Consider the following 56,724-nt stretch of genomic DNA (forward strand, 5'->3'; position numbering starts at 1 on the left):
GGGGAGGCGAAGCGGCGCAAGTTCTCCTACCCGCCGAACCTGCTCATCGTCGACGGCGGCCAGCCCCAGGTCGCCGCCGCCCAGCGGGCGCTCGACGAGTCGGGCGTCACCGGGATCACGCTCTGCGGGATCGCGAAGCGGCTCGAGGAGATCTGGCTGCCCGACTCCGACTTCCCGGTGATCCTGCCCCGGAACAGCGACGCGCTCTTCCTCTTCCAGCGGATCCGGGACGAGGCGCACCGCTTCGCGATCACGCACCAGCGGCAGCGGCGCAAGCGCGACATCTCGTCGCAGCTGGCCGAGATCCCCGGGCTGGGTGGCACCCGCGTCCGCGATCTGCTGAAGCACTTCGGCTCGGTCACCCGGCTCCGCGAGGCGTCGGACGCCGAGATCGCCGAGGTCAAGGGCATCGGGCCGACGCTCGCCGCCGCGATCCACGGCCACCTGCATCCCTGAGGCTCCACCCTCCGCCGGGTGCTCCGTCCAGGGGCACGCCCTAGGCTGGAGGCCCCTCCACGACGGAGGGTCCACGACCACCCCACACGAGCACGGAGACCCCATGAGCACCGAGAGCGAGCAGCAGAACGTGCTGATCGTCACCGGGATGTCCGGAGCCGGACGATCCACCGCCGCCAACGCGCTGGAGGACCTCGGCTGGTACGTGGTCGACAACCTCCCGCCGCAGATGCTGCGCCCGCTGGTCGACCTCGCCCAGCGGGCGGGGGACACCGTGCCCAAGGTCGCGGCGGTGGTCGATGTCCGCGGTCGCGACTTCTTCGCCGACCTCGGCGAGATCGTCCGGGAGCTGCGCGTCGGCGTCGACCTGCGCGTGGTCTTCCTCGAGGCCACCGACGCCGCCCTCGTGCGCCGGTTCGAGCAGGTCCGGCGCCCGCACCCGCTGCAGGGGCGCGGCACCCTCCTCGACGGGATCTCCGCCGAGCGCACCCGGCTGGCGCAGCTGCGCGAGTCGGCCGACATCGTGATCGACACCTCGGACCTCAATCCGCACCAGCTCGCGACCACGATCACCGAGCGCTTCGCCGAGGCCGGGCGCGCCGGTCTGCAGATCACCGTGATGAGCTTCGGCTTCAAGTACGGCCTGCCGACGGACGCCGACATGGTCGCCGACGCGCGCTTCCTGCCCAACCCGTACTGGATCCCGGAGCTGCGGCCGCACACGGGTCTCGACGAAGAGGTGAGAGACTACGTGCTGGCCCAGCAGGGCGCGGAGGAGTTCATCGACTCCTACTCGCGCGCCCTCCGGCCGGTGCTCGACGGCTACCAGCGCGAGAACAAGCGCCACGCGACCATCGCCATCGGCTGCACCGGCGGCAAGCACCGCTCGGTCGCCGTCGCCGGCCGTGTCGCGGCCCGACTGGCCGAGCTGCCCGGTGTCGCCGTCAATGTGGCGCACCGCGACCTCGGTCGAGAATGATCCCCGCGCGCTCCGCCGCGCACCCGACGTAAGGAAAGAAGACTCCGTGGCCCTCACTGCAGATGTCAAGGGCGAACTGGTCGCGATCGTCTCGCGCAAGAACACCGTCCGTGCCGCTGAACTGGCGACCATCCTCCGCTTCTCCGGAGGACTGCACATCATCTCCAACCGCCTCGCGGTCGAGGTCGAGCTCGACTCGGCGCCGCTGGCCACCCGTGTCCGCCGCGACCTCGCCGAGCTCTACGGCGTTCGCAGCGAGGGCAGCATCGTCTCGGCCGGCGGCTCGCGCCGCACGACCAGCTGGCTCGTCCGCGTGGTGGAGGGCGGCGACACCCTCGCCCGCCAGACCGGTCTGCTCGACCAGCGCGGGCGGCCCGTGCGCGGGCTGCCGAACCGCCTGACCACGGGCACGCGAGAGGAGCTGGCCGCCGTCTGGCGCGGCGCCTTCCTCGCGCAGGGCTCGCTCACCGACCCCGGCCGCTCCGCCGCCCTCGAGGTGGTCTGCCCCGGGAACGAGGCCGCGATGGCGATCGTGGGAGCGGCGGGGCGCCTGGGCGTCCAGGCCAAGTCCCGCGAGGTGCGCGGCGTGCACCGCGTCGTGGTCCGCGACGGCGAGAGCATCAGCGCGATGCTCACGCTGATGGGGGCGACGTCCACCGTCGCGAGCTGGGAGGAGCTGCGCCAGCGCCGCGAGGTCCGGGCCACCGCCAACCGCCTGGTCAACTTCGACGACGCGAACCTCCGCCGCTCCGCGCAGGCCGCCGTCGCCGCCTGCTCGCGGGTCGAGCGCGCGATGGAGATCCTCGGCGAGGACATCCCCGAGCACCTCCGCTACGCCGGCCGGCTCCGGCTGGCCCACCGCGACGCCAGCCTCGACGAGCTCGGCCACCACGCCGACCCGCCGATGACGAAGGACGCCGTGGCCGGCCGCATCCGCCGCCTGCTCGCGATGGCCGACAAGCGCGCGGCCGACCTCGACATCCCGGGCACGGACGCCAACCTCCCCGCCGAGCTCCAGGACCTCTGACCCGCCGGAGCCGAGCGGCGACGAGGCGCGGACAGCCGTCCGGCGAGCGAACGCTGAGTGTCTCCTGGTCGAACGGCGGAAACGCTCCGAGCGCCAGGGGTGCCTCTCACTAGACTGGGGAGGTCGCCCAGGACACCCCGGCACACCCTCCCGCACAGCGGTGAGGGGCCGTGAGACCCGGCGGATCACTGAGGTCGACGACCACGAACAGGAGATCGCACATGGCTGACTACACGCTCGCCGAACTGCCCTACGACTACTCGGCTCTCGAGCCGCACATCAGTGGACGGATCATGGAGCTCCACCACGACAAGCACCACGCGACGTACGTGACCGGGGCGAACACCGCCCTCGCCGCGCTGCAGGAGGCTCGCGACAGCGACAACCTCGCCAACGTCAACAAGCTCCAGAAGGACCTGGCGTTCAACCTCGCCGGACACGTGAACCACACCGTGTTCTGGAACAACCTCTCGCCCGACGGCGGCGACAAGCCGACCGGCGAGCTCGCCGCGGCGATCGACGAGAACTTCGGCTCGTTCGACAAGTTCAAGGCGCACTTCACCGCGTCGGCCCTCGGCATCCAGGGCTCCGGCTGGTCGATCCTCGCCTGGGACTCGCTCGGCCAGAAGCTGCTCATCGAGCAGCTCTACGACCACCAGAGCAACCACGCCGCGGCGACCGTCCCGGTGCTGCTGCTGGACATGTGGGAGCACGCCTTCTACCTCGACTACGTCAACGTGAAGGCCGATTACGTCAAGGCGTTCTGGAACATCGTGAACTGGGCCGACGTGTCCGCGCGCTTCGAGAAGGCCCGCCAGAACACTTCCGGCCTCCTGCTACTGTCGTAGCGATTCCGGCGTCCCGGGTCCCGATCCGGGACGCCGCGCTTCCAGCGATCCACACCCTCCACTGCACCGTCGAGGTGCCCTTCCTCTCCAGGAGATATCTGTGTCCGTCAAGATCGGCATCAACGGCTTCGGCCGTATCGGCCGTAACTTCCTCCGTGCGGCCCTCGCCAAGGGCAGCGACCTCGAGATCGTCGCGGTCAACGACCTCACCGACAACAAGGCGCTCGCGCACCTCCTGAAGTACGACTCCATCACCGGCCGTCTCGACGCCACGGTGGAGCTGGACGGCGACAAGATCGTCGTCAACGGCAAGCCGATCATCGTGCTCGAGGAGCGCGACCCCGCGAACCTCCCCTGGGGCGAGCTGGGCGTCGACGTCGTCATCGAGTCGACCGGCCGCTTCACCAAGTCGGAGGACGCGCGCAAGCACATCACCGCCGGCGCCAAGAAGGTCATCGTCTCGGCTCCCGCCACCGGCGACGACGTCGCGACCATCGTCCTCGGCGTCAACGAGGGCACCTACGACCCCCAGGTCCACGACATCGTCTCGAACGCGTCGTGCACCACGAACTGCCTCGCGCCGCTCGCCAAGGTCCTCCTCGACAACTTCGGCATCGAGCGCGGTCTCATGACCACGGTCCACGCCTACACCGCCGACCAGAACCTGCAGGACGGCCCGCACAGCGACCTCCGTCGCGCGCGCGCCGCCGCGGTCAACATCATCCCGACGTCGACCGGTGCCGCCAAGGCCCTCGGCCTCGTCATCCCCGAGCTCGTCGGCAAGCTCGACGGCTACGCGCTCCGCGTCCCGGTCCCGACCGGCTCGATCACCGACCTCACCGTCGAGCTGACCAACCCGGCCACGGTCGAGGAGATCAACGCGGCGTACAAGGCCGCTGCCGCCGGCGACCTCGAGGGCATCCTCAAGTACACGGAGGACCCGATCGTCTCCAGCGACATCGTCACCGACCCGCACTCCTCGATCTTCGACGCCGGCCTGACCAAGGTCATCGGCAACCAGGTCAAGGTCGCCTCCTGGTACGACAACGAGTGGGGCTACTCCAACCGCCTCGTCGACGTCGCCGAGCTCGTCGCCGGCAAGCTCTGAGTCACGACTCCGTGACGAGTGACACCGTGACGCTCCGCACTCTGGACTCACTGGGCTCCCTCGCCGGCACGCGCGTCGTCGTCCGCTGCGATCTGAACGTCCCCCTGAAGGATGGAACGATCACGGACGACGGCCGCGTGCGCGCGTCGGTGCCCACGCTCCAGAAGCTCGTCGCCGAGGGTGCCCGAGTCGTGGTCGTGAGCCACCTCGGGCGCCCCGACGGCGCTCCCGACTCGAAGTACAGCCTCGCGCCCGTCGCGAAGCGGCTCGGCGAGCTCCTCGACGCCCCGGTGTCGTTCGCCGAGGACACCGTCGGCGAGGCGGCCTCGGCCGCGGTCGACGCCCTCGAGGACGGCCAGGTCGTCGTGCTGGAGAACCTCCGCTTCAACCCGGGGGAGACCAGCAAGGACGCGGACGAGCGCCGCGCCTTCGCCGAGAAGCTCGCCGCCTTCGGCGACGCGTTCGTCTCGGACGGCTTCGGCGTCGTGCACCGCAAGCAGGCGAGCGTCTACGAGCTCGCGCAGCTGCTGCCCAGCGCGGCGGGAACGCTGATCGCCGCCGAGCTCGAGGTCCTGGACCGCCTGACCGAGAAGCCGGAGCGTCCGTACACGGTCGTCCTCGGCGGCTCGAAGGTCTCGGACAAGCTCGGCGTGATCGACCACCTGCTCCCGCGGGTCGACTCGATCCTCATCGGCGGCGGCATGCTCTTCACCTTCCTCAAGGCCCAGGGCCACGAGGTCGGCAAGAGCCTGCTCGAGGCGGACCAGATCGACACCGTCCTCGGCTACCTCGCGAAGGCGAAGGAGCTCGGGGTCGAGATCATCGTCCCCACGGACGTCGTCGTCGCGTCGAAGTTCGGCGCGGACGCGGAGTACGTGACGGCGCCCGCCGACGCGATCGAGGACACCGCGTTCGGCGCGGAGGGCCTCGGTCTCGACATCGGGCCCGACACCGCGAAGCGGTTCGCCGAGGTCGTCGCGGCCTCGAAGACCGTGTTCTGGAACGGCCCGATGGGCGTCTTCGAGCTCGAGCCGTTCGCGGCCGGCACGAAGGCCGTCGCCCAGGCCCTCACCGAGGTCGACGGACTCAGCGTCGTCGGCGGCGGCGACTCGGCCGCCGCGGTGCGCGCCCTCGGCTTCGAGGACGAGCAGTTCGGCCACATCTCGACGGGAGGCGGAGCCAGCCTCGAATTCCTCGAGGGGAAGCGCCTCCCCGGACTGGAGGTCCTCGGATGGCAGTGACATCCCGCACCCCGCTCATCGCCGGCAACTGGAAGATGAACCTGGACCACCTCCAGGCCATCGCCTTCGTGCAGAAGCTCGCCTGGAGCCTCAAGGACGCGGACCACGACTTCGACGGCGTCGAGGTCGCGGTGTTCCCGCCGTTCACGGACCTGCGCCCCGTGCAGATCCTCGTCGACTCCGACAAGCTGCCGCTCAAGTACGGCGCGCAGGACCTGTCGAAGTTCGACAGCGGGGCCTACACCGGTGAGATCTCGGGTCAGTTCCTCAAGCAGCTCGACTGCGACTACGTGATCGTCGGCCACTCGGAGCGTCGCACGCTCCACGGCGAGACGGACGCGGACATCGCGGCGAAGACGGCCGCGGCCGTCAAGCACGGCGTCCCGCCGATCGTCTGCGTCGGCGAGACCGCCGAGGACCTCGAGAAGCACGGCCCGTCCGCGGTGCCGGTCGCGCAGCTGAAGGAGGCCCTCACCGGCCTGCCCTCGGACGCCGACCTGGTCGTCGCGTACGAGCCGGTCTGGGCCATCGGCTCCGGCCAGGCCGCGACGCCCGAGCAGGCCCAGCAGGTCTGCAAGGCCCTCCGCGACGTCGTCGCCGACATCCTCGGCGCCGACACCGCGGCGAAGACCCGCATCCTCTACGGCGGCTCCGTCAAGTCCGGCAACATCGCCGGCTTCATGCGCGAGCCCGACGTCGACGGCGCCCTCGTCGGAGGCGCCAGCCTCCAGGTCGACGAATTCGCTGCGATCGCACGCTATCGGAACCACGTCGGCGTCTGACGCTCTGACTCAGAAGGGGTGGGCCCACGGGCCCACCCCTTCTGTCGTTCCGGCGACCGACGTCCCGGTGAATCGGTTCCGCTAGCGCGCGATCGTCCACGCCGCTCCCTGCGCGGCGTGGCGCAGTCGGCTTGGTCAGGTGGTCCTGTCCCGCAGAGCGTCCGGCGCCCGTCCACGACGATTCGCTGGCACGCGAATCGCCGGTTGCCCTCGCCGCCGCGCGGTTGGTCGTTCGCCTCGACCCCGTGGTGGGGGTCGGTGGTGGGTGCCTCGCGCTGGCGCGGGCGGAGGGAGTGGCCTCGTCGCGGCGACAGGCTCGGGTCTGGCGGGCGCTCCGAAGGAGCGCGGGATGGCGCCGCGACGAGGCCACTCCCTCCGCCCCTCTGCAGACGCCGGCGTATACAGCGCGGGGGGACACGAGGCGTCGCATTCCCCGGGGGTTCGCAGGCGCCGTTATACTCGTCGAGGCGTGCAACGCGCCAGAACTTCGAAAGGTACCGCGTGGACATCCTCCAGGTCGTGCTCCAGGTCGTCCTGGGCATCACGAGCCTCCTGCTCACCATGCTGATCCTGCTCCACAAGGGGCGCGGCGGCGGACTGTCCGACATGTTCGGCGGTGGAGTCACGTCGAACCTCGGCGCCTCGGGCGTCGCGGAGCGCAACCTGAACCGCATCACCGTGATCCTCGGCCTCGTCTGGCTGGCCTGCATCGTGGTGCTCGGTCTCCTCACCAAGTTCGACACCGGAGCATAGGGGTAAACGGAATGGCATCAGGCGGCAGTGCAATCCGCGGTTCGCGCGTCGGCGCGGGACCCATGGGCGAGCAGGACCGGGGCTACCACGCCGAGCGCGTGGCGGTCTCCTACTGGGACGCCCTCGGCAACGAGACGGTGCGCCACTTCTCGGCGGCCCTCCCCGAGGACGAGATCCCCGAGGTGATCGACTCCCCGCAGTCCGGTCTTCCCGCCGGTCGCGACCGGGCGAACCCGCCGCAGGTGGCGAAGTCGGAGCCCTACAAGACGCACCTCGCGTACGTGAAGGAGCGCCGCACCGAGGCCGAGGCGGCCCAGCTCCTCGAGGAGGCGCTGCAGCAGCTGCGCGCCCGCCGCGGCACCGCGACCCCCTCCTGAGCATCGCCGGCCCCGCGGCCGGCACCGACGACGAAGGGCCCGTCCTCCCGAGGAGGCGGGCCCTTCGTCGTTCCCGGATGCGGATCCGAGGGAGAGCTCAGCGGCTCAGTAGCTGGGCGCGATCAGCGACTCCGGGACCTCGGCCGCGGCCTCCTGGTCGACGAAGAACACGGTGCGCTTGCGGCCGAACGCGCCCGCGGCGGGCACCTCGTTCGTGCTCGCGCCGGCCAGAGCCAGCCCGAGGGCGGAGGCCTTGTCGGCGCCCGCGAGGACCATCCAGATCCGGTCGGACTGGTTGATCAGCGGGAGGGTGAGCGTCAGGCGCTCGGGCGGCGGCTTGGGGGAGTTGCGGACCGCCAGCACACCGGGCTGCGGGTGGCGGATGGCCGAGCGCTCCGGGAACAGCGAGGCGATGTGGCCGTCGGGGCCGACACCGAGGAAGGTGATGTCGAAGCGCGGGTAGTCGCGGCCCTCGGTCGCGTGCGCGCGCAGCTCCGCGTCGTAGGCGGCCGCGGCGCCGTCGAGGTCGAGGCCCTCGTCGGACGCGGGGTAGGAGTGCACGTTCTCGGCCGGCACGTCGAGGCGGCTGAAGAGGTCGCCCGCCTGCACGTCGTTGCGGTCCTCGTGGCCGCGGGGCACCCAGCGCTCGTCGCCCCACCAGAAGTGCACGCGCGACCAGTCGACGTTGCCCGAGGCGGAGGAGCCGCCGATCTCCTTGAGCGTCGCGGCGCCCATCGTCCCGCCGGTGAGGACCACGTTCGCCGTGCCCAGGTCGTCGAGGATGTCGATCGTCTTCGTCAGGAACCGGGCGGCGACCGAGCCTGCGAGGGTCTGCTTGTCTCGGTGGACGAGCACACGGCGGTCAGTGGTCATCGGGGTCTCCTTCGGGTCGGGCGCCGGCGGTGGATGGCCGTCTCCGCGGCCGCCGCGCCCGTGATCGGGGCGCGGCGGCCGGGGGTGGCGGTGTCAGGACGTGTGGCGGGCGTCGTTCTTCTCGGTGAGCATGTCCACACCGCGCGAGATCACTTCACCGTACAGGTCATCCGGGTCGAGCCTGCGCAGCTCCTCGGCCAGGCAGTCGCGGAGGCTCCGGCGCGGCAGGGAGATGTCGTGGACGGGCTGGTCGGGCTGCGTCAGCGTCGCGACGTTCGGGATCGAGCGCTCCAGCTCGATCACCCCGGACTCGCGGAACAGGCGCACGCCGTGGATGCCGCTGGACCCCGTCGCGCTGATGGTGAGCTCGTGGTCGACGGGGATGTCGAGCTCGAGCTGCAGCCAGGCGGCGAGCAGGATCGTCGAGGGGGAGTCCGGAGCACCGGACACCTCCACGGCGGTGATCGGCTCGTACGGCGGCTGGTCGAGGACCGCGGCGAGCTGCGCGCGCCAGAGGGTGAGGCGCGTCCAGGCGAAGTCGGTGTCGCCGGGGGCGTAGGTCGAGGCGAGGTGGTGCAGCGCCTCGGCCGGGTTCGACTGCGCGGACGCGTCGGTGATCCGGCGGGTGGCGATGCGGCCGATCGGCGACTTCGAGGCGCTGTCGGGAGCGCTGTTCGGCCACCAGGCGACCACCGGGGCGTCGGGGAGCAGGAGCCCCGTGACGAGGCTCTCCTCGTCCGTCGCCGCGTCGCCGAAGGGGCGGAGGACGACGACCTCGCTCGCGCCGGCGTCGCCGCCCACCCGGATCTGCGCGTCGACGCGCGGGGTGGCGTCGACCGGGACCGTGGTGAGGCCGTCGTCCTTCGAGACGACGATGACGCGCATCGGGTGCTCGCGGGACGCGTCGTTCGCGGCGTCGATCGCCTCCTCCTCGTGACCCCGGGAGGTCGCGATGATGAGGGTGAGCACGCGGCCGAGGGCGACGGCGCCGCCCTCCTCGCGGATCTTGACGAGGGTCTTCGAGACCTCGCTCGTCGTGGTGTCGGGCAGATCGACGATCACGGGCGCCTCCAGGTGCGGCCGTCGCGAGCGAGGAGCTCGTCGGCGGAATCGGGGCCCCAGGTTCCGGGGCGGTACTGCTCGGGCTGGCCCTGCGTGGCCCAGTACTCCTCGATCGGGTCGAGGATCTTCCAGGACAGCTCGACCTCCTCGTGCCGCGGGAAGAGCGGCGGCTCGCCGAGGAGGACGTCGAGGATGAGGCGCTCGTAGGCCTCGGGGCTGGCCTCGGTGAACGCGTGGCCGTAGCCGAAGTCCATCGTCACGTCGCGGACCTGCATGCCCGCGCCGGGCACCTTCGAGCCGAAGCGCATGGTGACGCCCTCGTCGGGCTGCACGCGGATCACGAGGGCGTTCTGCCCGAGCGAGGTGGTCTGGCTCTCGGCGAAGAGCTGCTGCGGGGCGCGCTTGAAGACCACGGCGATCTCGGTGACGCGACGGCCGAGGCGCTTGCCGGCGCGCAGGTAGAACGGCACGCCGGCCCACCGGCGGGTGCCGATGTCCAGGCGCATCGCGGCGAAGGTCTCGGTGGTCGAGGTGGGGCTCATGCCGTCCTCCTCGAGGAAGCCGAGCACCTTCTCGCCGCCCTGCCAGCCGCCGGAGTACTGCCCGCGGGCGGTGACCGTCGAGAGGTCCTTCGGCAGGCGGACGGCCGCGAGGACCTTCTCCTTCTCGGCGCGCAGGTCGGCGGCGTCGAACGAGATGGGCTCCTCCATCGCCGTGAGGGCGAGCAGCTGGAGCAGGTGGTTCTGGATGACGTCGCGCGCGGCGCCGATGCCGTCGTAGTAGCCGGCGCGGCCGCCCACTCCGATGTCCTCGGCCATCGTGATCTGCACGTGGTCGACGTAGTTCGAGTTCCAGAGCGGCTCGTACATCATGTTGGCGAAGCGCAGCGCCAGGATGTTCTGGACCGTCTCCTTGCCGAGGTAGTGGTCGATCCGGAAGACGGAGTCGGGCGGGAAGACCGACTCGACGACGGAGTTGAGCTCGCGCGCGGTCTTCAGGTCGCTGCCGAAGGGCTTCTCGATGACGACGCGGCGCCACTGGCCGTCCTTCTGCTCCGCGAGGCCCGAGTTGCGCAGCTGCTCGGTGACCTGGGGGAAGGACTTCGGCGGGATCGAGAGGTAGAAGGCGAAGTTGCCGTTCGTGCCGCGCTCGCGGTCGAGGTCGTCGACGGTCGTCTTCAGGCGGCTGAAGGCCTCGGGGTCGTCGAACTCGCCCTGGACGAAGCGGATGCCCTGCGCCAGCTGGGCCCAGACCTCCTCGTGGAACTCGGTCCGGGCGTGCTTCTTGACCGAGTCGTGCACGACCTTCTCGAAGTCCTGGTCGTCCCAGTCGCGCCGGGCGAAGCCGACGAGCGCGAAGCCGGGCGGCAGCAGGCCGCGGTTGGCGAGGTCGTAGACCGCGGGCATGAGCTTCTTGCGGGAGAGATCGCCGGTGACGCCGAAGATGACGAGGCCGCTCGGCCCCGCGATCCGGTTCAGCCGGCGGTCGAAGCTCAACCGCAGCGGGTTGAACTCGGGAGTGATGTCCACAGACATGTGCAGTGTCCTTCTGTGTGCCGCGGGAGCCGGCGGGGCCGGACGCCGAGGCGCACTGCTATCGGTGACGGAGGGGGAGGGGGACGCCGGCCCGCTCCGCTGAGGGCTTGCGAGCGCGGTCGTGGCGGACCGCGCGGACGACCGCGGGCGCGGCGCCCCGCCTCCGCGAGGAGGACGGGACGCCGCGCCCGGCGGATCAGGTGTTGAGCGCCTCGAAGAGGGTCTCGAGGTCGGCCTCGGGGTCCGTCAGCGTCAGCGTGAGGACGGGGCGGCCGTGCTCGGCGAGCACGCTCGCGTCGCCGGCGGCCTGGGCCTGGATGAGCTGACCGAACGTGAACGGGCTCTCGGGGATCTCGAGGTCCGTGCTCGCGCGCTCGGCGATCTGGAGGAAGACGCCGGTCGGCGCTCCGCCCTTGTGGTACTGACCGGTCGAGTGCAGGAAGCGCGGGCCCCAGCCGAAGGTGACCGGGCGCTTGGACTGCGCGGCGAGGAGGTCGCGGACGCCCTCCAGCTGCGGCAGCGCGAGGCGGTCCACGTAGGCCTGGATCGACACGTAGCCGCCCTCGCCCAGCTGGGCGAGCAGGCGGTCGACGGCCTCGGCGACGGTCGAGACGCCCTCGGTGACGGCGGAGGTGCCGGTCACCGCGATGCCGGCGTCGGTGAACGCCGGCGCGGCGGGCTCGGGGCGCTTCTCGAGCAGGGCCCGGGTCGCGACCTTCGCCGACTCGACGTCGGGCTGGTCGAACGGGTTGATGCCGAGCAGGCGCCCGGCGACCGCGACCGCGTACTCCCAGGTCAGCATCTGCGCGCCGAGCGAGCCGGACAGGAGGATCTCGCCCTCGTGCCGATCGCGCGGGAACAGGTGCAGCGCGCTCGCGTCCTCGACCAGGCGGACGACCTGCACGTCGGCGAGGTCCTCCGACAGCTCGGGGGCGAGGGTGCCGAGGACGACGGGGAGGATGCCCGTGCCGTCCTTGCCGGTGGACTCGGCGATGAGCTGCTCGGCCCAGTCGGCGAAGCCCACGATGTGGGTGCCGTCGGCGACGATCGCGAGCTTGTCGCGGCGCGGGCTGGTCGCGGCGATCGCCGCACCGAGGAGCAGACCCGGGTTCTCCGGGGTGTCCACGGCCAGGCCGAGGGACGCCTCCGCCGCCTCGTCGAGGAGGGCCTCGATGTCGGCGCCGGCGAGACCGGACGGCACGAGGCCGAACGCGGAGAGCGCCGAGAAGCGGCCGCCGATGTTCGGGTCGGCGTTGAAGACCCGGTAGCCCGCCTCGCGGGAGGACGAGTCGAGCGGCGAGCCGGGGTCGGTGACGATGACGATGCGGTCGAGCGGGTCGATGCCCGCCTCGGTGAACGCCTTCTCGTACGCCTTCTTCTGGCTGGCGGTCTCGACCGTCGAGCCGGACTTGGACGAGATGACGACCGCGGTCGTGGCGAGGCGGTCGTTCAGGGCCGCGAGGACCTGGCCGGGCGCGGTGGAGTCGAGCACGGTGAGCTCGACGCCGGCGGTCCGGGTGATGACCTCGGGCGCGAGCGACGAGCCGCCCATGCCGCCGAGCACGATGTGGTCGATGCCCTTCGCCTGGAACTCCTCGCGCAGCGCGAGGATCTCCGGGATCAGCGGGCGGGAGACCGTGGTCGACTCGGTCCAGCCGAGGCGCTTCGCGGACTCCTCCTCGGCCGCCGCACCCCAGAGGGTCGGGACCTGGGCGGTGATGCCCGAGGCGACCTCGTCGGCGACGAGCTCCGGCACGACGCGGTCGGCGGCCTTCTCGGCGTCGCCGCTGAGGTGGATCTGGATCGCCATGATCAGGCCTTCGCCTTCGCGCCTTCGAGCGCGGCGGTCACGGTGTCGAGCAGCTCGTTCCAGGAGACGACGAACTTCTCGACGCCCTCCTTCTCGAGCAGCTCGGTGACCTCGGCGTAGGAGACGCCCTGGGCGGCGACGGCGTCGAGAACGGCGTTCGCGTCGGCGTAGGAGCCGGTCACGGTGTCGCCGGCGATGACGCCGTGGTCGAAGGTCGCCTCGAGGGTCTTCTCGGGCATGGTGTTGACGACGCCCGCGGCGACCAGCTCGGTCACGTAGAGGGTGTCGGGGAGGTCGGCCGACTTGACGCCGGTCGAGGCCCAGAGCGGACGCTGGCGGTTGGCGCCGGACTCCTGCAGGAGCAGCGCGCGCTCGGTGGCGAACGCCTCGACGAAGACCTCGTAGGCGAGCTGCGCGTTGGCGACGCCCGCCTTGCTCTTCAGGGCGAGGGCCTCGTCGGTGCCGACGGCCTCGAGGCGCTTGTCGATCTCGGTGTCGACGCGCGACACGAAGAAGGAGGCGACGGAGTGGATCGTCGACAGGTCGATGCCGGCGTCCTTGGCCTTCTCGAGGCCGGCGAGGTACGCGTTGATGACGGCGCGGTAGCGGGCGAGCGAGAAGATCAGCGTGACGTTGACCGAGATGCCGGAGCCGATGGCCTCGGTGATGGCCTCGAGGCCCTCGACGGTCGCGGGGATCTTGATCATCGCGTTCGGGCGGTCGACCTTGGCCCAGAGGGCCTTCGCCTGCTCGATGGTGCCCTGCGCGTCGTGCGCGAGGCCCGGCTCGACCTCGATCGAGACGCGGCCGTCGTAGCCGTTGGTCGCGTCGTAGATCGGGCGGAAGACGTCGGAGGCGGCGGCCACGTCGTCGGTGGTGATCGCGAAGACGGCGTCGGTCACCGAGGTGTCGGCGGCGGCGAGCTCCTCGACCTGCTCGTCGTAGGACTCGCCCTTGGCGAGGGCCGCGGCGAAGATCGTGGGGTTGGTGGTGACTCCGACGACGTTCTTCTCGTCGATGAGCTTCTGCAGCCCGCCGCTCGAGATGCGCGAGCGCGACAGGTCGTCGAGCCAGATGCTGACGCCGGCGGCGGAGAGGTCTGCGGTGGGGGTGTTCTCGGTCATGTCTCTTCTTCTCGTTCGTAGGTGGAGCGGGTCGGTGGGGAGTCGTGGGCCCGACGGCGAAGGCCGCGCCCTGGTGGACGCGGCCTTCGTGATCAGGACGCCGCGAGCGACTCCTTGGCGGCGGCGACTGCCGCCTCGGTGGTGATCCCGAACTCGCGGAACAGGGTCTTGTAGTCGGCGGAGGCGCCGAAGTGCTCGATGGAGACCGAGCGGCCGGCGTCGCCGACGTACTTCTGCCAGCCGAGGCTGAGGCCGGCCTCGATCGAGACGCGCGCCTTCACGGCGGACGGCAGCACCTTCTCGCGGTACTCGGCGTCCTGCTCCTCGAACCACTCGAGCGACGGGGCCGAGACGACGCGGACGTTGACGCCCTCGCCCTTCAGCTGCTCGCGCGCCTCCACGGCGATCTGGACCTCGGAGCCGGTGGCGATGAGGATCACGTCGGGGGTGCCGTTCGGCGCCTCGGCGAGGATGTACGCACCGCGGGCGACGTTCGACGCGTGGGCGAAGGTCTCGCCGGAGGCGTCGCCCTCTCCGCGCTCGAAGACGGGGATGTTCTGGCGGGTCAGCGCGAGGCCGGCCGGGCCCTCGCGGCGCTCCAGGATCGTCTTCCAGGCGTAGGCGACCTCGTTCGCGTCGCCGGGGCGGACGATGTCCAGACCCGGGATCGCGCGGAGGGCCGCCAGCTGCTCGACCGGCTGGTGCGTCGGGCCGTCCTCGCCGAGGGCCACGGAGTCGTGGGTCCAGACGTAGATGGCCGGCGCCTTCATGAGCGCGGCGAGACGGACCGCCGGGCGCATGTAGTCGGAGAAGATCAGGAAGGTGCCGCCGAAGGGGCGGGTGTTGCCGTGCAGGACGATGCCGTTGAGGATCGCGCCCATGGCGTGCTCGCGGATGCCGAAGTGCAGCACACGGCCGCCCTTCCTGCCGGTCCACTCGTGCGTCGAGAACTCGCTCGGCACGAAGGAGCCGGCGCCCTCGATGGTCGTGTTGTTCGACTCGGCGAGGTCGGCGGAGCCGCCCCAGAGCTCGGGGACGACGCCGGCGAGGGCGTTGATCACCTTGCCGGACGCGGCGCGGGTGGACACCTCCTTGCCGGGCTCGAAGACCGGCAGGGCCTCCTGGACGCCCTCGGGCAGGTCGCCGCTCAGGACGCGGTCGAGGAGGACCTTCTTCTCGGGGTTCGCGGTCGCCCACGCCTCGAGCTTCTCGTTCCACTCGGCGTGCTGCGCCTGGCCGCGCTCGACGGCCTTGCGGGTGTGCTCGATGACCTCGTCGGCGACGTCGAAGGTCTTCTCGGGGTCGAAGCCGAGCACCTCCTTGAGGCCGCGGAGCTCGTCGGCGCCGAGGGCGGAGCCGTGGATCTTGCCGGTGTTCTGCTTCTTCGGCGAGGGCCAGCCGATGATCGTGCGCAGGATGATGAGCGACGGCTTGTCGGTCTCGCCCTTCGCGGCCTCGATCGCGGCGTGGAGCTCGGCGACGTCCTCGTGGTACTCGCCGGTCTTCTTCCAGTCGACGACCTGGACCTGCCAGTCGTAGGCCTCGTAGCGGGCCTTGACGTCCTCGGTGAAGGCGATGTTGGTGTCGTCCTCGATCGAGATCTGGTTGGAGTCGTAGATGACGACCAGGTTGCCGAGCTGCTGGTGGCCGGCGAGCGAGGAGGCCTCGCTGGTGACGCCCTCCTGCAGGTCGCCGTCGCCGGCGATGACGTAGACGAAGTGGTCGAACGGCGAGGTGCCCGCGGCGGCCTCGGGGTCGAACAGGTCGCGCTCGAAGCGCGCGGCGTAGGCGAAGCCGACGGCCGAGGCGAGGCCCTGGCCGAGCGGGCCGGTGGTGATCTCGACGCCGTCGGTGTGGCCGTACTCGGGGTGGCCGGGGGTCTTCGACCCCCAGGTGCGCAGCGCCTTGAGGTCGTCGAGCTCGAGGCCGTAGCCGCCCAGGTAGAACTGGACGTACTGCGTCAGCGAGGAGTGCCCGACGGACAGGATGAACCGGTCGCGGCCGATCCAGGTGGCGTCCGACGGATCGCGGCGCATGACCTTCTGGAACAGGAGGTACGCGGCCGGCGCGAGGCTCATGGCGGTTCCGGGGTGGCCGTTGCCGACCTTCTCGACCGCGTCCGCGGCGAGAACCCTCGCCGTGTCGACTGCCTTCTCGTCAATGGAATCCCATTGCAGTTCTGACACTAGGTACTGACCCTTCTCGAGACGTGGGGCAGACGGGGACCGTCCGCCCTCTCGCATGGTGGAGCGCGCCGCATGACGACTTCGACACGATGCTTCCGACACGCCCCGTTCGGCCTCGCGCGACTGATCAGTCGGACGGACTCGGGTGCGGGCCGGGCGCTCTGGCGAGCAGTTCCGAGTATACGGAGGGGGGTGCGCCGGGGATCGGGGGTTGCGGCATCGCATATGTCGGCGATCGATTGGACAAGCGTGCACTCCGAGCCGGCCCCCATCCGGCGCGCATTACACTCGTTCGGGATCATCGATCGTTAGAGGAGCAATGGACGTAGTCGCAGAGACCACCGCGATCGAGCGGGGAGGGCCCGTCCGGTCGCCCCTGTCGCGCAAGGTGAGGGCGTACGTCGCGCTGACGAAGCCGCGCGTGATCGAGCTGCTGCTCGTGGTCACCGCGCCCACGATGATCCTGGCGCAGGGCGGGATCCCGAACCTGCTGCTCGTCCTGAACGTGCTGATCGGCGGGGCGCTGAGCGCCGGGTCGGCCGGCGCGTTCAACTGCTACATCGACCGCGACATCGATCGCGTGATGAAGCGGACGCGGAACCGCCCGCTCGTGACGGGCGAGGTCTCCGACCGCGAGGCGCTGGTCTTCGCGACCACCATCGGCGTCCTGTCGATCGTCTGGCTCGGCCTGACGGCCAACTGGCTCGCCGCCTCGCTCTCGCTCGCGGCGATCCTCATCTACGTGCTCTTCTACACGCTGTTCCTCAAGCGCCGCACCCCGCAGAACATCGTCTGGGGCGGGATCGCCGGCTGCATGCCCGTGCTGATCGGCTGGGCCGCGGTCACGAACTCGCTCGACTGGGCGCCGATCATCCTCTTCACGGTGATCTTCCTCTGGACCCCGCCGCACTACTGGCCGCTGTCGATGAAGTATCGCGAGGACTACCGCGCCGCGGGCGTGCCGATGCTCGCCGTCGTGCGCGGCCGCACCATCGTCGGGCTCCAGGTCATCCTGTACGCCTGGGCGACCGTCGCCTGCTCGCTGCTGCTCATCCCGGTCGCCGGAATGGGTGTGCTGTACACGGTCGTGGCGCTCGGCAGCGGCATCTGGTTCATCGCCGAGACGCACCGCCTCTACAGCCTCGCGATCCGTCACGAGCACGTCTCGCCGATGCGCGTCTTCCACGGCTCGATCGGATACCTCACGCTGGTCTTCCTCGCCGTCGGCATCGACCCCCTGCTGCCGTTCTGATGGTGACCCCCTTCTCGCTCCTGGCCGAGCGCGTCACGCTGAGCCCCCGCGCACTCCGCTGGGGCACGACGGCCGCCCTGGTCGCGAGCATCCTGATCATCTTCTTCGGCGGCGTCGTGCGACTGACGGGCTCGGGACTCGGCTGCCCGACCTGGCCCGCCTGCGACGCCGGGTCGCTCACCTCCACCCCCGAGCTCGGGATCCACGGGTTCATCGAGTTCACCAACCGCGCGTTCACGGGCGTCCTGATCGTCGCCGTCGGCTGGGCCATCACCGCGGCGCGGCTGCAGAAGCCGCGCGACCGCACGATGACCCGGCTCGCCTGGTCGCAGTTCTGGCTCGTCGTGGCGAACGCCCTGGCCGGCGGTGCCACCGTGCACTCGGGGCTGAACCCCTACATCGTGGCCGGGCACTTCATGCTGGCCATCGCGCTGCTGACCACCACCGCGCTCACCTGGCACCGCGCTCACCGCTCGCAGTCCGTCGCGTTCGAGCCCGACGCCCTCACCCGCGGCGTGAGCATCGCGCTCGTCGCGGTGACCCTGCTCGTCATCGCGGTCGGCACCCTCGTCACCGGCACCGGCCCGCACGCGGGCGACTCGGCCGAGGTCCCGCGGATGCGGTTCCACTGGGAGAGCGTCACGATCGTGCACGGCGTCCTCGGAACGGCCACCCTGGTGCTCGGCGCCGCCCTCCTCGTGCTGCTCGCCCGCGCGCCCGGCTCCGAGCTGGCGCGCCGCCGCGTCGTCGCCTTCCTCGTCGTCGTGGGGCTGCAGGCGCTCGTGGGCGTCGCCCAGTCGCTCCTCGCCCTGCCCGAGGCCCTGGTGGCCGTCCACCTGATCGGCTCCGCCTTCGTCTGGGTCGGCGCCGTGCGCGTGCTGCTCGACGTGAACCCGCGGCTCTTCACGGTCCGCGCTCAGCGCCGGCAGCCGGTCGAGGAGCTGGCCCCCGCGCTCTGAGGCCGCCCCCGGTCTGCCCGGGCGCCGTCGTCGGCCGAGCGCAGGTGCCTCCGCAGTCGGACGAGTGCGAGCGGCAGCGCGCGCACCGGCAGCTCCCGTGCGAGTGCCGTGCCGAGCGGCTCGAGGACGGCCGCGGCGCTCGGGTCGAGCCCGGCGCGGGCGAGGGCGAGGAGGAGGTGGGGGAGGAGTGGGATCCTGTCGTGGTTCGTCATGCGCTCACTCCACCACGGACCACCGACACGGGTGTGGTCACGCCGGTCTGGCGTCGTGCGGTCCACTGCCCGGGCGACACCCAGGTGCAGAGGTTCCACTGGGAGCACGGCGTCCGTAGAATGAGTAGTTGGTTCAGGTTCGGCGTCACCGGCGTCGACCGCCCCCGAGGCGGAGCCCGGACCGACGGCCCGATGGAGCGCCACCGCAAGCCTCAGGACTTCCCGGGACGCACCGCTCCGCTCCGACCATCGACATCGATGGCGCGACCGGCCCGATGCGCTCCTCGGATCCCCCTCGGGGAATGACTCCGGAACCCGACCGGTTACCAGTGGGTAGGAAACGAGGTACTTATGTCAGACATCCTGATCGACCGCCCCGAGCTCGAGAGCCTGGGCGTCTACGAGTTCGGCTGGTCCGACTCGGACTCCGCCGGTGCGTCCGCGCGCCGGGGGATCTCGCCCGAGGTCGTCTCCGACATCTCCGCGCTCAAGAGCGAGCCCGCCTGGATGCGCGAGCGGCGCCTGAAGGCCCTGGCCCTCTTCGAGCGCAAGCCGATGCCCACCTGGGGCGCCGACCTGTCGGACATCGACTTCGACAACATCAAGTACTTCGTGCGGTCCACCGAGAAGCAGGCGCAGACCTGGGACGACCTCCCGGACGACATCAAGAACACGTACGAGAAGCTCGGCATCCCCGAGGCGGAGCGCCAGCGCCTCGTCGGCGGCGTCGCCGCGCAGTACGAGTCCGAGGTCGTCTACCACCAGATCCGCGAGGACCTGGAGGAGCAGGGCGTCATCTTCATGGACACCGACACCGCGCTGCGCGAGCACCCCGAGATCTTCGAGGAGTACTTCGGCACCGTCATCCCGGCCGGCGACAACAAGTTCGCCGCGCTGAACACGGCGGTCTGGTCGGGCGGCTCGTTCGTCTACGTCCCCAAGGGCGTTCACGTCGACATCCCGCTGCAGGCCTACTTCCGGATCAACACCGAGAACATGGGCCAGTTCGAGCGGACGCTGATCATCGCGGACGAGGGCAGCTACGTCCACTACATCGAGGGCTGCACCGCGCCGATCTACAAGTCGGACTCGCTGCACTCGGCGGTCGTCGAGATCATCGTGAAGAAGAACGCCCGCGTGCGCTACACGACGATCCAGAACTGGTCGAACAACGTCTACAACCTCGTCACCAAGCGCGCGATCGCGCACGAGGGCGCGACGATGGAGTGGATCGACGGCAACATCGGCTCCAAGGTCACCATGAAGTACCCGTCGATCTTCCTGGTCGGCGAGCACGCCAAGGGCGAGACCCTCTCCGTCGCGTTCGCGGGCCCCGGCCAGCACCAGGACGCCGGCGCGAAGATGATCCACATGGCGCCGTACACGCAGTCGTCGATCGTCTCCAAGTCGATCGCGCGCGGCGGTGGACGGGCCGGCTACCGCGGCGAGGTCCGGGTGGACGCGAACGCGCACCACTCGGCGAACACGGTGCGCTGCGACGCGCTCCTGGTCGACACGATCTCGCGCTCGGACACCTACCCCGCCATCGACATCCGGGTGGACGACGTCCAGCTGGGCCACGAGGCCACGGTCTCGAAGGTCAGCGAGGAGCAGCTCTTCTACCTGATGTCCCGCGGCATGCCCGAGGACGAGGCGATGGCGATGATCGTCCGCGGCTTCATCGAGCCGATCGCGCGCGAGCTGCCCATGGAGTACGCCCTCGAGCTGAACAAGCTCATCGAGATGGGGATGGAGGGCAGCGTCGGCTGACGCTCGCCCCTCCGTACCCGAGGCCGCCCGCGACGGGCGGCCAGCACCCCCTGAAAGGAACCACCGCCTGATGACGGTCCCCACGAGCGCCCCGACGTCCTCTGCGATCGACGGCGCGGACGCCGCCGCGCGCCTGGGCATCTCCGCGCACTCCGACGGGGCGTTCACGCCCGTGCAAACCCGCTCCGAGCGCTTCGCGTCCACCGACGTCGACGCGTTCGAGACGGTCACCGGTCGCGAGATCGCCTGGAAGCTCACCCCGGTCGCCCGCCTCGGCGACCTGATCGACGGCCCGCTCGACGGCTCGGCCGCTCCGCTGGAGTCGGCGGCCGTCGAGGGCGTCGAGGTCTCGTGGGTCGGCCGCGACGACGGGCGGATCGGCACCGCCGGCCTCCCCGAGGACCGCGCCGCCGCCAACGCCTGGTCGCAGTTCGAGCAGGCCCTGGCCGTCCGGGTCACCGGCGAGGACGAGAAGGTCGCGACGCTCGTGCGCACCGGTCTCGGCTCCGCGCCGCGGGCCGCGCACACGATCATCGAGGCCGCGCCGTACGCGCGCGGCGTCGTCGTGCTGCAGAACGAGGGCGAGGCGACCCTCGCCGAGAACGTGGAGATCCTCGCGGGCGAGGGCGCGCAGCTGACGATCGTCACGCTGCAGGAGTGGGCCGACGACGCCCGCCACCTGGCGAACCACTTCATCCGGGTCGGCCGCGACGCGAAGGTGAAGCACATCGTCGTCACCCTCGGCGGCTCGATCGTCCGGGTCAACCCGTCGGCGCACCTCGTCGAGCGCGGGGCCGACGGCGAGTTGCTGGGCCTCTACTTCGCCGACGGCGGCCAGCACCTCGAGCAGCAGGTCTACGTCGACCACGACGCCCCCGACACCCGCAGCCGCGTCACCTATAAGGGCGCGCTGCAGGGCCAGGGCGCGCGGACCGTCTGGATCGGCGACGTGCTGATCCGCAACAGCGCGACCGGCACCGACAGCTACGAGCAGAACCGCAACCTCGTCCTCTCGGACGGCACGCGGGCCGACTCGATCCCGAACCTCGAGATCGAGACCGGCGACATCGCCGGAGCGGGCCACGCCTCGGCGACCGGCCGCTTCGACGACGAGCAGCTCTTCTACCTGCAGTCGCGCGGCATCCGCGAGGACGAGGCGCGCCGCCTGGTCGTGCGCGGCTTCCTCAGCGAGATCGTGCAGCAGATCGGCGTGACCGAGCTCGAGGACCGCCTCCAGCTCGCGATCGAGGCCGAGCTGGCCGGCAGCGCCGGGCAGACCGGCTCGCGCACCCCGGAGGTGTCCGCGTGAGCGACGCCGCCCGGATCTGCGCCGCCTCGGAGCTGATCCCCAACCAGGCCGTGCGCTACGTCGTCGACGGCATCGCCATCGCGATCGTCCAGGACACCGCGGGTGAGATCCACGCCATCGGCGACACCTGCACCCACGGCGAGGTCTCCCTCGCCGAGGGCTTCGTCGAGGACGACACGCTCGAGTGCTGGGCCCACGGCTCGGCGTTCTCGCTGCGCACCGGCACCCCCCTGAACCTGCCGGCCTTCGAGCCGGTTCCCGTCTTCGTCGTCGAGGTCATCGACGGCGACGTCTACATCGATCCGACCGTCACGAAGGAAGTCTGAATGTCCGTTCTCCAGATCAGCGATCTCCACGTCAGTGTCGAGACCGAGCAGGGGACCAAGCAGATCCTCCGCGGTGTCGACCTCACCATCAACCAGGGTGAGATCCACGCCGTCATGGGCCCCAACGGCTCCGGCAAGTCCACCCTCGCGTACACGATCGCGGGCCACCCGAAGTACCACGTCGACGGCGGCTCGATCACCCTCGACGGTGTCGAGGTCCTCGACATGTCCGTCGACGAGCGCGCTCGCGCGGGCCTCTTCCTCGCGATGCAGTACCCGGTCGAGATCCCCGGCGTGACCAACACCAACTTCCTCCGCACCGCCAAGACCGCGATCGCGGGTGAGGCGCCCGCGATCCGCACCTGGACCAAGGACGTCAAGAAGGCGATGGCGGACCTGCGGATGGACCCGTCCTTCGCGGCCCGCAACGTCAACGAGGGCTTCTCGGGCGGCGAGAAGAAGCGCAACGAGATCCTCCAGCTCGAGCTGCTCGCCCCGCAGTTCGCCGTCCTCGACGAGACCGACTCCGGTCTCGACGTCGACGCGCTGAAGATCGTCTCGGAGGGCGTCAACCGCGCCCACGCCTCGACCGGTCTCGGCGTCCTGCTGATCACGCACTACACGCGGATCCTGCGCTACATCCAGCCCGACTTCGTGCACGTCTTCGTCGCCGGCCGCATCGCTGAGCAGGGCGGCAAGGAGCTCGCGACCCGACTCGAGGACGAGGGCTACGACCGCTTCCTCGCCCCGGCGACGGCCTGATCATGGCGGTCACCACGCTCGACCCGAAGCTCTTCGACCAGGTCGAGGAGGCGCTCAAGGACGTCATGGACCCCGAGCTCGGCGTCAACGTCGTCGACCTCGGCCTGATCTACGACCTCGGCTGGGACGACGAGAACGACGCGCTGGTCATCCACATGACGCTGACGTCGGCGGGCTGCCCGCTGACGGACGTGCTCGAGGAGCAGACCGCGGAGTCTCTCGACGGCGTCGTGGAGGCGTTCCGGATCAACTGGGTCTGGATGCCGCCGTGGGGCCCGGACCGGATCACCGAGGACGGCCGCGACATGATGCGCGCGCTCGGCTTCTCGATCTAGTCCGCAGAACAGCGAACCGCAGGACAGCGAACCGCAGAACAGCGAAGGGCCCGGAGGATCATCCTCCGGGCCCTTCGTCGTGCGTGCGGTGCGGGTCAGCCCTTGCGGCGGCCGAGCAGCGCCCAGGTGGTGGGCAGCAGCGCGGCGGCGAGCAGGATCTTGAGGGTGTCGCCGACGAGGAACGGCACCAGGCCGCCGGTCAGCACCGAGCCGAGGTCGGCGGGGTAGCCGAGCGAGCCGAGCGCGGTGGCGAGCCAGGGGAGTCCGACGAGGTAGATCGTGGCGGTGCCGGCGAGGAAGGTCACGATCGTGCCGACGACGCGGCGGTCCCACTCGCGCTGCGCGAGCCAGCCGGTGACGATCGACGCGAGGACGAAGCCGACGATGTAGCCGCCGGTCGGGCCGGCCAGGACGGCCCAGCCGCTCGAGCCCTCGGTGAAGACGGGGGCGCCGAGGGCGCCGACGAGGGCGTAGACGCCCATCGAGAGCGCGCCGCGGAGGGCGCCGAGCGTGGTGCCGACGAGCAGGACGGCGAAGGTCTGGCCCGTGATCGGGACCGGCCACATCGGAATGTACAGCTGCGCCATGCCGGCGGTGAACGCGGCGGCGGCGAGGACGAGCACCAGATCGGTGACGAGCGAGCGGGTGAGCAGCCGGTCCGCCAGGACCGGTCGCGACGGGGCGAGAGAGTAGCTGGACATGTCTGTTCTCCAAAGACCGTGTCGCCCGAGAGCGAGGAGCGAGCGCGTCCGCGGTGAGCGGACGTGGATCCGCCCCGCGGCTCAGGAAATATACTAGGGGGCTGCCGCGTCGCGGCCTCTTGCCCCACACCTCCCGAACCGAACGCCATTTCTTGGCGGGAACGGACAGCACAGTGCTCAGCGTGCACGACCTCGAACTCCGAGTCGGCGCCCGACTCCTGATGGAGAACGTGTCCTTCAGAGTCGGCGACGGCGACAAGGTCGGCCTCGTCGGCCGCAACGGCGCGGGGAAGACGACGCTGACCAAGGTCCTCGCCGGCGACCTCATCGCCGCCAAGGGCTCGGTCGACCGCGGCGGCGAGATCGGCTACCTCCCGCAGGACCCGCGCTCGGGCGACCCGGAGGAGCTGGCGCGCACGCGCATCCTCGACGCCCGCGGTCTCGGCCAGCTCGTGCTGGGCATGCAGGAGGCCACGGTCGCCATGTCGAGCAGTGACACGACGGTGAGCGAGGCCGGCATGAAGAAGTACGGCAACCTGACCGACCGCTTCCTCTCGCTCGGCGGCTACGCGGCGGAGGCCGAGGCGGCGTCGATCGCGAGCAACCTGAACCTGCCGGACCGGATCCTCGACCAGCCGCTGAAGACGCTCTCCGGTGGTCAGCGCCGCCGGATCGAGCTCGCCCGCATCCTCTTCTCGGACGCGCAGACGCTCATCCTGGACGAGCCGACCAACCACCTCGACGCCGACTCTGTCGTCTGGCTCCGCGAGTTCCTCAAGAGCTACCGCGGCGGCTTCATCGTGATCAGCCACGACATCGAGCTCGTGGGCGAGACCGTGAACCGCGTGTTCTACCTCGATGCGAACCGCCAGGTCATCGACGTCTACAACATGAACTGGAAGAACTATCTGCGCCAGCGCGCGGCCGACGAGGAGCGCCGCAAGAAGGAGCGCGTCAACGTCGAGAAGAAGGCGGGAGCCCTGCAGCTGCAGGCCGCCCGCTTCGGCGCGAAGGCGTCCAAGGCCGCGGCGGCGCACCAGATGGTCGCCCGCGCCGAGCGGATGCTCAGCGGCCTCGAGGAGGTCCGCGCCGTGGACCGCGTGGCGAAGCTGCGCTTCCCGACCCCGTCCGCGTGCGGCCGGACGCCGCTGCAGGCGCAGAACCTCTCGAAGAGCTACGGCTCGCTCGAGATCTTCACCTCCGTCGACCTGGCGATCGACCGCGGGTCGAAGGTCGTCATCCTCGGGCTGAACGGTGCGGGCAAGACGACGCTCCTGCGCATCCTCGGCGGCGTCGACGCTCCCGACACCGGCGTGATCGAGGCCGGCCACGGTCTCCGGATCGGCTACTACGCCCAGGAGCACGAGACGATCGACGTCAAGCGCTCGGTGCTGGAGAACATGGTCTCCTCGAGCCCGAACCTCACCGAGACCGAGGCCCGTCGCGTGCTCGGCTCGTTCCTCTTCACGGGCGACGACTCGCACAAGCCGGCCGGCGTCCTGTCCGGCGGTGAGAAGACGCGCCTCGCCCTGGCGATGATCGTCGTCTCCGGCGCGAACGTGCTGCTGCTCGACGAGCCCACCAACAACCTCGACCCGGCCAGCCGCGAGGAGATCCTCGACGCACTCGCGCACTACGAGGGCGCGGTCGTCCTGGTGAGCCACGACGAGGGCGCCGTCGAGGCGCTGAACCCGGAGCGCGTGCTGATCATGCCCGAGGGCACCGAGGACCACTGGACCTCGGACTACCTCGACCTGATCATGCTGGCCTGACCGATGCTGATGCTGATCGAGTAGGCCGCGGAGCGGGCGCATCGAGATCCACCGGCGTCAGGCCAGGGGTGTGCAGACCCGCCCCGCAGTCGACGGTGGGTCTCGATACGCCCCTTCGGGGCTACTCGACCAGCATGACCCGCCGCCGGCGCCTCCTCCGGGGAGATCCTCGAGCTCAGCGGGCGTCGAGCAGCTCGTCCTCGATCTCGGCGTCGCTGCGGCCCCGGCGGAGGCGGCGCTGCTCGCGGCGCTCCTCCGCGGCGATCACCTCGGGGTCGTCCGCGTTCCGGATGCGGTACTCGTGCCGGATCGCCCAGGCGAGTCCGCCGAAGCCCATGATCGCGAACAGCACCCACTGGATCGCGTAGCTGATGTGCAGGCCCTCGTCCGCGACGGGCTTGATCGCGGCGAGCGGCCGCTCGTCGATCGGCGCCGGGTCCTCCTGGACGAGGAGTCCGTACCCGGTGGTGCGCACCGGCTCGTCGAGCTGGGCCGAGAGGTCGTCGAGCTGGATCGTGGCGATCTGGCCGGCGGGTGCGCCGCGGCCCTCGATGCGGCCCTCGCCGGGCTTCAGGCGGGCGGTGACCGTCACCTCGCCCGCGGGCGGAGCCGGGACCATGTCGGGAGAGTCCTGCTCGGAGCCGACGGGGACCCAGCCGCGGTCGACGACGAAGACGCTGCCGTCGGCCAGGCGCAGCGGCGTCAGGATCTCGAAGCCGGGGTTGCCGTTGTACGGGCGGTTGCGGACGAGGGTCTCGTCTCCGGTCTCGTACACGCCGGTCACCTCGACCGGCCGGTACTCGAGTGCGTCGTCCCAGGCGGCACCGGCCGGGAGGAGTCCGTCGAGGGCGACCGGGTCGGCGTTCCAGTTGGCGGTGACCAGGCGGTTCGTGCTCGCGGCCTCGTCGAGGCGGGCGACCTGCCAACGCGACAGCAGGACGCAGGCGATTGCGAAGACGATCGTGAGGGCCAGGTAGCCGAACCAGCGGCGCGAGAACGCGAAGCGCCAGGACGGGCGCGACGCGGGCGCGGTCACAGCGCGGCTCCGCGATCGGTGGTGAGGAGCGGCTTCACATCGAGCGGGAACTCCCGGGCGGCGAGGAACTCGCGCAGGAACTCGAGGTGCTCACCGCAGGCCAGCCAGGTCTTCCGGCGGTCCTCCGCATGGATGCGCGGGTTCCGCCACTCGATGGCCCAGGTCGCGGTGAGCGGGCAGCCCGCGCGCGAGCAGGCGTGCTGGTCGGGCACGCCGCCGAGCGGGATCACCGCCGGCCCTCGGTCGGGTCGCCGCCCTCGGGGGACTCGGCGGAGCCGGCTGCGCCACCGGCGGTCGGCGGCACGTACGGCGGCACCGGCCGGGAGAGCACGATCGCTCCGGGGCGCTCGACCGATCCGCTCTCGCCGGCGCTGCCGACGTTCGCGAGCACGACGGCGAAGTAGGGGAGCACGATGGCGCCGAGCGCGAAGAAGAGCAGCCACCAGCCCTGGGCGAAGATCAGGCAGATCACGCAGACCATCCTGATGCCCATGGCGATGGAGTACTTGATCGCACGGGAGCGACGCGCCGCACTGGGCGACGGCGGGAGGGAGGTGAGCGATTCGCGGGGTTTCACAGCTCGATAAGACTACGTCGTGGGCGGCGGGCGGACCCCTGGCGTTCCCTCTCAGCGGATGTGTTGCGCATCGCGCCTCTAGGATGTAGGGGTCGTCCGGAGCCGCCCGCGCGCCGGCGGAGAGGGACACCATGACCACGCCGCGCACCGTCCTCGTCACGGGGGGCAACCGGGGGATCGGCTACGCCATCGCCGAGGAGTTCGTGGCGGCCGGTCACCGGGTCGCGGTCACCGCGCGCTCCGGGTCGGGCCCCGAGGGCTCGTTCACGGTCGTCGCGGACGTCACCGACTCCGCCTCCATCGACGCCGCCTTCGCCCAGATCGAGGCCGAGCTCGGCCCGGTCGAGGTCGTCGTCGCCAACGCCGGCATCACCCGCGACATGCTGCTGCTGCGCATGTCGGAGGACGACTTCACCTCGGTCGTCGACACGAACCTCACCGGCGCCTTCCGCGTGGTCAAGCGGGCGTCGAAGGGGATGCTCAAGCAGAAGTTCGGCCGCATCGTCCTGATCTCCAGCATCGTCGGCCTCTACGGCGGACCCGGTCAGATCAACTATTCCTCCTCCAAGGCCGCGCTCGTCGGCTTCGCCCGGTCGCTGACCCGCGAGCTCGGCGCCCGCAACATCACGGCGAACGTGGTCGCCCCGGGCTTCATCGAGACCGACATGACGGCGGAGCTCCCGGCCGAGCAGCAGGCGGAGTACCGCAAGAGCATCCCGCTCGCCCGCTACGGCACGGCCGCCGAGGTCGCGAAGGTGACCCGCTGGCTGGCGGGCGACGAGGCGGACTACATCTCGGGTGCGGTCATCCCCGTCGACGGCGGCCTCGGGATGGGGCACTGACCGTATCAGCTGTGGGCTTATATCCGGCGGATATCAGCTTTATGCTTATGGGATGACCGAACCCTCCGTCGTCGCGGTGCTGCTCGACCTCGTCGACTCGCGCGAGATCGCCGAGCGATCGGCGGTGCAGCGCGAGATCGAGCGCGGCTTCGCGGCGGTCGACGCCGCGGTCCCCGCCCTCGAGCCTCTGCATCCCACGGTGGGCGACGAGTTCCAGGCGGTCTACGCCTCCGTGCCGGCTGCACTCGGCGCCACGCTGCAGGCGCGGCTCGCACTGCCGCCGGGGATCGACTGCCGCGTCGGTCTGGGCCGCGGCCCCGTCCGGGTCGTCGGCTCGGGCGTCGCGGGCGATCTGCAGGACGGGCCCGGCTGGTGGCGCGCGCGAGCGGCCATCGACCGGGCGCACGCGCTCGAGGACGGCCCGGTGCCCACCGCGCGCGGCTGGTTCGTCGGCTCCGACGCGCCCGACGCCGAGGAGGCCGCGATCAACGCCTACCTCCTCGCCCGGGACGCGCTCGTCGGGCCGATGAGCGACCGCGAGCGGCGCCTGGTACTCGGGACGGCCCGCGGCGTGCCCCAGCGGGTCCTCGCCGAGCAGGAGTCGATCACCCAGTCCGCGGTCTCGCAGGCGCTCCGCCGCGCGGGAGCCGGAGCCCTGCTGACCGGCGCGGCGCTCCTGGCGGACGCGTGCTGACCGCGCTGCTGCTGGCGCTCGTCGGAATCGCCGACCTCGCCCGCACCCATCTCGGCCGGCCCGCCGCCGCTGCCGCGATCGCCGTGCTGTGGGCGGCCGCGGCACTCGCGGCTGTCCTCGGCCTCGGCGCCGCGGTGCCGGGCGCCGTCATCGTCGTCGCCCTCGCCGGCGCCTGGCTGCTGCTCACCACCACCGCGGCGAGCGCCCGTCCGCCCGGGGGACTCCGGCCCGCCGTCGGTCTCGTCGTCGCGGTCCTCGTGCTCTCGGTCGTCGATCGCGCGGGCGGTCCCGCCGCGGGGGTCCTCGTCGACGCGTACGACGGACTCGGGCGCTCGGGACCCGTCCCGCAGATCGGCCAGGCGCTGCTCGCGGTCGGCGCCGCGCTCTTCCTGCTCGAGAGCGGGAACGTCGTCGTCCGCGCCGCCCTCTACCGCGAGCTTCCGCAGCCGGTCGCCGCTCGCGCGCGCTTCTCGCTCCGCGCCCGGTTCGCCCGCCCGGTGCCCGAGGAGGTGCGCGTGCCGGACCTGCGGGGCGGGCGCGCCATCGGACCGCTCGAGCGCCTGCTCGTGGCCGGGCTCACGCTGGCCGGTGCGATCGGTCTCGCCGGCGCCGTCTTCGCGGCGAAGGGCATCGTCCGCTTCCCGGAGATCTCCCGCGACGGCGAGAACGGGTCGAAGGCGGAGTACTTCCTGGTCGGCTCGCTGGTCAGCTGGGCGCTGGCGCTGGGCGCGGCGGCGCTTGTCGCTCTCGCCGGCCGCTGACGCCCGACGCCTGCGTCGCGCCCGGCGACGGGCCGGTGCTCAGCCCCGCAGGCCGAGGACCGGCAGCAGCTGGCTGAGGTCGAGGCCGTCGACGACGAGGTCGGCGCGCTCGCGCACCACGGGCTTCGCGTTGAAGGCGACGGAGAGGCCCGCGACCCGCATCATCTCCAGGTCGTTCGCGCCGTCGCCGACCGCGATCGCGCGCTCGAGTGGCACGCCGGACTCCGCCGCCCACTCGCACAGCGACGCGGCCTTCGCGGCGGCGTCGATCACGGGACCGTCGACCGCGCCGGTGAGGCGCCCGTCGCGGCTGCCGAGCCGGTTCGCGCGGACGAAGTCGAGACCGAGAGCCCCGGCGACCGGGTCGAGCACCTCGTGGAAGCCGCCGGAGACGACGCCGATGCGCCCTCCTGCGGCGTGGATGCCGGCGACGAGCGCCTCCACGCCGTCCGTCACCCGGACCCGGCCGCTCACCCCGGCGCAGACGTCGTCGAGGACGCCCGCCAGGGTGGCGACCCGCTCGCGCAGGCTCTCGCCGAAGTCGATCTCGCCGTGCATCGCGCGCTCGGTGATCGCCGCGACGCGCTCCTCGGAGCCCGCGTGCGCGGCGAGCAGCTCGATCACCTCGTCCTGCAGCAGCGTGGAGTCGGCGTCGACGACGACCAGGAAGCGGGCGGGTGTGCGCAGAGGCTCACTCAAGGACGGGCCAATCGATCGGGTCCGCGCGCCGGCCTGACCGGCGGCGCGGAAGCGCAGTGCTCTCGACCCGCGGGGGTGCTACGGGCGGACGACGACGCCCTTGCCGACGACGGTGATGCCCGACTCGGTGACGGTGAACCCGCGCTCGCGGTCGTGGTCGTGGTCCACGCCGACACGGGCGCCGGGCTCGACGACGACGTCCTTGTCGAGGATAGCGCGCGCCACCACGGCGTCCGGGCCGATCCGGACCTTGTCGAAGACGACCGAGTCGGAGACCGTCGCGTTGGACTCGATGACCGCCCACGGGCCGACGACGCTGCGCTCGATGTGCGCGCCGGAGATGACCGTGCCGAGCGAGACGACCGAGTCGACCGTCGTGCCGAGGTTGCCCTTGCCGTCGCGCACGATCTTCGCCGGGGGCGAGTTGAGCTGCGACGAGAAGATCGGCCACTGCTGGTTGTAGAGGTTGAAGACGGGGAGTGCCGAGATGAGGTCCTGGTGCGCCTCGAAGAACGAGTCGATGGTCCCCACGTCGCGCCAGTAGTAGCGGTCGCGGTCGGTGGAGCCGGGGACCTCGTTGAGCTTGAGGTCGTAGACGCCGGCCTCGCCGCGCGCGACGAAGTCGGGGATGATGTCGCCGCCCATGTCGTGGTCGGAGGTCGAGAGCTCGCCGTCGCGGATGACCGCGTCGATCAGGGCGTCGGCGTCGAAGACGTAGTTGCCCATCGAGGCGAGGACCTCGTGCGGGGAGTCGGCCAGGCCGACCGCGTCCTTGGGCTTCTCGAGGAACTCCGCGATCTTGGTCGGGACGATGCCGTCGCCGGCCTCGTCGCCCGCGAGCTGGATGACGCCGAACTGATCGGCGAGCTCGATCGGCTGGCGGATCGCCGCGACCGTCGCCTTGGCGCCGGACTTGATGTGCGCGTCGATCATCTGCGAGAAGTCCATGCGGTAGACGTGGTCCGCGCCGACCACGACGACGATGTCGGGCTTCTCGTCGCGGATCAGGTTGAGGCTCTGCAGGATCGCGTCGGCCGAGCCGCTGAACCAGCGCTTGCCGAGCCGCTGCTGCGCCGGGACGGACGCGACGTACGAGTTGAGCAGCCCCGAGAGCGTCCAGGTCTGCGAGACGTGGCGGTCGAGCGAGTGCGACTTGTACTGCGTCAGCACGACGATCTGCGTGAGACCCGAGTTGATCAGGTTCGACAGCGCGAAGTCGATCAGGCGGTACTGGCCGCCGAAGGGGACCGCGGGCTTGGCCCGGTCCGCCGTGAGGGGCATGAGCCGCTTGCCCTCGCCGCCGGCGAGGACGATGCCGAAGATCTTCTTTGACTGCATGCCCCCACAGTAGAGGTCCGGCGCAGTCGCGTGGCTGCGGGTGTCGGCGGAGGATCGCGCTGTACTACGGTTCGGGGGTGCGAGTCGATCTGCTGACCAAGGAATATCCGCCCGAGGTGTACGGGGGAGCCGGCGTGCACGTGGCCGAGCTCACCAAGGCCCTCCGCCACGACATCGAGGTCGTGGTGCGCTGCTTCGGCGCGCCGAGGGACGAGGAGGGCACGTTCGCGTACCCGGTGCCCGCCGAGCTGGCTGCGGCCAACGGCGCGCTGCAGACCCTGGGCGTCGATCTGCAGATCGCGCAGGACGCGGCCGGCGCCGATCTCGTGCACTCGCACACCTGGTACGCCAACGCGGCCGGCCGCCTCGCGCAGCTGCTGCACGGCGTGCCGCACGTCGTCTCGGCGCACAGCCTCGAGCCGCTGCGGCCGTGGAAGGCCGAGCAGCTCGGCGGCGGCTACCGCGTGTCGAGCTGGATCGAGCGCGAGGCGTACGAGAACGCCGACGCGGTGATCGCGGTGTCGGGCGGGATGCGCAACGACATCCTCCGCTCCTACCCGGCTCTGGACCCCGCGAAGGTGCACGTCGTCTACAACGGCATCGACCTCGACGCGTGGCACCCGGTCGAGGACGAGGCCGTCCTCGCCGAGCTGGGCATCGACCCCTCGCGTCCCTCCGTCGTCTTCGTCGGGCGGATCACCCGGCAGAAGGGGCTGCCCTACCTGCTGCGCGCGGCCGCGATGCTGCCGCCGGAGGTGCAGCTGGTGCTCTGCGCCGGCGCCCCCGACACCCCCGAGATCATGGCCGAGGTCACCGAGCTCGTCCGCGGACTCCAGCAGGAGCGCACCGGCGTCGTGTGGATCGACCGCCATCTGCCGCGCCACCAGCTCTCCGCGGTGCTGACCGCCGCCACGACGTTCGTCTGCCCGTCGATCTACGAGCCGCTGGGCATCGTGAACCTCGAGGCGATGGCGTGCGGGGTGGCCGTGGTCGGGACCGCGACCGGCGGCATCCCGGAGGTCGTCGTCGACGGCGTCACCGGGCGCCTCGTGCCGATCGAGCAGGCGACGGACGGGACGGGCACGCCGCTCGACCCCGAGCGCTACGTCGCCGACCTCGCGGCCGCGATGGCCGAGGTCGTCGCCGACCCCGCCGCGGCCAAGCGGATGGGCGAGGCCGGCCGGCTCCGGGCGCAGAGCGACTTCAGCTGGACGCAGATCGCCCGGGACACCCGCGCGATCTACGACTCGCTCGTCTGACCCCGCAGCCCGCTCCCTTTAGACTGGATCTCATGCCCAGCGTTGTCTCGTTCGTCGATGTGTCCTTCGTCCGGAACGGCAAGCGGATCCTCGACCACGTCGACTGGACCGTGTCCGAGGAGGAGCGCTGGGTGATCCTCGGCTCCAACGGAGCGGGGAAGACCTCGATCCTGCAGATCGCCGCGGCGCAGAACTACCCGTCGACCGGCACCGCGCAGCTGCTCGAGGAGACGCTCGGCCGCGTCGACGTCTTCGAGCTGCGCCCCCGCATCGGCTACGCGTCGACCGCGATGGCGCGACGCCTGCCCGCGGGCGAGACCGTGCTCGACGTCGTGATGACCGCCGCCTACGCCGTCACCGGCCGCTGGAACGAGGGCTACGACGAGATCGACGAGCGCCGCGCGCGCCGCGTGCTCGTCGAGTGGAAGCTCGACCACCTCGCCGACCGCACCTTCGGCACGCTCTCCGACGGAGAGCAGAAGCGGGTCCAGATCGCGCGCGCGATCATGACCGACCCGGAGCTGCTGCTGCTCGACGAGCCGGCCGGCAGCCTCGACCTCGGCGCCCGCGAGGAGCTCGTGCAGCTGCTCGGCGGCTTCGCGCAGGACCCGGCGTCGCCCGCGATCGTGATGGTCACCCACCACGTCGAGGAGATCCCGGCCGGCTTCACCCACGCGCTGCTGCTGCGCGACGGCGCCGTCGTCGCGGCCGGTCCGCTGGCCGAGGCGCTGACCGAGGCGACCCTCGCGGAGGCGTTCGGCCTCGACATCGCGCTGACCCACGAGAACGGGCGCTACTCCGCTCGAGCGCGCTGAGCGCGAGGCCGGACCCGCTGAGCTCGGCGCGCCACGGCTGATCCGCGCGCCGCACCTCCTCGGGTGGCCCGCGGTCTGCTATTCTCGGTAGCTGGTTCGGGCCCGTTCGCGGTGCGCCCGCCACTCATCCACCCGCATCGGTCGACGACGGACGCGGTTCAGGACCACAAGCGACAGGACACGATCATGCAGACCGACATCCACCCCAAGTACGAGGCCATCGTGTTCCGCGACCTCGCCTCCGGTGAGACCTTCCTCACCCGCTCGACGGCGACCAGCAACAAGACGATCGAGCTCGACGGCGTCACGTACCCCGTCATCGACGTCGAGATCTCCTCCGCCTCGCACCCGTTCTACACGGGCAAGCAGCGCATCATGGACTCGGCCGGCCGCGTCGAGAAGTTCAACTCGCGCTACAAGAACTTCGGCAAGTAGGCTCACGCCGCTTCCCCTCGAAGGGCCCTCGACCTCACGGTCGGGGGCCCTTCGTCGTTCCCGGACGCTGCCGCGGTGCCGGGCGAGGATCTTCGGCTCGTGGAACCGCCCCGGGCTCGCGGAAACAGGCGGCTTCCGCGTGCCGAGGGTGATCGCGCGTGCCGGAGGTGGGTGCTGCGTGGCGAGCGGGGACGTTCGGCTCGTGAACCGAGCTCCGGCTCGCAGGAACAGGCCGATTCCACGTGCCGAGGGTGGTTTCGCGTGCCGGAGGTACGTGTTGCGCGGCGAGTGGGGACGTTCGGCTCGTGAAGTGAGCCTCGGCTCGCAGGAATCGGCTGATTCCACGTGCCGAGGGTCGTTCTGCGTGCCGGAGGTGGGGTGGGAGGGGTTCGGCTCGCGGAACGGGCTTCGGCTCGTGGGAAGCGGCGGATTCTGCGTGCCGAGGGTGGTTTCGCGTGCCGGAGGTGGGGGAGGAGAGCGTGTGGGGACGTTCGGTTCGTGAAGTGAGGTGGGGCTTGTGGCGGTCGGGGTTGTAGGTGCCGAAGCCGGGAGGGAGGCACTCGACCAGCAGAGCTCCCTCGCCGATCGCGGAGGTGGGCGGCGGGTGCATCGGGATCCGACTGCTGCTCGCACGGCGGTCGGCGGGCCTCGATACGCCGCTTCGCGGCTACTCGACCAGCATGGAGGGATCGTCTCGTCCGCGCGGTTCGCCCGTTCGTGCTGATCGAGGAGGGTGGGCGCCCGCTCGCACGTCGTCGCGGGGTCTCGATACGCCGCATCGCGGCTGCTCGACCAGGATGTGCGGCGTGCTCGTCTCGCCGGCGCGGCGCCGCCTCCTTCATGGTGATCGAGGAGGCCGCGCAGCGGGCGCATCGAGATCCGCCGACCGACCGCACGCCGCTGGGCGGCTTCGGCGGATCAGTAGCGGTAGAAGCCCTCGCCGGTGGCGGTGCCGAGGCGGCCGCGGTCGAGGTACTCGGTCTTGAGGTGCGCGGCGAAGGCCTGGGAGGCCTCGTCGGGGGATGCGACGGCGACGTGGTAGGCGGTGCTCAGGCCGATGACGTCGAAGATCTGGAAGGGGCCGAGGGGGGCGCCGGTGCCGATGCGCCAGGTCTTGTCGATCGTCTCGGGGTCGGCGTAGCCGCCCATCAGCAGGCCGCTGGCGGCGTTCAGGAGCGGGACCAGCAGCGAGTTGAGCAGGTAGCCGGCCTTCTCCTTCTGCAGGACGATCGGCTCGAGTCCGCTCTCGACGGCGAAGGCGACGACCGCCTCGACGACGGCCGGATCGGTGTCGGCCGTGCCCATGATCTCGGCGGTGTTCTGCACCCAGACGTGGTTGGCGTAGTGCAGGGCGAGGAAGCGGTCGGGGCGGCCCGTCGACTCCTTCAGGTCGCTGGGGAGGAGCGTCGAGGAGTTGGTGGCGAGGATCGTCCGCTCCGGGGCGAGCGCGCCCAGGCGGCCGTAGAGCTCCTGCTTGAGCGCGAGGTCCTCGGGGACCGCCTCGATGACGAGGTCGGCGTCCGCGACGGCCTCGGCGAGATCGGAGGTGAGTCGGAGCGACTCGAGGGCGGCGGCGGCACCGCCGGGGATGCCGCCGGCGACCTGCTGCGACTCGTAGACGCCGGCGAGACCGCGGAAGCGCTCGCGCGCGGTGGCGAGCACCTCGTCGGAGACGTCGTAGCTCGTGACGGCGAAGCCGTGGAAGGCGGCCTGGAACGCGATCTGGGAGCCGAGGACTCCGCTGCCGAGGACGGTGACCTTGTGGATGGTGGCCATGACTGCTCCTTCGTGCGGGACTCGGGCGGTGCCGCGGTCCTCCGAGTCAACCGTCGAGCCTCGCCAGGGTCGAGCGGTTGCGCTCGGCCGCGAGGGTGGTGACGCGGTAGCGTCCGGGGCATGGTGTCCTTCGCCGACAAGCCGATCCTGCCGTTCACGACGCCCGAGGAGTGGGACGAGTACCTCCGCGGTGCTCCCGATCCGGGTGGCGTGCGGCTGAAGCTGCGGAAGAAGGCGGCCGTGGATCCGGGCATCACCTACGCGGAGGCGCTCGACGTCGCGCTCTGCCACGGCTGGATCGACGGGCAGGCGGGAGCCTTCGACGAGCAGTTCAAGCTGCAGGCGTTCACCCCGCGCCGCCGAGCGAGCCCGTGGTCGAAGGTCAACCGCGACCACGTGGCGCGGCTGCTCGAGGAGGGGCGGATGCTGCCCGCCGGGCTCGCCGAGGTCGAGCGCGCCAGGGCCGACGGGCGCTGGGACGCGGCCTACCGGCAGCGCGACGCCGAGGTCCCGGCCGATCTGCTGGCGGCGCTGGAGGCCGAGCCGGCCGCCGCCGCGTTCTTCGCGACGGTCGGCGGGCAGAAGCGCTTCGCGTTCCTCTTCCGGCTGTCGCAGCTGAAGCGCCCGGAGACGCGCGAGCGGCGCATCGCGGAGTACGTGGCGCTGCTCGCGGAGGGGCGCACGCTGACCTGAGCCGGGCGCGACCGGGCCGCGGGATCAGTGCCGGACGGGCCAGGCGCCGTCGGCGACGAAGCTCTCGTCGCGGACGCGGCGCATGTACTCCTGGAACGACTCGGCCTGCGTGCGGCACCAGTCGACCTGGAGCGCGTGCAGCGCCTCGGCGTCGCCGCCGAGCTCCTCGGCGAAGGCGCGGCCGAGGGCTTGGGCGACCCGGCCCGCGGCGATCGCGTCGGCGCCGGCGTCGTGCGCCTCGGTCAGCGGGACGCCGTAGTGCAGCGCCGCCTGGACGAGGGTGCGCTTGCCCTTGCGGTAGCGGTCGACCGCCTTGTCGATGACGAGCGGGTCGATGACGGGGCAGGGGTCGATCAGCACCGGGACGCCCCAGCGCCGGGCCTCGAAGGCGAGCAGCGAGAGGTCGTAGGGGGCGTTGTAGATGACGATCGGGACGCCGCGGGCGAGGAGCGAGCGCAGCGCCTCCGACACCTCGGCGACGACCTCGCCGGCCGGGCGGCCGTGCTCGCGGGCGTGCTCGGTGCTGATGCCGTGGACGGCGCTGGCGCCGGCCGGGATCTCGATGCCGGGGTCGGCGAGCCAGGTCGTGCCCTCGATCGGCGTGCCGTCGGCGTCGATCACGCCGACGTGCGCGGTGACGATCCGGCTGGTGCGGACGTCGATGCCGGTGGTCTCGAGGTCGAAGACGGCCAGGCGGTCGAACCAGCGGGTGCCGTCGGCGTCGGCCGATGCCTCCGACGGGCCGGCGGACGACGAGTCGGCGGACGACGACCCGGTGGACCCGGACTCGTCGAGCAGGCTCTCGTCGAACAGCGTCGGTGCCTGGTTCGTCTCGGTGGTGCTCACGCAGCCAGCCTAGGCGGGGCCTCCGACATCGTCGGGAGGCCCCGCGGCGTGCTGGCGAGCCGGGCGCGGGAGGGACGGGACCCGGTCAGCGGGTCTGGCCGGCCTTCGCGACGTGCAGCCAGAAGAAGCCCTGCGTGCCGAGCGTCATCGTGAGCGCGCCGTCCTCGGAGAAGCCGGGGAAGCGGCCGCCGCCGAAGAGGTCGGTCAGCGTCGAGCCGGGGTTCTCGGGGTCGGTGATCGTGACCGAGACCGGGTTGTGGTTGAAGCTGAAGACGCAGAGCACCTCCTCCGGCTGGTCGCCCATCGCCGTGCCGGAGCCCGCGTAGTCGCGGACGAAGGCGAGCACCGACTCGTGGTCGGTCTCCAGCACGCGCATCGAGCCGAGACCGAAGGCCGGGTGGCCGCGGCGCACGTGCAGGACGTTCCGCATCCAGTGCAGCAGCGAGCGCGACTGGGCCAGCTGCGCCTCCACGTTGACCTGGTTGTAGTGGTAGACGAGCGACTGCACGATCGGCTGCACGAGCTTGCCCGGGTCGGCCGCCGAGAAGCCCGCGTTGCGGTCCGGCGTCCACTGCATCGGCGTGCGCGAGGCGTCGCGGTCGTTCAGCCAGATGTTGTCGCCCATGCCGATCTCGTCCCCGTAGTAGAGGAACGGGCTGCCGGCGAGCGAGAAGAGCAGGGCGTTGATGAGCTCGAGCTCGGCGCGCGAGTTGTCGAGCAGCGGGGCGAGCCGGCGGCGGATGCCGATGTTGGAGCGCATCCGCGGGTCGTAGGCGTACCAGCCGTACATCGCCTGCCGGTACTCCTCGGACACCATCTCGAGCGTGAGCTCGTCGTGGTTGCGGAGGAAGACGCCCCAGGCCGCGCCCGAGGGGATGTCGAAGGTCTCGGAGAGGACCTTCTTCAGCTCGTTCGCGGTCTGCGCGCGGAGCGAGTAGAAGATGCGCGGCATGACCGGGAAGTCGAAGGCCATGTGGCACTCCGGCTCCTCCTCGGTGCCGAAGAACGCGGCGACCTCGCGCGGCCACTGGTTCGCCTCGGCGATCAGGATGCGGCCGGGGTAGTCGCGGTCGACCATCGTGCGCAGGTTCTTGATGAAGTCGTGCGTGGGCGGCTCGCCCTCGCCGTTGCCCTCGTCGGACTCGTAGAGGTAGGGGATCGCGTCGAGCCGGATGCCGTCGACGCCGAGGTCGAGCCAGAACTTGACGACGTCGTGGATCGCCTCGTGCACGGCCGGGTTCTCGAAGTTGAGGTCCGGCTGGTGCGAGAAGAAGCGGTGGAAGTAGAACTGGCGGCGCTCGGCGTCGAAGGCCCAGTTCGAGTCCTCGGTGTCGACGAAGATGATCCGGATGTCGGGGTACTTGTCGTCGGTGTCGTTCCAGACGTAGAAGTCGCCGTAGGGGCCCTCGGGGTCCGAGCGCGACTGCTGGAACCACTCGTGCTGATCGCTGGTGTGGTTGAGCGGGAAGTCCATGACGATGCGCATGTTGCGCTCGTGGGCCTTCCGCACCAGCTCGCGGAAGTCCTCCATCGTGCCGAACTCGGGGAGGATCGCCTTGAAGTCGGAGACGTCGTAGCCGCCGTCGCGCAGGGGCGACATGTAGAAGGGCGGCAGCCAGAGCGCGTCGATGCCGAGCCACTGCAGGTAGTCGAGCTTGGAGGCGAGGCCGTTGATGTCGCCGGCGCCGTCGCCGTTCGAGTCGTAGTACGACCGGATCATGACCTCGTAGAACACGGCCCTGCGGTACCACTGCGGATCGAGGGCGAGCCCGGGGAGTTGGATCGGGGACGTGAAGCTCACGGTGCTCCTTCTGCTGCTGCCTGAGCGGGTGACCGGCGCCGCGCCGGGATCGGAGCGGAGGACGGGGGGACGGGCGGTGCGTCGCGCGCGAACGCGCCTTCATGCTTGCGGCTCGGATCGAGGGCCCGCAAGGCGTTGCGGCGGGAAGTTCGACGGGGTTTCCCTACGATGGGGACCGTCATGACCATAGCCTCCCCCTACGCCGCCGACCTCGGGCGACTCGCCATCACCCGGAGCACCGTCGACGTCGCCGGGGCCGCCACCGCCTACTGGAGCTACGGCGATCCGGACGCCGGGACCGTGCTGGTCCTCGTGCACGGGTTCCGCGGCGAGCACCACGGGCTGGAGCCGGTGATCGCGCGCCTGCTCGCGGGCGGCGCGGATGCTCGGGTGATCGCGCCCGATCTGCCCGGCTTCGGCGAGTCGCCGCCGATGACGGCGCACGCGCACGACGTCGACGGCTACGCGGCCTGGCTCGGCGGGTTCCTCGACGCGCTCGGGCTCCGGGGGCGCGCGGTGGTGCTCGGCCACTCCTTCGGCTCGATCGTCTCGGCGGCGGCCGTCGCGGGTGGGCTGCCGACGCCGCTGCTGGTGCTGGTGAACCCGATCGCGGCGCCCGCCCTGGCCGGTCCCCGCGGGGTGCTGACCCGCCTCGCGGTGCTCTACTACCGCGTCGCCGCGCTGCTGCCGCGCCCGCTCGGGCTGCGCCTGCTCGGGGATCCGCTGATCGTCCGGGTGATGAGCCTCGCGATGGTGAAGACGAAGGAGTCGGCGCTGCGCCGCTTCGTCCACGACCAGCACGACCGCTACTTCAGCGCCTTCGCCTCGCGCGACACCGTGCTCGAGGCCTTCCGCGCCTCGGTCTCGCACCACGTCGGCGAGTACGCCGCGCGGATCGAGGCCCCCACGCTGCTGATCGCCGCGGCGCAGGACGACATCACCCCGCTCGCCGCGCAGTACCGCCTGCTCGAGGCGCTGCCGCACGCGTCGCTGCACGTGATCGACGGGGTCGGCCACCTGATCCACTACGAGACGCCGGACGAGGCGGCCGCCGTCCTCCGCGCGGCCCTGGACGAGGGGATCGACCGATGAGGATCGTCGTCGACTGCCGGTACACCCGGCTCGAGCGCCACGACGGCATCAGCCGCTACACGGCCGAGATCGTCGGCGAGCTGTCGAGGCTGCACGACGTGACGATGCTGATAAGCGACCGCCGCCAGCTGGCGATGCTGCCGGATCTGCCGTGGGAGCGGGTGACGTCGCCGACCGGGCCGTTCGAGCCGTTCGTCGCGCTGCTGGTGAACCGGCTGCGGCCGGACGTCGTCTTCTCGCCGATGCAGACCATGGGCTCGCTCGGCCGCCGCTACCGGCTCGTGCTGACCGTGCACGACCTGATCTACTACCGCCACCGCACGCCGCCGCGCGATCTGCCGCTGCCGGTGCGCGGGCTCTGGCGGCTCTACCACCTGGCCTGGTGGCCGCAGCGGCGCCTGCTCCAGCGCGCCGACGCGATCGTGACGGTGTCGGAGACGACCCGCGGCCTGCTGCGCACGCACCGTCTGACGACGCGGCCGGTCGTGGTCGTGCCGAACGCGGCGACGGCGCCGGACGAGGCGAGTGCGGCGCTGGCCGCGGCGCTGCCGGACCGCTCCGACGCGCGCTCGCTCGTCTACATGGGCTCCTTCATGCCGTACAAGAACGTGGAGTCGCTCGCGCGGGCGATGCGGCTGCTGCCCGACTACGAGCTGCACCTGATGAGCCGCGCGAGCGACGAGACGGTGGAGACGCTGCGCTCGCTCGCTCCGACGGCGAAGCTCGTCTTCCACCAGGGCGCGGACGACGCGGAGTACCGGGCGACGCTGGCGCGCGCGACGGCGCTCGTGACCGCGAGCCGGGACGAGGGCTTCGGCATCCCGCTGGTCGAGGCGATGGCGCTGGGCACTCCGGTGGTCGTCAGCGACATCCCGATCTTCCGCGAGATCGGCGAGGACGCGGCGGTCTACGTCGACCCGTCGAGCGCGAAGAGCATCGCGGAGGGCGTGCGCTCGCTCGAGGACCCGGAGCGCTGGCGGGCGCTGTCGGCGAAGGCGCGGGTGCGGGCCGCGGCGTACTCGTGGCGCGACTCCGCCCGGGTGCTGCTGGAGCTGCTGACGAGCGTCGGGCGCTGACGGCGGGGGCGCCGCTGACGGCGCGACCGCCCCGGGCGCCGGCTCAGGCGGGCGCGCTCGGACTGAGGACGTCCTCGAGGTCGGCGTCGACGACGACCACGTCGCCCGAGTCGTCGACGGCGACGATGCGGAGCGACCCGTCGACGATCGCGAAGTCGTGGCGCGAGCCGTTGCCCACGGTGGTGCCCTGGGCCGGCAGCGCGTCCTCGCTGAGGGCGCGGAGCAGGCTGCCGATGACGGCGCCGTGCGTCGCGACGATCACCCGCTGGTCCGGGAAGCGCTCGGCGATCTCGAGGAGGGCGGCGGTGGCGCGCTCGACGACCTGGGCCCGCGTCTCGCAGCCGGGGATCCGCGCGCCCTCGATGCCGCCGGGGAAGAGCTCGCGCAGCTCGTCGCCGGTCATGCCCTCCGCCTCGCCGTAGGCGCGCTCGGCGACGCCGTCGACGACCAGCGGCTCGGGGAGGCCGAGGCCGCGCGCGATGATCGCGCCGGTCTCGTGGGCGCGCTGGAGGGGGCTCGCGACCACGGCGTCCCAGTCGCGCTCGCGCAGCAGGCGCGCGGCGGCGCGGGCCTGCGAGCGCCCGGTGTCGTTGAGCGGGATGTCGCTCGCGCCCTGAATGCGGCGGGCGGCGTTCCAGTCGGTCTGGCCGTGCCGGACGAGGGTGAGCTGGGTCACGAGGGCCTCTCGGGTGGTGGGGGAGCGGTGGGTCAGCGCGACGGCAGGCGCTCGGCGAGGGCGCGGAGGACCTCGCTCGTGCCGCCGTCGATCTTGATGCCGGCCCGCGAGTCGCCCTTGGTGGTGCCGCGGTTGACGATCACGATCGGCATCTTCGCCCGCCGGGCGATCTCGAGGAAGCGGATGCCGGAGTTGACGACGAGCGACGATCCGGCCACCAGGAGCGCGTCGGCGCCGGCGACGATGGCGCGCGCCTCCTCGAACCGCTCGGTCGGGATGAATTCGCCGAAGAAGACGATGTCGGGCTTGAGGATCCCGCCGCAGACCGTGCACTCCGGGACGGTCATCGCCGAGACGTCGTGCACCTCCGCGTCGCCGTCGGGGTTGAGCGAGGAGATGTCGGGGTCGTCGAGCCAGGGGTTCAGCGCCTCGATGCGCTCGGCGATCGCGTCGCGGGCGAAGTACTGCCCGCAGGTCATGCAGCGGACGCGGTCGGCGGAGCCGTGCAGATCGACGACGCGCTGCGAGCCGGCGCGCACGTGCAGGCCGTCCACGTTCTGGGTGACGACGCCGGTGAGCAGGCCCCGCTCCTCGAGCCGGGCGAGGGCGCGGTGCCCGTCGTTGGGCAGGGTGCTGGTGAAGCGGCGCCAGCCGAGCTGGCTGCCGGCCCAGTAGCGGCGGCGGTAGTCGGGGTCGGCGACGAACTGCGAGTAGGTCATCGGGCTGCGCACGGGCGCCCCGGCCCCGCGGTAGTCGGGGATGCCGGAGTCGGTGCTGACGCCCGCGCCGGTGACGGCGGCGATGCGCCGGCCGGCCAGGAGCTCGACGGTGCGGTCGATCGCGGCGGAGCGCTGCTCGTCGGCGCGACGCAGATCGGCACCGGGGGTCGCCGCCGTCGCCTCGGTCTCGAGCTCGTCGGCTCCCTGCGCTCCCGCGCCGGTGCCGTCGGCGATCGGTGTCGGACCCGACTCCATCCACGCCTCCCTCGGACACCCGCGCACACGGGCACTCCATCGGCCAGTTTAGACCGCGCCGTGCCCTAGGGTTCCGGGATGCCGATCGTGCACATCGAGGACCTCGACCATCCGCTCCTGGCCGACTACCACCGCCTGACCGATGTGGCGCTGCGCCGGGTGCTCGAGCCCGAGGGCGGGCTCTACATCGCGGAGTCGTCGAAGGTGATCGTGCGCGCGCTCGACGCCGGGCACGTGCCGAAGTCGGTGCTGGTGCAGGAGAAGCGACTGCCGGACGCGGCGGAGGTGCTCGAGCGGTTCCCCGACGTGCCGGTGTTCGTCGGGCCGGACGCCGTGATCGAGGAGCTGACCGGGTTCCATCTGCACCGCGGGGCGCTCGCCTCGATGCGGCGGCCGGAGCTGCCGTCGATGGCCTCGCTGCTCGAGGACGCGCGGCTCGTGGTCATCCTCGAGGACCTGGTCGACCACACGAACGTCGGGGCCGTCTTCCGCGCGGCGGCCGGCATGGGGGCCGACGCGGTGCTGGTCAGCCCGCGCTGCGCGGATCCCCTCTACCGTCGGAGCGTCCGGGTGAGCATGGGCACGGTGCTCCAGGTGCCGTGGACGCGGATCCCCGAGTGGGGACCGGCGCGCACCGAGCTGCTCGCCGCGGGCTTCTCGGTCGCGGCGCTCGCGCTCGCGCCGGACGCGGTGCCGCTGGACGAGTACGCCGCCGCCCGGCCGGAGCGCGTCGCGATCGTGCTGGGCGCCGAGGGCGACGGGCTGAGCCGGGCGGCGCTGGACGCGGCGGACACTGTGGTGACGATCCCGATGCTGCACGGCGTGGACTCGCTGAACGTCGCCTCGGCGAGCGCCGTCGCACTGTGGGCGCTGACGCGCGGGCGCTGAGCGGCGTCGGGTCGGCCCGCGCCGCCTCCGCGGTGCTCGCGGGGCGTCCGCCTACGATGACCGGGTGACCTCTCCGACGCGCCCCGACCGCTCGCCGATCGACGTCGTGGGCAGCGTCACCGCTGCACCGGCCGACCCCGCGCCGCGCCGCCGCCGGCCCCGCGCCCTCGCGGTCGTCGGGGTCGTCGTCGCGGCGGCGCTGGTCAGCGCGGGCGGTGCCTACGCGGCGAACGCGGCCGGGGCCGAGCTGCCCGTCGCGACGGCGGTCGTGCAGGAGACGCCGCCGACCGTGATCGACGCACCCTCCGTCGCCTGGCCGTCCTACGGGGCGGGCGCGATCTCGGCGGTCGGCGTGCAGGGGCCGGAGGACGGCGGGATGCTCTCCACCTACGGCTCGACCGGGCAGCTGCCGATCGGCAGCATCGCGAAGGTGGTGACGGCGCTGGTGGTGCTCTCGGCGAAGCCCATCGCCGAGGGGACCGACGGCGGGACCATCTCGTTCACGAGCGCGGACGTCGGCTACTACAACGACTCCGTCGCCGAGAACGGCTCGGTCGCCCCGGTCTCTGCCGGGCTGGAGCTCACGGAGCGCGAGGCGCTGACCGTGCTGATGCTGCCCTCGGCCAACAACTACGCGAAGTCGCTCGCGATCTGGGCCTTCGGCTCGGAGGAGGACTACCTCGCCGCCGCGCGCACCTGGCTGGACGAGCGCGGACTCACCGGCACGGTGATCGCGGACACCAGCGGGCTGTCGCCGGCGACCGTGAGCACGACGCTCGAGATGGTCGTGCTGGGGGAGCTGCTGATCGGCGATCCGGTCCTCGCGCCGATCGTGGCGATGCCCTCCGCGGTGATCCCGGGGGTCGGCACGGTCGAGAACACGAACACGCTCCTCGGGCAGGCCGGGGTGGACGGGATCAAGACGGGCACGACCGACGAGGCGGGCGCGTGCCTGCTGTTCTCGCTCGACACCACGGTCGAGGGGCGGCCGGTGACGCTCGTCGGCGTCGTCGTCGGGGCGCGGACGCATCCGCAGCTCGCCGCGGACGTCCTCACGCTGATCCCGAGCGTCGAGGCGGGCTTCCGCACGGTGACGCTGACGGAGGCGGGGCAGGACTTCGGGAGCTTCACCAGCGCGTGGGGCGAGAGCGCGGTCGCCGAGAGCAGCGAGGCGCAGTCGCTCCTGGTCTGGGGGGCGACCACCGTCTCGACGAGCGTGTCGCTGGACCCGGTCGAGGTCGTCGCGGACGGGCAGGAGGTCGGCACGGTGAACGTGGACGTCAACGGGCAGGCGTACCCGGTGCCGCTCGTCGCGGACGGGGCGATCGAGGACCCGGGGTTCGGCTGGCGCGTGACGAACCCGGGGGAGCTGTTCGGGTAGCGGGGGTCTCGATCCGCCGCTGAGCGGCTGCTCGACCGGCATGTGCCGGGGGCCGCTGCAGCGGGGTCAGGCGTCGTCGATGACGATGCGGACGCCGGCCGTCGCGATGTCGGCGGCGACCTCCTCCGGGGTCGCGTTGCCGGGGACGGGGCTGCCGGGGATCGACTCGGGCGGGCGCTGCAGGTAGGGGCCGGCGTCCGGGCGCTTGGCGGTGACGTAATCGCCGGAGGACTGGTGGCGCACCCGGCGCAGCACCCACGGCACGAGGTACTCGCGCGCCCACTTCACGTCCTCCGTGCGGGCGGCGCGCCAGGTCGTCGACGGCAGCGGCTCGGGAGCGAGCGGCCGCAGCGAGTTCTCCACGTTGAGGGCGCGCAGCACCATCCGAGCCACCTCGTGGTGACCGTGCGGATTGAGGTGCAGGCGGTCGGGCGCCCACATGCGCACGTCCTGGATCTCCTGCAGCGCCCACTGGTCGGCGACGATGCAGTCGTAGCGCTCGGCGAGCGCCCGCAGGTTCTCGTTGTAGATCGCGACCTTGCCGCGGATGCGGCCGAAGACGGGGGAGAAGCTCACGTCGACGCCCGTGAAGAGCACCACCGTCGCTCCGTCCGAGCGCAGGCGCGCGAGACCGTCCTCGAAGCGGCGGGCGATGTCGTCCGGGTCGGTGCCGGGGCGGATCACGTCGTTACCGCCGGCGGAGATCGTGATGAGGTCCGGGCGCAGCGCGAGCGCCGGCTCGATCTGCTCGTCCACGATCTGCTGCAGGAGGCGGCCGCGCACGGCCAGGTTCGCGTAGGCGAAGTCGTCGGTCTGACCGGCGAGGACCTCCGCGACGCGGTCGGCCCAGCCGCGGTGACCGCCGGGGCTGGAGGGCTCGGGATCGCCGATCCCCTCGGTGAAGGAGTCGCCCAGGGCGACGTAGCGGGACCACGGATGACGCTGCTCGACCATCCCTCCATTCTGCGCTCCGTGCGCGCGGAGGGGGTCCCCCGCCCGGACGATCCCGACACGCCGGGACCTCGCCCGCCGGGGCGCGGAGCGGAGGCCGGCGTCGGAGGTGTCGGCTAGCCTCGGTCCACGTGAACAGTCCCTCGAACTTCGGTCATCAGGTCGGCACCTCCGCCGCGGAGCACCTGTCCCCGTCGTTCCCCGGGCGGGCGCCCTGGGGCACCGCGAACAAGCTGCGGGCCTGGCAGGCGGAGGCCCTCGAGGCCTACTTCCAGCAGGAGCCGCGCGACTTCCTCGCGGCCGCGACGCCCGGCGCCGGCAAGACGACCTTCGCCCTCCGCCTCGCCGCCGAGCTGCTGCACAACCGCACCGTCGACCGCATCACCGTCGTCGCGCCCACCGAGCACCTCAAGCGCCAGTGGGCCGAGGCGGCGCACCGCGTCGGCATCCGGCTCGACCCCACCTTCACCAACCGGATGGGCCGGCACGCCCGGCACTACCACGGCGTCGCCGTCACCTACGCGCAGGTCGCCGTGCGGCCCGAGCTGCACCGCGAGCTGACCCTGTCCGGCCGCTCGCTGGTGATCCTCGACGAGGTGCACCACGGCGGCGACGCGCTGAGCTGGGGCGACGCGATCCGCGAGGCGTTCGAGCCGGCCACCCGGCGGCTCTCGCTCACCGGGACCCCGTTCCGCTCGGACACGGCGCCGATCCCGTTCGTCAGCTACCTGCCCGACCAGGAGGGCATCCGCACCTCGCTGACCGACTACGCCTACGGCTACGGCCGCGCGCTCGCGGACGGGGTCGTCCGCCCGGTGCTCTTCATGGTCTACGCGGGCCAGATGCGCTGGAAGTCGAAGGCCGGCGACGAGATGGAGGCGCGGCTCGGCGAGGGCAACACCAAGGACATCACCTCGCAGGCCTGGCGGACGGCGCTCGACCCCAAGGGCGAGTGGATCCCCTCCGTCCTGCGCGCCGCGAACACCCGGCTGACCGAGGTGCGCCGCGGGATCCCCGATGCCGGCGGCCTCGTCATCGCTACCGACCACTACGCGGCGCGGGCCTACGCGGCGATGCTGCGCGAGATCAGCGGCGAGCCGGTCACCGTCGTCCTCTCCGACGAGAAGGAGGCCAGCGACCGGATCGAGGAGTTCTCGAAGGGCGACAGCCGGTGGATGGTCGCCGTGCGGATGGTGTCGGAGGGCGTGGACGTGCCGCGCCTGGCCGTCGGCGTCTACGCCACCTCGGCCTCCACCCCGCTGTTCTTCGCGCAGGCGATCGGCCGCTTCGTCCGGGCCCGCCGCCGCGGCGAGACCGCCTCGATCTTCCTGCCCAACGTGCCGGGGCTGCTCGCCCTCGCCGGCTCGATGGAGCAGCAGCGCGACCACGCCCTCGACCGGCGCGTGTCCGACGACGAGGAGTACCCCGAGGCCGACCTGATGGCCGACGCCGAGCGCGAGGCCAAGGCGTCGTCGGACCTGCTCGAGGAGGGCCGCTTCGAGTCGCTCGGCTCGGCCGCCACCTTCGACCGCGTGATGTACGAGGGCGCCGAGTTCGGGATGGAGGTCGAGGTCGAGAGCGAGGAGGAGCTCGACTTCATCGGCCTGCCCGGACTGCTCGAGCCCGAGCAGGTGCGCGAGCTGCTGCAGCACCGCCAGCAGCGCCAGGCGAAGCGCGCGGGCGGCCGCGCGGGCGCCCACGGCGCCCAGGCGCCGGTGGAGGCGAAGGAGAGCGAGATCCCCGCGCCGCTCTACCGCACGCTCAAGGAGCAGCGCAGCCTGCTCAACTCGCTCGTCGGGCTGTGGGCCCGCAACACGGGGGAGACCCACGGCCAGGTGCACACCGAGCTGCGCCGGCTCTGCGGAGGGCCGGCGGTCGCGCAGGCGAGCGTGACGCAGCTCCAGGCGCGGATCGATCTGCTGCGCAAGAGGATCGGCTCGCACTAGAGGCCCGGCACTATCGGATCGGCGACGGGCGGTCCAGCCCTCGCCGCGGATTCTCGCGGTCCGTACTGTCTGAGCGTGGCCTCCCCGGAAGCACGGGAGGAGCCTCTCGCTAAGCTGGGCAGTCGGTCCGTCGCGAAGGTGACGGACCATCACCCCCGACGTCGGGCATCCGCAGACCGCCCGTCGGCCTCCCCCGGATCGCCCGAGACCAGAACTCAGAGGAGTCTCGTGGAGACCTGGCCCGGAACCGCCTACCCCTTGGGCGCCACCTTCGATGGAAGCGGCACGAACTTCGCCCTGTTCAGCGAGGCCGCCGAGCGCGTCGAGCTCTGCCTCTTCGAGGAGGACGGAACCGAGACGCGCGTCGAGGTCCTCGAGTCCGACGCGTACGTCTGGCACTGCTACCTCCCCCAGGTGCAGCCCGGCCAGCGCTACGGCTACCGCATCCACGGCAGCTACGACCCGGCGAGCGGGCAGCGCTGCAACCCCAGCAAGCTGCTGCTCGACCCCTACGCGAAGGCCGTCTCGGGCGAGATCGACTGGGACCAGTCGCTCTTCTCGTACACCTTCGGCGACCCGGACTCGACGAACGACGAGGACTCGGCGCCGCACATGATGATGGGCGTCGTCATCAACCCCTTCTTCGACTGGGCCGGCGACCGCCGTCCGCGCACCTCGTACGACAGCACCGTCATCTACGAGGCGCACGTGAAGGGGCTCACGAAGAGCCACCCCGACGTGCCGGAGGAGCTGCGCGGCACCTACGCCGGCGTCGCCCACCCCGCCGTCATCGCGCACCTCAAGCACCTGGGCGTCACCGCGATCGAGCTGATGCCGGTGCACCAGTTCGTCAACGACTCGACGCTGATCGAGAAGGGCCTCTCGAACTACTGGGGCTACAACACGATCGGCTTCTTCGCGCCGCAGAACACCTACGGCGCCACCGGCGACCTGGGCCAGCAGGTCCAGGAGTTCAAGAGCATGGTGAAGGCGCTGCACGCGGCCGGCATCGAGGTCATCCTCGACGTGGTCTACAACCACACCGCGGAGGGCAACCACCTCGGCCCGACGCTGTCGTTCCGCGGCATCGACAACGAGGCGTACTACCGCCTGGTCGACGACGACAAGCGCTACTACATGGACTACACCGGCACCGGCAACACCCTGAACGTGCGCCACCCGCACTCGCTGCAGCTGATCATGGACTCGCTGCGCTACTGGGTGACCGAGATGCGCGTCGACGGCTTCCGCTTCGACCTCGCCTCGGCGCTGGCCCGCGAGTTCTACGACGTCGACCGGCTCTCGACCTTCTTCGAGCTCGTCCAGCAGGACCCGGTGGTCTCGCAGGTCAAGCTGATCGCCGAGCCCTGGGACGTCGGCCCCGGCGGCTACCAGGTCGGCAACTTCCCGCCGCAGTGGACCGAGTGGAACGGCAAGTACCGCGACACCGTCCGCGACTTCTGGCGCGGCGAGCCGTCGACGCTCGGCGAGTTCGCCTCGCGTCTCACCGGCTCGGCCGACCTCTACGCGCGCTCCGGCCGCTACCCGGTCGCCTCGATCAACTTCGTCACCGCGCACGACGGCTTCACCCTGCGCGACCTGGTCTCGTACAACGAGAAGCACAACGACGCCAACGGCGAGGACGGCAACGACGGCGAGTCGCACAACCGCTCCTGGAACCACGGCGCCGAGGGACCCACCGACGACCCGACGGTCCTCGGCCTGCGCGCGCGCCAGCAGCGCAACTTCCTCGCGACGATGCTGATCTCGCAGGGCGTGCCGATGATCCTGCACGGCGACGAGCTCGGCCGCACCCAGAACGGCAACAACAACACCTACGCGCAGGACAGCGAGCTGACCTGGATCGACTGGGAGAAGGCGGACCGGCCGCTGGTCGAGTTCACGGCGGCGCTGATCCGCCTCCGCGCCGAGCACCCGACCTTCCGCCGCGGCCGCTTCTTCGACGGGCGCCCGGTGCTCCGCGGCACCGGCGAGCCGCTGCCGGACATCGTCTGGTTCAAGGCCGACGGCACCGAGATGACGCCGTCGGACTGGGACTCGGGCCTGGACCGCTCGGTCGGCATCTACCTCAACGGCAACGGGATCCGTGAGCGCGACGAGCGCGGCCAGCCGGTCGTCGACGACAGCTTCCTGCTCTACTTCAACGCCGACGACGTCGACGTGGAGTTCACGATCCCGAGCGACGAGTACGCGGTCGAGTGGGCCGTCCTCGTCGACACCGCCGGTGCGGAGGCCGACTCCGTGCCGCGGCCGGCCGGCGCGATCCTCACCGTGCAGGCCAAGTCGCTCGTGATCCTGCAGGAGCACAGCGCCCCCGAGCCCGAGGTCGACCACTCGGTCGCCGCCTCGCTGGCCTCGCTCGCCGCGACCTCGGCGATCCCGATCATCACCACCACGGGCCACACCAGCCCCCACGAGGAGTCGACCGACTCCGCGACCGCCTCTTCGACAGGAGCCTGACGTGCGACTGCCCGCTTCGACCTACCGACTCCAGATCCGCTCCGGCTTCGACCTCGACGAGGCGGCGCAGATCGCCGACTACGTGCGCTCGCTGGGCGCCGACTGGCTCTACTTCTCGCCGCTGCTGACCGCCGAGCCCGGCTCGGACCACGGCTACGACGTCGTCGACCACACGCAGGTCGACCCGGCCCGCGGCGGCGGCGAGGGCCTCGCCCACGCCTCCGCGGCGGCGAGGAAGGAGGGCCTCGGCGTCCTCATCGACATCGTGCCGAACCACATGGGCGTCGCCACTCCGGTAGAGAACGCCTGGTGGTGGGACCTGCTGAAGAACGGCCGGAGCTCCCGCTACGCCGAGGCGTTCGACATCGACTGGGAGGCGGGCGCCGGGAAGCTGCGCGTGCCGATCCTCGGCGACGGCGCGTCGGAGGGCGACAGTGAGAGCGAGCTCGACGCGCTCGAGGTCGTCGGCGACGAGCTGCACTACTACGAGAACCGCCTGCCGATCGCGCCCGGCACGGCCGAGCCCGGCGACTCCGGCCGCACCGTGCACGCCCGCCAGAGCTACGAGCTGGTCAACTGGCGCCGCGCCGACGCCGAGCTCAACTACCGCCGCTTCTTCGCGGTGAACACCCTCGCCGCGATCACGGTCGAGCGGCCCGAGGTCTTCGACGCCTCGCACCGCGAGATCGTGCGCTGGTTCACCGAGGGCCTCGCCGACGGCCTGCGGGTCGACCACCCGGACGGCCTGGCCGACCCGGGCGGATACCTGGACGATCTCGCGCGGGCGATCGACGGCGCGCCGGTCTGGGTCGAGAAGATCCTCGAGGGCGACGAGCAGCTGCCCGCGCACTGGGCGACCGTGGGCACCACCGGCTACGACGCGCTCGCCGACATCGACCGGATCCTCGTCGACCCCGACGCCCGTCCGGTGCTCGAGGGCCTGGACGCCGAGCTGGGCGACGGCGGCGCCCCGGTGGAGTGGGCGGATCTGATCCACGACACCAAGCGCGGCATCGCCGACGGCATCCTGCGCTCGGAGGTCCTGCGCCTGGCCCGCCTGATCCCGCAGGTCGACGGGGCGGACGACGCCCTCGCCGAGCTGCTCGCGACCTTCCCGGTCTACCGCAGCTACCTGCCCTACGGCGCCGAGCACCTCGAGCACGCGCGTCTCGACGCGCGGCACCGCCGCCCCGAGATCGCGGCGACGATCGACGAGGTCGCCGCGCTGCTCGAGGAGACCGGCACCCCGGTGTCGATCCGCTTCCAGCAGACCTCCGGCATGGTGATGGCGAAGGGCGTCGAGGACACCGCGTTCTACCGCTACAGCCGCCTGACCTCGCTGAACGAAGTCGGCGCCGACCCGGACGAGTTCGCGATCGACCTGGAGGAGTTCCACCGCCGCCAGGGCGTCCGCCAGGCCTCCTTCCCGGCCTCGCTCACCACGCTGTCGACGCACGACACCAAGCGCGGCGAGGACACCCGCGCCCGCATCACCGCTCTCGCGGAGGACGCCGAGGCCTGGGCCGCGACGCTGCGCGAGCTGCACGGGCTGGTCGGCTTCGGCGACGGACCGGTCGAGCACCTGCTCTGGGAGGCGATCGTCGGATCGTGGCCCGCGTCGCGCGAGCGCCTGCACGCCTACGCCGAGAAGGCGTCGCGCGAGGCCGGCAGCTCGACGATGTGGACCGCGCCGGACGAGGCGTTCGAGAAGCGGATGCACGCGGCCGTCGACGCCGCCTTCGACGACGCGGCCGTCCGCCGCCTGATCGAGGACACCGTGGCGCGCGTCTCGGCCACCGGCTGGTCGAACAGCCTCTCGGCCAAGCTCGTGCAGCTGACCGCGCCGGGCATCCCGGACGTCTACCAGGGCAGCGAGCTGTGGGAGACGTCGCTCGTCGACCCCGACAACCGCCGCCCGGTCGACTTCGCCGAGCGCCGGGCCCTGCTCGAGCGGATCGACGGCGGCTGGCAGCCGGAGATCGACGCCGAGGGCGCCGCCAAGCTGCTCGTGACCTCGCGGGCGCTGCGCCTGCGCCGCGACCGGCCGGAGCTCTTCACGCGCTACGCCGCCGTCCCCGCCATCGGCCCCGCGGCCGAGCACGCCATCGCCTTCGACCGCGGCGGCGCACTCACGGTGGCCACCCGCCTGCCCGCGCGCCTCGAGGCCGAGGGCGGCTGGGGCGAGACGCTCGTCGTCCTGCCCGGCCACCCGGTCGAGGACGTCCTGACCGGCCGCACCTTCGCCGGCGGGCCGACCGCCCTCGCGGAGATCCTCGGCGGCGGCTACCCCGTCGCCCTGCTCGTTCCGGTCGCCTGACCCCGCGAGCCCCGTCCCCCCTCCCGATCCGCTCGAACGACCCTGGAGAACACCGTGATCAGCACGACGCCCTACCGCTACGCCCTGCCCGTCTCCGGACCCGAGCGCTTCGACGTGTGGGCACCCGAGGCGTCCTCCGTCGAGCTCGCCCTCGGGGCGGGCGGGACGGTCTCGATGGCCCGCCACGGCGACGAGGGCTGGTGGCGGGTCTCCGGGTCGGTCGCCGCGACCGGCGAGGTCGACTACGGCTACCTCGTCGACGGCAAGGGGCCCTTCCCCGACCCGCGCTCGCGACGTCAGCCCGGGGGAGTGCACGAGCTCTCCCGCAGCTACGACCCGAGCGCGTTCGAGTGGGCCGACCAGGCCTGGACGGGCCGCCAGCTGGCCGGCGCCGTGATCTACGAGCTGCACATCGGCACGTTCACCCCGGAGGGCACCCTCGACTCGGCCGCCGGCCGGCTCGAGCACCTGCGCTCCATCGGCGTCGACTTCATCGAGATCCTGCCGGTCAACGCGGTGAACGGCACGCACAACTGGGGCTACGACGGGGTCCTCTGGTACGCCGTCTCGGAGGCGTACGGCGGACCGGAGGCCTACCAGCGCTTCGTCGACGCGGCGCACCGCGCGGGCCTCGGGATCGTGCAGGACGTGGTCTACAACCACCTCGGCCCGAGCGGCAACTACCTGCCCGAGTTCGGCCCGTACCTGAAGAACGAGAAGGCCAACACCTGGGGCAGCTCGATCAACCTCGACGGGGAGGGCTCGGACGTCGTCCGCGGCTACATCCTCGACAACGCGCTGATGTGGCTGCGGGACTACCACGTCGACGCCCTCCGGCTCGACGCGGTGCACGCGCTCTCGGACGAGCGCGCCGTGCACGTACTCGAGGAGATGGCGGCCGAGGTCGCCGTCCTCTCGGCCGACGTCGGGCGCCCGCTGACCCTGATCGCGGAGTCGGACCTCAACGACCCGACGCTGATCACCCCGCGCGAGGCGGGCGGCTACGGGCTCGACGCGCAGTGGAGCGACGACTTCCACCACGCCGTGCACGTCGCACTGACCGGCGAGACGACCGGCTACTACGGGGACTTCGCCCCGCTCGGTGCGCTCGGCAAGGTGCTCACCCGCGGCTTCTTCCACGACGGCACGCTCTCGACGTTCCGCGGCCGCCACCACGGTCGTCCGATCGACACCGAGCGGATGCCGACCTGGCGTCTCGTGGTCTGCAGCCAGAACCACGACCAGATCGGCAACCGGGCGATCGGCGACCGGCTGACCGCGACCCTCGACGAGGGTCGACTCGCGATCGCCGCGGCGCTGACGCTGCTCGGCCCGTTCACCCCGATGCTCTTCATGGGCGAGGAGTGGGCGGCGTCGACCCCGTGGCAGTTCTTCACCTCGCACCCGGAGAAGGACCTCGGCGAGGCGACTGCGAAGGGCCGCATCGAGGAGTTCGCGAAGATGGGCTGGGACCCGGAGGTCGTGCCCGACCCGCAGGACCCGGAGACCTTCGAGCGCTCGAAGCTCGACTGGTCCGAGGCCGAGGAGGGGCGCGGGGCGCGCATCCTCTCCGTCTACCGCGAGCTGGCGGCGCTGCGCCGCCGCTTCCCCGAGCTGACCGACCCGCGCTTCGGCTCGGTGCAGGTCGAGCTCGACGAGGACGAGCGCTGGCTCACCCTCGGCCGCGGTCGCGTGACGATCGCGATCAACGTCGGCGAGGCGTCCGCGCGGGTCCCGCTGCCCGAGGTGGCGGAGACGCTCCTGGGCGTCGGCGAGTACGCGGTGCAGCCGGGCGACACCGAGGTCGACCTCGGCGCCTCCTCGCTGCTGATCACCCTCACCGACGCCGACTGAGGCGACCGGCGCGCGGGCCGGACCGGGGCGACCCGGGCCCGCCTGCGTGCCGGAGCGCTCGCGTGCCCGAGCGCCCGTGCGCCCGTGCGCCGGGCCGTCCTGCGCGGCAGCACGGTGCACGACCGCTCAGCGGGCCGGCACCGAGTGCTCGGCGTCGGCGATGATCCGCACGCCGTCGTCGTGCACGAGCAGCAGGGCGCGCAGCGGCATCGCCCGCCGGTGGCAGGCGGCGGTGAGCTGCCGGGCGAGCACCCGGTCGGTCTCGCCGAGGAAGGCGCGGCCCGGGCGCTCGAGCGCGAAGGCGATCGAGCCGACGTCGTGGTGCGCCACCGCCTTGGCGAGCGTCGCCACGATGCGCTCGGTCCTCTCCTCGTCGGGGTGCACGGGCAGTCCGTCCACCGGGTAGAGGATCGGCAGCTGGTAGCCGGCCCGGTCGAGCAGGATCGGCCAGAGCGCGCGCCGGTAGGCGGGCCCGATCAGCGAGGAGACGCGCTCGCGCAGGTCACGGTCGTCGCGCAGCGGCACGTCGAGCGCCGAGGGGTGGAGGGCGTGGTCGATGTTCGTCATGGTGTCGCTTTCTCGCGGATGATGCGGGCGCGGGAGCGCTCGCGGTGCTGTGGCGGTCGGGGTCCGACGGCGGTCATCGGAAGTTGCGGGCGGTGGTCCGGGCGGTGACCGAGAGTGCTTCGAAGCGATCGGCGAGGAGGTTCGTGACCCCCTCCTCGGAGCGCTCGAGGATCCCGCGGATGAGCAGTGCGGGGGCCTCGCGCGCCACGCGCCGGTAGCGGTTCCATACTCCGACGGAGCAGATGACGTTGAGGATCCCGTGCTCGTCCTCGAGGTTCATGAAGGTCACTCCGGCGGCTGTGGAGGGGCGTTGGCGGTGGATCACGACCCCGCCGACCTCGATCCGGGTGCCCGAGGGCGTGCCGGGGAGGTCGGCCGTGGAGCGCGCTCCCCGCCGGGCGAGGCTCTCGCGCAGGTGGCGCAGCGGGTGGTCGTCCGGTGAGATCCCGGTGGCCCAGAAGTCGAAGACGACCCGCTCCTGCGCCGAGAGCATCGGCAGCAGCGGCGGCTGGACGGCGACGATCGAGTCGGGCAGGAACTCCTGGCGGTCGGCGGCGGCGGACCCCGCCTCCCACAGGGCCTGGCGGCGCTGGAGCCCGAGGGAGTCGAACGACCCCGCGGCGCCGAGCGCCTCGAGCTGGGTCGCGTTCAGGCCGACTCGGCGCGAGAGGTCGGCCATGCTCGCATAATGACCGCCGCGCTCACGCTCGGCGACGATGTGCTCGGCCAGCGCGGCGCCGATGCCCTTGATCCCGGCGAGGCCCAGGCGGATGACGAAGCCGGCGTCGCGGCGGTGGTCGTCGGTGTCGAAGTGCTCCGAGCGGTCGAAGAGGCCGGTGGGCGCCTGCTCGGCGGACAGGCAGGTCTCGTGCCCGTGCGGCGCTCCGCCCCGGCGCCGGGCCGGCGGCCCCTCGAGCGCCTCGAGCCCGGGGTGCGGCAGCGAGCGGTTGACGTCGGGGGACTCGACGCGGACCCCGTGTCTGCGGGCGTCGGCGACCAGCGTGTGCGGCGCGTAGAAGCCCATCGGCTGGGCCCGGAGCAGCGCCGCGGTGAAGGCCGCCGGGTAGTGCAGGCGCAGCCAGGCGCTCGCGTAGACCAGCAGCGCGAAGCTGATCGCGTGGCTCTCGGCGAAGCCGAAGTTGGCGAAGGCCTGGATCCGGCGGTAGATGTCGTCGGCGACCTCATCGGTGATGCCGTTCCGGGCCATGCCCTCGTAGAGCCGCTCGCGGAGCGACTCGATCTTCTCGGTGCCGCGCTTGGAGCCCATCGCGCGGCGCAGCAGGTCCGCGTCCTCCGCGTTGCAGTCGCCGACCGCCACCGCGACCTGCATCAGCTGCTCCTGGAACAGCGGTACGCCGAGCGTGCGCTTCAGCGGGGTCACCAGGAGGGG

General features: G+C 71.7%; 53 protein-coding genes (2 of these 53 only partly in view). 32 read left to right on the forward strand and 21 right to left on the reverse strand.

The window, feature by feature from the left end; translation table 11 throughout:
- The 9 genes from uvrC to HQQ82_RS18530 form a co-directional block, all read left to right on the forward strand.
- On the forward strand, positions 1–456 hold the end of the coding sequence (gene uvrC / locus HQQ82_RS18490) for an excinuclease ABC subunit UvrC (RefSeq protein ID WP_173235641.1). Its footprint begins 1,413 nt before the window's first position; the window shows 456 of its 1,869 coding nt (coding positions 1,414–1,869); the start codon falls outside the window, past its left edge; its stop codon occupies positions 454–456.
- Between the two features lie 103 nt (positions 457–559).
- Positions 560–1,435, forward strand: coding sequence for an RNase adapter RapZ (gene rapZ / locus HQQ82_RS18495; RefSeq protein ID WP_160089773.1), 876 nt, complete (start codon positions 560–562; stop codon positions 1,433–1,435).
- 46 nt (positions 1,436–1,481) lie between these two features.
- On the forward strand, positions 1,482–2,462 hold the full coding sequence (whiA, locus tag HQQ82_RS18500; RefSeq protein ID WP_173235643.1) for a DNA-binding protein WhiA: 981 nt from the start codon (positions 1,482–1,484) through the stop codon (positions 2,460–2,462).
- A gap of 221 nt (positions 2,463–2,683) precedes the next feature.
- Complete coding sequence (locus HQQ82_RS18505; RefSeq protein WP_173235645.1) at positions 2,684–3,310, forward strand: superoxide dismutase; 627 nt, start codon at positions 2,684–2,686, stop codon at positions 3,308–3,310.
- Positions 3,311–3,410: 100 nt separating this feature from the next.
- Positions 3,411–4,418 (forward strand): type I glyceraldehyde-3-phosphate dehydrogenase, encoded by a 1,008-nt coding sequence (gap, locus tag HQQ82_RS18510; protein ID WP_160089767.1) that lies wholly within the window; start codon positions 3,411–3,413, stop codon positions 4,416–4,418.
- 26 nt (positions 4,419–4,444) lie between these two features.
- On the forward strand, positions 4,445–5,659 hold the full coding sequence (gene pgk / locus HQQ82_RS18515) for a phosphoglycerate kinase (RefSeq protein ID WP_173235647.1): 1,215 nt from the start codon (positions 4,445–4,447) through the stop codon (positions 5,657–5,659).
- Entirely contained in the window at positions 5,650–6,441 is a 792-nt protein-coding gene (tpiA, locus tag HQQ82_RS18520) for a triose-phosphate isomerase (protein WP_173235649.1), read from the forward strand. Before pgk ends, tpiA begins: the two co-directional genes overlap by 10 nt.
- Before the next feature lie 501 nt (positions 6,442–6,942).
- Positions 6,943–7,194 carry a preprotein translocase subunit SecG gene (gene secG, locus HQQ82_RS18525; RefSeq protein ID WP_123446270.1) on the forward strand — a complete coding sequence of 84 codons (252 nt, stop codon included), beginning with the start codon at positions 6,943–6,945 and terminating at the stop codon, positions 7,192–7,194.
- 11 nt (positions 7,195–7,205) lie between these two features.
- Positions 7,206–7,571, forward strand: a complete 366-nt coding sequence (locus HQQ82_RS18530; protein WP_123446271.1) for an RNA polymerase-binding protein RbpA — start codon at positions 7,206–7,208, stop codon at positions 7,569–7,571.
- Between the two features lie 105 nt (positions 7,572–7,676).
- On the opposite strand, the gene pgl is transcribed toward HQQ82_RS18530, so the two are convergent.
- The 6 genes from pgl to tkt all read right to left on the reverse strand — a co-directional run bounded on the left by pgl (position 7,677) and on the right by tkt (position 16,161).
- Positions 7,677–8,444, reverse strand: a complete 768-nt coding sequence (pgl, locus tag HQQ82_RS18535; RefSeq protein WP_173235651.1) for a 6-phosphogluconolactonase — start codon at positions 8,442–8,444, stop codon at positions 7,677–7,679.
- Positions 8,445–8,537: 93 nt separating this feature from the next.
- Positions 8,538–9,506 carry a glucose-6-phosphate dehydrogenase assembly protein OpcA gene (locus HQQ82_RS18540; RefSeq protein ID WP_173235653.1) on the reverse strand — a complete coding sequence of 323 codons (969 nt, stop codon included), beginning with the start codon at positions 9,504–9,506 and terminating at the stop codon, positions 8,538–8,540.
- On the reverse strand, positions 9,503–11,041 hold the full coding sequence (gene zwf / locus HQQ82_RS18545; RefSeq protein WP_173235655.1) for a glucose-6-phosphate dehydrogenase: 1,539 nt from the start codon (positions 11,039–11,041) through the stop codon (positions 9,503–9,505). Before zwf ends, HQQ82_RS18540 begins: the two co-directional genes overlap by 4 nt.
- Before the next feature lie 196 nt (positions 11,042–11,237).
- Complete coding sequence (locus tag HQQ82_RS18550) at positions 11,238–12,851, reverse strand: glucose-6-phosphate isomerase (RefSeq protein WP_173235657.1); 1,614 nt, start codon at positions 12,849–12,851, stop codon at positions 11,238–11,240.
- A 2-nt stretch (positions 12,852–12,853) separates the two neighbouring features.
- Entirely contained in the window at positions 12,854–13,975 is a 1,122-nt protein-coding gene (gene tal, locus HQQ82_RS18555) for a transaldolase (RefSeq protein ID WP_173235659.1), read from the reverse strand.
- A gap of 92 nt (positions 13,976–14,067) precedes the next feature.
- Entirely contained in the window at positions 14,068–16,161 is a 2,094-nt protein-coding gene (tkt, locus tag HQQ82_RS18560; RefSeq protein ID WP_173235661.1) for a transketolase, read from the reverse strand.
- 319 nt (positions 16,162–16,480) lie between these two features.
- On the opposite strand from tkt, the gene HQQ82_RS18565 reads away from it, so the two are divergent.
- Positions 16,481–17,413, forward strand: a complete 933-nt coding sequence (locus tag HQQ82_RS18565) for a heme o synthase (protein WP_173235663.1) — start codon at positions 16,481–16,483, stop codon at positions 17,411–17,413.
- Positions 17,413–18,372, forward strand: coding sequence for a heme A synthase (locus HQQ82_RS18570; RefSeq protein ID WP_173235665.1), 960 nt, complete (start codon positions 17,413–17,415; stop codon positions 18,370–18,372). Before HQQ82_RS18565 ends, HQQ82_RS18570 begins: the two co-directional genes overlap by 1 nt.
- Here HQQ82_RS18570 and HQQ82_RS18575 read toward each other — a convergent pair.
- Positions 18,330–18,584, reverse strand: coding sequence for a hypothetical protein (locus HQQ82_RS18575; RefSeq protein ID WP_173235667.1), 255 nt, complete (start codon positions 18,582–18,584; stop codon positions 18,330–18,332). The genes HQQ82_RS18570 and HQQ82_RS18575 overlap by 43 nt on opposite strands.
- 351 nt (positions 18,585–18,935) lie before the next feature.
- On the opposite strand from HQQ82_RS18575, the gene sufB reads away from it, so the two are divergent.
- The 5 genes from sufB to HQQ82_RS18600 all read left to right on the forward strand — a co-directional run bounded on the left by sufB (position 18,936) and on the right by HQQ82_RS18600 (position 23,086).
- Positions 18,936–20,354, forward strand: a complete 1,419-nt coding sequence (gene sufB / locus HQQ82_RS18580) for a Fe-S cluster assembly protein SufB (protein WP_173235669.1) — start codon at positions 18,936–18,938, stop codon at positions 20,352–20,354.
- A 70-nt stretch (positions 20,355–20,424) separates the two neighbouring features.
- Positions 20,425–21,663 carry a Fe-S cluster assembly protein SufD gene (gene sufD / locus HQQ82_RS18585; protein ID WP_173235671.1) on the forward strand — a complete coding sequence of 413 codons (1,239 nt, stop codon included), beginning with the start codon at positions 20,425–20,427 and terminating at the stop codon, positions 21,661–21,663.
- Complete coding sequence (locus HQQ82_RS18590; protein ID WP_173235673.1) at positions 21,660–21,989, forward strand: non-heme iron oxygenase ferredoxin subunit; 330 nt, start codon at positions 21,660–21,662, stop codon at positions 21,987–21,989. The genes sufD and HQQ82_RS18590 overlap by 4 nt, the downstream gene beginning before the upstream one ends.
- Positions 21,990–22,751 (forward strand): Fe-S cluster assembly ATPase SufC, encoded by a 762-nt coding sequence (sufC, locus tag HQQ82_RS18595; protein WP_173235675.1) that lies wholly within the window; start codon positions 21,990–21,992, stop codon positions 22,749–22,751.
- 2 nt (positions 22,752–22,753) lie between these two features.
- Positions 22,754–23,086 (forward strand): metal-sulfur cluster assembly factor, encoded by a 333-nt coding sequence (locus HQQ82_RS18600; protein ID WP_123446284.1) that lies wholly within the window; start codon positions 22,754–22,756, stop codon positions 23,084–23,086.
- A gap of 95 nt (positions 23,087–23,181) precedes the next feature.
- On the opposite strand, the gene HQQ82_RS18605 is transcribed toward HQQ82_RS18600, so the two are convergent.
- Positions 23,182–23,787, reverse strand: a complete 606-nt coding sequence (locus HQQ82_RS18605; RefSeq protein WP_173235677.1) for a biotin transporter BioY — start codon at positions 23,785–23,787, stop codon at positions 23,182–23,184.
- Between the two features lie 173 nt (positions 23,788–23,960).
- Here HQQ82_RS18605 and HQQ82_RS18610 point away from each other — a divergent pair, with 173 nt between their 5' ends.
- The gene (locus tag HQQ82_RS18610) at positions 23,961–25,559 is read left to right on the forward strand and encodes an ABC-F family ATP-binding cassette domain-containing protein (RefSeq protein WP_173235680.1); all 1,599 of its coding nucleotides are present in this window, start codon (positions 23,961–23,963) and stop codon (positions 25,557–25,559) included.
- A 175-nt stretch (positions 25,560–25,734) separates the two neighbouring features.
- On the opposite strand, the gene HQQ82_RS18615 is transcribed toward HQQ82_RS18610, so the two are convergent.
- From HQQ82_RS18615 to HQQ82_RS18625, 3 genes are read right to left on the reverse strand one after another with little or no spacing between them, the layout of a single operon-like run.
- On the reverse strand, positions 25,735–26,595 hold the full coding sequence (locus HQQ82_RS18615; protein WP_173235682.1) for an SURF1 family protein: 861 nt from the start codon (positions 26,593–26,595) through the stop codon (positions 25,735–25,737).
- The gene (locus tag HQQ82_RS18620; protein WP_367948017.1) at positions 26,592–26,825 is read right to left on the reverse strand and encodes a hypothetical protein; all 234 of its coding nucleotides are present in this window, start codon (positions 26,823–26,825) and stop codon (positions 26,592–26,594) included. Before HQQ82_RS18620 ends, HQQ82_RS18615 begins: the two co-directional genes overlap by 4 nt.
- On the reverse strand, positions 26,822–27,172 hold the full coding sequence (locus HQQ82_RS18625) for a DUF3099 domain-containing protein (protein WP_173235684.1): 351 nt from the start codon (positions 27,170–27,172) through the stop codon (positions 26,822–26,824). Before HQQ82_RS18625 ends, HQQ82_RS18620 begins: the two co-directional genes overlap by 4 nt.
- Positions 27,173–27,303: 131 nt before the next feature.
- On the opposite strand from HQQ82_RS18625, the gene fabG reads away from it, so the two are divergent.
- Genes fabG through HQQ82_RS18640 form a run of 3 tightly spaced genes read left to right on the forward strand, consistent with a single transcriptional unit; the run spans position 27,304 to position 29,469 of the window.
- Entirely contained in the window at positions 27,304–28,014 is a 711-nt protein-coding gene (gene fabG, locus HQQ82_RS18630; protein WP_173235685.1) for a 3-oxoacyl-ACP reductase FabG, read from the forward strand.
- A 52-nt stretch (positions 28,015–28,066) separates the two neighbouring features.
- On the forward strand, positions 28,067–28,708 hold the full coding sequence (locus HQQ82_RS18635) for a SatD family protein (protein WP_173235687.1): 642 nt from the start codon (positions 28,067–28,069) through the stop codon (positions 28,706–28,708).
- Positions 28,702–29,469 carry a hypothetical protein gene (locus HQQ82_RS18640; protein WP_173235689.1) on the forward strand — a complete coding sequence of 256 codons (768 nt, stop codon included), beginning with the start codon at positions 28,702–28,704 and terminating at the stop codon, positions 29,467–29,469. The genes HQQ82_RS18635 and HQQ82_RS18640 overlap by 7 nt, the downstream gene beginning before the upstream one ends.
- Positions 29,470–29,508: 39 nt before the next feature.
- On the opposite strand, the gene serB is transcribed toward HQQ82_RS18640, so the two are convergent.
- The gene (serB, locus tag HQQ82_RS18645) at positions 29,509–30,168 is read right to left on the reverse strand and encodes a phosphoserine phosphatase SerB (protein ID WP_173235691.1); all 660 of its coding nucleotides are present in this window, start codon (positions 30,166–30,168) and stop codon (positions 29,509–29,511) included.
- Positions 30,169–30,246: 78 nt separating this feature from the next.
- On the reverse strand, positions 30,247–31,506 hold the full coding sequence (locus tag HQQ82_RS18650; RefSeq protein ID WP_173235693.1) for a glucose-1-phosphate adenylyltransferase: 1,260 nt from the start codon (positions 31,504–31,506) through the stop codon (positions 30,247–30,249).
- A 77-nt stretch (positions 31,507–31,583) separates the two neighbouring features.
- Here HQQ82_RS18650 and glgA point away from each other — a divergent pair, with 77 nt between their 5' ends.
- The 3 genes from glgA (at position 31,584) to HQQ82_RS18665 (ending at position 34,015) form a co-directional block, all read left to right on the forward strand.
- Positions 31,584–32,765: a glycogen synthase gene (gene glgA, locus HQQ82_RS18655; RefSeq protein ID WP_173235695.1), complete on the forward strand. Its 1,182-nt coding sequence runs from the start codon at positions 31,584–31,586 to the stop codon at positions 32,763–32,765.
- A gap of 32 nt (positions 32,766–32,797) precedes the next feature.
- On the forward strand, positions 32,798–33,580 hold the full coding sequence (locus tag HQQ82_RS18660) for an ABC transporter ATP-binding protein (RefSeq protein ID WP_173235697.1): 783 nt from the start codon (positions 32,798–32,800) through the stop codon (positions 33,578–33,580).
- A gap of 186 nt (positions 33,581–33,766) precedes the next feature.
- Positions 33,767–34,015 (forward strand): type B 50S ribosomal protein L31, encoded by a 249-nt coding sequence (locus HQQ82_RS18665; protein ID WP_173235699.1) that lies wholly within the window; start codon positions 33,767–33,769, stop codon positions 34,013–34,015.
- A gap of 918 nt (positions 34,016–34,933) precedes the next feature.
- On the opposite strand, the gene HQQ82_RS18670 is transcribed toward HQQ82_RS18665, so the two are convergent.
- Positions 34,934–35,791, reverse strand: coding sequence for a 3-hydroxyacyl-CoA dehydrogenase (locus HQQ82_RS18670; RefSeq protein WP_173235701.1), 858 nt, complete (start codon positions 35,789–35,791; stop codon positions 34,934–34,936).
- Positions 35,792–35,911: 120 nt separating this feature from the next.
- Here HQQ82_RS18670 and HQQ82_RS18675 point away from each other — a divergent pair, with 120 nt between their 5' ends.
- Entirely contained in the window at positions 35,912–36,484 is a 573-nt protein-coding gene (locus HQQ82_RS18675; protein ID WP_173235703.1) for a YdeI family protein, read from the forward strand.
- Positions 36,485–36,508: 24 nt separating this feature from the next.
- On the opposite strand, the gene HQQ82_RS18680 is transcribed toward HQQ82_RS18675, so the two are convergent.
- Both HQQ82_RS18680 and treS read right to left on the reverse strand, forming a co-directional pair.
- Complete coding sequence (locus HQQ82_RS18680; RefSeq protein WP_254071672.1) at positions 36,509–37,177, reverse strand: 3'-5' exonuclease; 669 nt, start codon at positions 37,175–37,177, stop codon at positions 36,509–36,511.
- A 238-nt stretch (positions 37,178–37,415) separates the two neighbouring features.
- Positions 37,416–39,131, reverse strand: coding sequence for a maltose alpha-D-glucosyltransferase (gene treS / locus HQQ82_RS18685; protein WP_173235705.1), 1,716 nt, complete (start codon positions 39,129–39,131; stop codon positions 37,416–37,418).
- A 180-nt stretch (positions 39,132–39,311) separates the two neighbouring features.
- Between treS and HQQ82_RS18690 the strand changes: the two genes are divergently transcribed.
- Positions 39,312–40,223 (forward strand): alpha/beta fold hydrolase, encoded by a 912-nt coding sequence (locus HQQ82_RS18690; protein WP_173235707.1) that lies wholly within the window; start codon positions 39,312–39,314, stop codon positions 40,221–40,223.
- Entirely contained in the window at positions 40,220–41,299 is a 1,080-nt protein-coding gene (locus HQQ82_RS18695; RefSeq protein WP_173235709.1) for a glycosyltransferase family 1 protein, read from the forward strand. The genes HQQ82_RS18690 and HQQ82_RS18695 overlap by 4 nt, the downstream gene beginning before the upstream one ends.
- Positions 41,300–41,342: 43 nt before the next feature.
- On the opposite strand, the gene HQQ82_RS18700 is transcribed toward HQQ82_RS18695, so the two are convergent.
- Positions 41,343–41,975, reverse strand: a complete 633-nt coding sequence (locus HQQ82_RS18700) for a histidine phosphatase family protein (RefSeq protein ID WP_367948018.1) — start codon at positions 41,973–41,975, stop codon at positions 41,343–41,345.
- Between the two features lie 32 nt (positions 41,976–42,007).
- On the reverse strand, positions 42,008–42,949 hold the full coding sequence (locus tag HQQ82_RS18705) for a Sir2 family NAD-dependent protein deacetylase (protein WP_173235711.1): 942 nt from the start codon (positions 42,947–42,949) through the stop codon (positions 42,008–42,010).
- 78 nt (positions 42,950–43,027) lie between these two features.
- On the opposite strand from HQQ82_RS18705, the gene HQQ82_RS18710 reads away from it, so the two are divergent.
- Positions 43,028–43,837: an RNA methyltransferase gene (locus HQQ82_RS18710; RefSeq protein WP_173235713.1), complete on the forward strand. Its 810-nt coding sequence runs from the start codon at positions 43,028–43,030 to the stop codon at positions 43,835–43,837.
- A gap of 64 nt (positions 43,838–43,901) precedes the next feature.
- Positions 43,902–45,218: a D-alanyl-D-alanine carboxypeptidase gene (locus HQQ82_RS18715; RefSeq protein ID WP_173235715.1), complete on the forward strand. Its 1,317-nt coding sequence runs from the start codon at positions 43,902–43,904 to the stop codon at positions 45,216–45,218.
- Positions 45,219–45,284: 66 nt separating this feature from the next.
- On the opposite strand, the gene HQQ82_RS18720 is transcribed toward HQQ82_RS18715, so the two are convergent.
- Complete coding sequence (locus HQQ82_RS18720; protein WP_173235717.1) at positions 45,285–46,172, reverse strand: SGNH/GDSL hydrolase family protein; 888 nt, start codon at positions 46,170–46,172, stop codon at positions 45,285–45,287.
- Between the two features lie 128 nt (positions 46,173–46,300).
- Here HQQ82_RS18720 and HQQ82_RS18725 point away from each other — a divergent pair, with 128 nt between their 5' ends.
- The 4 genes from HQQ82_RS18725 (at position 46,301) to treZ (ending at position 54,767) form a co-directional block, all read left to right on the forward strand.
- The gene (locus HQQ82_RS18725) at positions 46,301–48,115 is read left to right on the forward strand and encodes a DEAD/DEAH box helicase (protein WP_173235719.1); all 1,815 of its coding nucleotides are present in this window, start codon (positions 46,301–46,303) and stop codon (positions 48,113–48,115) included.
- Between the two features lie 228 nt (positions 48,116–48,343).
- Positions 48,344–50,596, forward strand: coding sequence for a glycogen debranching protein GlgX (gene glgX / locus HQQ82_RS18730; protein ID WP_173235721.1), 2,253 nt, complete (start codon positions 48,344–48,346; stop codon positions 50,594–50,596).
- Between the two features lies 1 nt (position 50,597).
- Positions 50,598–52,913: a malto-oligosyltrehalose synthase gene (treY, locus tag HQQ82_RS18735; protein ID WP_173235723.1), complete on the forward strand. Its 2,316-nt coding sequence runs from the start codon at positions 50,598–50,600 to the stop codon at positions 52,911–52,913.
- Positions 52,914–52,967: 54 nt separating this feature from the next.
- Positions 52,968–54,767 (forward strand): malto-oligosyltrehalose trehalohydrolase, encoded by a 1,800-nt coding sequence (gene treZ / locus HQQ82_RS18740; protein ID WP_367948020.1) that lies wholly within the window; start codon positions 52,968–52,970, stop codon positions 54,765–54,767.
- Positions 54,768–54,893: 126 nt separating this feature from the next.
- Here treZ and HQQ82_RS18745 read toward each other — a convergent pair whose 3' ends face one another.
- Together HQQ82_RS18745 and HQQ82_RS18750 are read right to left on the reverse strand one after the other, a co-directional pair.
- Positions 54,894–55,334: a hypothetical protein gene (locus HQQ82_RS18745; protein ID WP_173235725.1), complete on the reverse strand. Its 441-nt coding sequence runs from the start codon at positions 55,332–55,334 to the stop codon at positions 54,894–54,896.
- 73 nt (positions 55,335–55,407) lie between these two features.
- Positions 55,408–56,724: the 3' end of an error-prone DNA polymerase gene (locus tag HQQ82_RS18750; protein WP_173235727.1), read on the reverse strand. The gene runs 2,097 nt beyond the window's last position; 1,317 of the gene's 3,414 nt are visible here — the last part of the coding sequence; its start codon lies beyond the right edge, outside the window; the stop codon is at positions 55,408–55,410.

This window comes from Rathayibacter sp. VKM Ac-2856 (genome assembly GCF_013205055.1).
In the GTDB taxonomy this organism is placed as follows: domain Bacteria; phylum Actinomycetota; class Actinomycetes; order Actinomycetales; family Microbacteriaceae; genus Rathayibacter.

Coding starts and splice junctions, on each gene's coding strand:
- HQQ82_RS18600 (WP_123446284.1), top strand. CDS start 22,754: ATGGCGGTCACCACGCTCGACCCGAAGCTCTTCGACCAGGTCGAGGAG.
- tpiA (WP_173235649.1), top strand. CDS start 5,650: ATGGCAGTGACATCCCGCACCCCGCTCATCGCCGGCAACTGGAAGATG.
- HQQ82_RS18530 (WP_123446271.1), top strand. CDS start 7,206: ATGGCATCAGGCGGCAGTGCAATCCGCGGTTCGCGCGTCGGCGCGGGA.
- pgl (WP_173235651.1), bottom strand. CDS start 8,444: ATGACCACTGACCGCCGTGTGCTCGTCCACCGAGACAAGCAGACCCTC.
- sufC (WP_173235675.1), top strand. CDS start 21,990: ATGTCCGTTCTCCAGATCAGCGATCTCCACGTCAGTGTCGAGACCGAG.
- zwf (WP_173235655.1), bottom strand. CDS start 11,041: ATGTCTGTGGACATCACTCCCGAGTTCAACCCGCTGCGGTTGAGCTTC.
- HQQ82_RS18710 (WP_173235713.1), top strand. CDS start 43,028: ATGCCGATCGTGCACATCGAGGACCTCGACCATCCGCTCCTGGCCGAC.
- HQQ82_RS18550 (WP_173235657.1), bottom strand. CDS start 12,851: ATGGCGATCCAGATCCACCTCAGCGGCGACGCCGAGAAGGCCGCCGAC.
- HQQ82_RS18565 (WP_173235663.1), top strand. CDS start 16,481: ATGGACGTAGTCGCAGAGACCACCGCGATCGAGCGGGGAGGGCCCGTC.
- sufB (WP_173235669.1), top strand. CDS start 18,936: ATGTCAGACATCCTGATCGACCGCCCCGAGCTCGAGAGCCTGGGCGTC.
- sufD (WP_173235671.1), top strand. CDS start 20,425: ATGACGGTCCCCACGAGCGCCCCGACGTCCTCTGCGATCGACGGCGCG.
- HQQ82_RS18650 (WP_173235693.1), bottom strand. CDS start 31,506: ATGCAGTCAAAGAAGATCTTCGGCATCGTCCTCGCCGGCGGCGAGGGC.
- HQQ82_RS18705 (WP_173235711.1), bottom strand. CDS start 42,949: ATGGAGTCGGGTCCGACACCGATCGCCGACGGCACCGGCGCGGGAGCG.
- HQQ82_RS18720 (WP_173235717.1), bottom strand. CDS start 46,172: ATGGTCGAGCAGCGTCATCCGTGGTCCCGCTACGTCGCCCTGGGCGAC.
- HQQ82_RS18665 (WP_173235699.1), top strand. CDS start 33,767: ATGCAGACCGACATCCACCCCAAGTACGAGGCCATCGTGTTCCGCGAC.
- HQQ82_RS18505 (WP_173235645.1), top strand. CDS start 2,684: ATGGCTGACTACACGCTCGCCGAACTGCCCTACGACTACTCGGCTCTC.
- HQQ82_RS18605 (WP_173235677.1), bottom strand. CDS start 23,787: ATGTCCAGCTACTCTCTCGCCCCGTCGCGACCGGTCCTGGCGGACCGG.
- HQQ82_RS18745 (WP_173235725.1), bottom strand. CDS start 55,334: ATGACGAACATCGACCACGCCCTCCACCCCTCGGCGCTCGACGTGCCG.
- HQQ82_RS18660 (WP_173235697.1), top strand. CDS start 32,798: ATGCCCAGCGTTGTCTCGTTCGTCGATGTGTCCTTCGTCCGGAACGGC.
- HQQ82_RS18695 (WP_173235709.1), top strand. CDS start 40,220: ATGAGGATCGTCGTCGACTGCCGGTACACCCGGCTCGAGCGCCACGAC.
- HQQ82_RS18675 (WP_173235703.1), top strand. CDS start 35,912: ATGGTGTCCTTCGCCGACAAGCCGATCCTGCCGTTCACGACGCCCGAG.
- HQQ82_RS18570 (WP_173235665.1), top strand. CDS start 17,413: ATGGTGACCCCCTTCTCGCTCCTGGCCGAGCGCGTCACGCTGAGCCCC.
- tal (WP_173235659.1), bottom strand. CDS start 13,975: ATGACCGAGAACACCCCCACCGCAGACCTCTCCGCCGCCGGCGTCAGC.
- HQQ82_RS18575 (WP_173235667.1), bottom strand. CDS start 18,584: ATGACGAACCACGACAGGATCCCACTCCTCCCCCACCTCCTCCTCGCC.
- HQQ82_RS18670 (WP_173235701.1), bottom strand. CDS start 35,791: ATGGCCACCATCCACAAGGTCACCGTCCTCGGCAGCGGAGTCCTCGGC.
- HQQ82_RS18635 (WP_173235687.1), top strand. CDS start 28,067: ATGACCGAACCCTCCGTCGTCGCGGTGCTGCTCGACCTCGTCGACTCG.
- HQQ82_RS18690 (WP_173235707.1), top strand. CDS start 39,312: ATGACCATAGCCTCCCCCTACGCCGCCGACCTCGGGCGACTCGCCATC.
- rapZ (WP_160089773.1), top strand. CDS start 560: ATGAGCACCGAGAGCGAGCAGCAGAACGTGCTGATCGTCACCGGGATG.
- fabG (WP_173235685.1), top strand. CDS start 27,304: ATGACCACGCCGCGCACCGTCCTCGTCACGGGGGGCAACCGGGGGATC.